Consider the following 53,796-nt stretch of genomic DNA (forward strand, 5'->3'; position numbering starts at 1 on the left):
AGCATGGCTACAGGCACCGTGAAGTGGTTCAACGCCGAGAAGGGCTTCGGTTTCATCGAGCAGGACGGCGGCGGCCCTGACGTCTTCGCCCACTATTCGAACATCGCCGCCCAGGGCTTCCGCGAGCTGCAGGAGGGCCAGAAGGTCGAGTTCGACGTCACGCAGGGCCAGAAGGGCCCGCAGGCGGAGAACATCCGCCCGGTCTGAGCGGCTCCATCCCTCGACGCCCCGCAGGCGGCCCTCAGCTGCAGCGGGGCGTCGTCACGCTCACCTCCACCACCGCGGGCATTGTCAGTGCCCTACGTCACCATCATTGAGCAAGATCTCTCAATGTAAGGTCCGCGCGGGTCTTGAGAACCCGGACGGGTCTGCGCCTGCGGTGCCGACGCCGCCACGGCCTGGCAGTGGCACCGCTCCGAAGAAGTCCGTGCCACGGCATGGTCAGGTAGTTCGCCGCTTCTGGATGAACGAGCCGTGCCCGCGCTGCTTCGCTGTCGCGGGGAAGGACTGCGTGAACGATGACAGGTCTGGCCGAAAGCGGGTCCGACCGTCCCCTCATGACGAGCGTGTGCAGCCCATTCTCGATGCGCGCGCAGCCCAGGTTCAGAGGCGACGTGTGAGTGCATTGTCCCCGGGCTCCCCGACCGTGCCGGCCGTGGCGTGCCCCGATTGCGGAAGCGCAGCCGGTGAAGCCTGTAGATCGCCACGTGGCTCGCATCGCGGGCGGGTGGAGCGGGCTGCTGGCCGTACGTGACGCACCTGTGGTCCGGCCCGCCGATGAAGCCCTGGCCGGGCCCGGGGATGGACGCAGAGCCTTCTCTTACTGCCGTCCCGTCGGCGCCCCAGGCGGGGGTGGCGTCGAGGAGACCGGCGGTAACCCTGCCCATGGAAACACGGGAACAGGGGCCGGGAATGGCGGCGACACAGAAGCACGGGGCACAGGAACTCACGGGGCACAGGGACTGCAGAACCATCAACGCCCGCCGTCTCCTGCCTGCGGAGCCGGGTCAAGGCCGGTTGGAGCAGTACACCCTGCCAGTGATGCCCGCCTGTGGTGGCATCACGCCATGAAAGATCCCTTCTCCTCGACGGAGGTATCGACACTGCTGGCCCCAGCGGGGCGCGTGGACCGGGACGCCGCGCGACGCGCGATCGCCGACCGCGCCATCGATCGTGCCGACCTTGTGCAGCTACTCGACGTGCTCGGCCTGTGGCCCCGCGATGATCCCCCCGCCCCGGGCACGGCCGGCACGTCGCCGGATTCCGGGCGGGGCAAGGACCTGCCGGACTGACCACCGCTGCTTTCATCACTGCGTCGTACGCAGGTGGACCCAGGCGAAGGCGTGCTGTACCACCCACCGAGCCTTGCCCAGGCCCGATCAGGGGATCGTGCCAGGTCGCTTCACCGGACAACGGCATCCGGCGCCTGGGCTGGGCCTACGACCCCCTCCGGTACAACCGGGTCGAATCCGAAACCCTCAGTGGGAGTTGTTGCCGGGGCTCGGTGTCCGTGTCCGCCCTGCCGCCGGTCGAGGTACAGTCACGCCGGTCGGTCGGCACAGGCCGACGCGCGTGCCGCTGCTCATCGCTGCGTCCGGCGGGTGCGGCGGGCGCCGGCGAGGTGGAGCACATTGTCGTTGGGGACCCGGGGCGAGCTGTCGAGATTGACGGAGTGGCTGCGCAGCATCGAGACCAGATGCCGACCGACCCACGGGGCTTCGGTCGAAAACGCTTTGCCCGGTGGGTGTGCCGCGGTCGGTACGGTGATTGGTCCGACTGTCGGTCCGGGAATTGGTCCTGCGGTCGGTTCGGTGGGCCGTCGGTCGCCCGGGGGCGCCGGGTGTAGGTGTCGCTCCCCGCTCACCGGACCGCGTAGATCATATTGTTTGCCGTTCGGGCGGCGTCCGTCCGAACGTACGAGACGGGGAGTTCCACCATGCCCATCCACCGGAGCCGTGCTGCGGCCCTTGCCACCGCCGTCGGGTTCGTCCTGGCACTGACCGGCTGCGGGGGCGACGGGAGCAGCGGCACGGACGGGGAGCTCAAGGCGCCGACGGCCGGCACGGGCACGCCGGCCGCTTCCGGCACGCCGGCCGCTTCCGGTACGGCGTCGGCGACTCCGACGGCAGCCGGTCCGAGCGGCACCGGCGATCCGGCGGGCGCCGCCGGCCCGACGCCGACGGGCCCCGACGGCAAGGGGAAGTCGACCGGCGGCGCCGACGCGACCACCGAGGACGCCTACGCTTACACCCACCCCTGTTCCGCCAGGAACCTCACCGTCAAGGTCACCTCGCCGCAGGGCTTCCCGGCGACCGTCCGGGTCGTCACGGTGACCAACAACGGTTCCACCACGTGCGGCCTCGACTTCCACCCCGCCGTCGGCTTCAGCGCCAAGGGCACCGCCCTCGGCATCCAGGCCACGCCGCCCGAGGGTCTGGGCGGCGCGCCGGCGCACCCCGTGCGGCCCGGGGCGACCACGTACGCGGCGGTGGACCTCAACCCGTCGGGCGGCGGCGGTCCCGTGGCCGACGAGATCAACATCCTGGCCGACCCGAGCCACATGCCGAACGCCGACGGCGTCAGCCTGCCGCTCGCCACCACGGGTACCGTCGCCAAGCCGAGGGTCGGGCTCTACCACTTCACCGCGCGCGACTCGTTCGACACCCTCTGACCGGGCGCGGCGCGGCTGCCCCGCAGGTCAGGTGGTGTCCTGCGGGACCGCGTCCAAGGCGCCGCGCGGGTGGCCGGGAGGGCAGGGTGGTTCGGGCCGAGGAGTTCCTCCTCGTCGGCCAGCAACTCGGTGAGTTCGGTCGCCGCGCGGGCCGGTTCGCCGACCGCCGTACGCCAACGGGCCAGGTCCATGCGGGGGCTCCGGGCCCATCACGCGCAGGCGGTCGGAGAGCACCGGTTCCAGCAGGGCACCGCCTTGGCCGGGTCGCCGGCGCGTCCGGTCCAATCGGCGATGCGTGCGCAGGCCGTTGCCGTTTCCGCCCTGTGCCGCAGGGCGGCTCGGTTGCCTGCCGCGGCAGGCGGGGTCGGGCGGTGGCGTTGTCAGTGCGGGGCAGGATGATGACTTCCATGACCGGAAACAGTCCCCTGCTCTATCCCGCCGCCTGCGTGGAGGCCGTGACCACCGCCGTGGCGGCTTCGGCCGCCTACTACGGCGACGTCACCACCCCGCTCGGTGACGACGAGTACGACGGGCTGCTGCGCGCCATCGCGGCCTACGAGGAGGCCCATCCGGACGAGGTGCTTGCCGAGTCGCCGACCGGGAAGGTGGCAGGCGGGGTCGTGCAGGGTGACGTCCCGCACTCGGTGCCGATGCTCTCCCTCGACAACGTCTTCGACGCCGACGAGCTCGCCGAGTGGGCCGCAGGGCTGGAACGGCGTCTCGGGCACCCTGTGGCCGGGTGGTGTGTGGAGCCGAAGCTCGACGGCCTCGCGGTGGCCGCCCGGTACCGGGGTGGTCGGCTCGTTCAGGTCCTCACCCGTGGCGACGGCTTGGCCGGCGAGGACATCACCCACGCCGCCGACGCCGTCCTCGGTCTGCCGCCGGTACTCACCAAGCCGATTTTGACGTCGAGTTGCGGGGTGAGGTGCTGCTGACGACCGCGCAGTTCGAGGAAGCCAACCGGATCCTGCTCGCCCACGAGGCCACGCCCTTCGCGCACCCGCGCAGCGGAGCGGCCGGCACCCTGCGGGCCAAGGACCGCCCCTACCGGATCGAGTTGACCTTCTTCGCCCACAGCGCGATCGGCCTGGACGACCTCGGCCACGTCGCTCTGCTGGACAACCTGGCCGCGCTCGGCGCGAACACGGCCGCGAGCACGGCCGCCGCCCCCATGGCAAAGGCTCCGCGGCTCCGAGCCCCGGCCCCTTGGCCCCCGTCCACCTACACGTCCCCGGCGCCCCCGCCCGCAGCCCGTTCCCGCAGCCGCCGCTTGTCCGGCTTGCCCCGCGCGGTCAGAGGGATCGTCCGCTCCCAGAACACCGCGGTCGGCCGGTGCGCCCGGGCCAGCTCCTTCTCCACCAGGTCGCAGGCCTCACCGGCCACGTCCGCGCCGGGCGTACACCCCGCCGCCGGTACCAGGAAGGCGCACACCTCCTCGCCCGTCAGGTCGCTGTGCCGGCCCACGACAACGGCCTGCGCCACGGCGGGATGCCGGGTGAGCGCCGCCTCGACCGGTACGCAGTACACGTTGTCACCGTCGACCATGACCACGTCCTTGACCCGGTCGTCGAGATACAGATGGCCGCCCTCGTCGAAGTGCCCGAGGTCCCCCGTCCGCAGCCAGCCGTCCCGCAGCACCTCGGCCGTCAGCCCGGGCCGGCCCCAGTACCCGGTCATCATCGCCTCCGACCGCATCCACACCTCGCCCGTGCGTCCGGGCGCCACCACCGCGCCCTGCGCGTCGCGCACCTCGACCTGCACCCCCGCGACGGGCCGCCCGACCGACGCCAGCAGCTCCGGCCGGCCGGCCACGGCCGCATCGTGGTCGGCTGGGGAGAGCCGACAGATCACCGCGGCCTCGTTCATGCCGTAGCCCTGCCGCCACCGGCCGCCCCAGCGGGTCACCGCCTCCCGCAGCCGTTCCGGGTGGACGGGCGAATCGCCGTACGACACCACCTCCAGCCCCGGCACACCGTATGCGGTGACCGGATCGTCCAGCAGCCGGTACACCATCGAAGTCGTCAAGTACGTGGACACCGGGCCCAGGCGCAGGCAGGCGGCCGCGAACTCCCGTGGCCCGAAAGGCTCGAGGATCTCCACCCGCCCCCCGGCCCGCCACTGCTCCAGGCATCGCCCGCCGGACCGCTGCGCCAGCGAGGTGACCGACAGGTGGACCGCCTGAGCCCAGCCCGCCGGCCGTACGGCGTTCCGCGCGGCCATCGCGCCGAAGGTGGAGGCCACCCCCTTGGGCAGTCCGGTGGTTCCGCCCGTGTACGTCACCCGCGCCACGTCGTCCTCCCGCGCCCGTACGGACACCTCCGTCGCCTCGACGTGGGCGGCCCGCCGGACCAGTTCGTCCAAACCGAGCCGGGGCGCCCCGGTGCCGGGCACCGGCACATCGTGCACGACCAGATCCGGCCGGCAGTCCCGCAGGATGAAGTCCAGCCCGTGCAGGGCCGGTCCGGCGAGCACCTGGGTCAGCCGGGCGCCCTGAAGATGCGCGGCGATCCGTACCAGCAGCACTTCCGGCCGATTCGCGCCCGTCACACAGGCCAGCCCCGAGCCGGGCCCGATCCCCTCCTCGGCGAGGACCCCGGCCAGCCGGCAGGCTTCGTCCAGTACCTCCCGGAACCCCATGACGACCGGGCCGGCCCCGAGCGCCGGCCGCTCCGCGTACCGTTCCAACGCCCCGACCAGTTCCGTGACATACCGTGCGGCCCGCATGTGCGACTGTCCCTCCGCGCCGATCCGGGACACCGGCATCATGGACGCCATGACGAACGAATCCCGTGCTCGTTCCTTCAGCTCCGCCGCCGCACGCTACGCGGCCCACCGTCCCTCGTACCCTCCCGCGCTCTTCGACACGCTGACCGAACTGGCCGGCTTTTCGCTGGTCGGTGCACGTGTCGCCGATGTCGGGGCGGGCACGGGAATCGCCACCGCCCTGCTGGAGGCGCGCGGCGCGCGCGTGGTCGGAGTGGAGCCGGGTGAGGGCATGGCCGCGGAGTTCCGGCGCCGCAGTCCCCGGACCCCGCTCGTCCGCGCGGACGGCAACCGGCTGCCGCTGGCGTCGGGTTGCCTGGACCTGCTGACGTACGCGCAGTCCTGGCACTGGACCGACCCGGCCCGTGCCGTCCCCGAGGCACTGCGGGTTCTGCGCCCCGGTGGGGCGCTGGCCGTCTGGCAGAACGACCCGGACGTCATCGTCGGATGGATCGCGGATCAGCACCAGCGCATCGAGGAGCGGTTCGGGCCGGGCTGGTACGTCAACGAGCGGGCCCGCTCGCAGGAAGGGCTGCGCTTCACCGTGCGCCGCCTCCCGTGGTCGCGCCGCGTCCCGGTCGACACACATCTGGCCAAGCTGTCCACGCACTCCCTCTTCCTCGTCGGCGAGCCCGGCACGGACGCCTTCCTCGCCGACGAACGCGCCCTCCTCATGGGCCGGTTCGCGGACGGATGGGTGGAGGAGCACTACGTCGTCGAGCTGAGCGTGGCGGTGCGCGGACGGGACGTGCAAGAGGGGCTGATCGGGTGAAGCAGCGGAACCTGCCGTCGCCCCGGACGTTGATCAGGACGCTCATCACCATGCACTCGTGCGACAGAAGGATCACGATGTTCAAGAAGATCATGGCCACCGCCGCCGTCACCGCCTCGATCGTAGGCGCGGGCGCCGCCATGGCCGCCCCGGCCATGGCCATCGGCAACGACAACGGGGTCAACACCGTCAACGGCAATGGTGCGCAGCAGATCTACGGCAACCAGAAGACCCACGGCGACCTGAGCCCGCAGCTCGGCCTGGTCCAGGGCACGCTGAACAAGCCCTGCATCGGCCTGCCCGCCAAGGTCAACGCCCAGTCCCTGTTCGCGGTCCTCGCCAACATCGGGGTCCAGGACGTCAACGTCCTGTCCAACCCGCAGAACCAGCAGTGCACCGAGAACTCCACCCAGGCCAAGGGCGACGAGCCGCTTTCGCACATCCTGGAGAACATCCCGGTCCTGTCGGGCAACCTCTCCGCCGGCAGCTGACGCAGCCCCTTTGCGAGCCGGGGCCTCCGACGCCTGCGCGAGTGCCCACGGGGCCCCGGCTTGTTCCACCCGGATCCGCGGATCCGCCGTTGTACTGGCGCGCGCCGGCCGAGCGGCCGTCACCGTGGGCACCGAACCGTACGACACAGAGCCTCCTGCCCGACCGGGCCGGAGGCTCTTGTGATGTCAGAAAGGCCGCGTCGGAAGGTACTTGCCGTCGAGGGTGATGACGGCGCGCTCTCCGCCCTCGGGGTCGGCAACCTTCTTGACGTCCAGCCTGAAATTGATCGCGCTGATGATGCCGTCGCCGAACTGTTCGTGGACCAGTGCCTTCAGGGTGGTCCCGTACACCTGAAGCATCTCGTGGAAGCGGTAGAGCGTCGGGTCGGCCGGCATGCCACCCTGGTGGGAGCCGCGGGCCGGGATCGTCTGCAGGAGCAGCACCGCGTCCCCGTCGAGGTCCAGCAGCTCGCCGACCGCCTGCGCCGCCGTCTGCGGCAGGGCGTGCTGGCCGAGCAGGGCGGCGGTGACGAAGGCGACCGACAGGCCGGTGGTGTCGGCGAGTTGCTGCCAGGTGAGGTCCTTGCGGGTCTTGGCGTCGACGACGGCGGCGGCCAGGGCCTGGCGGGCGGAGGGGTCGAGCTGTGCGTGCGTCATGAGACGTGCCCTTCGGGGGAGTGGATGAGGGGGAGGGGGACGGGGAGGGAGGGAAGGGAGAGCGGGGCGTGATCAGGCTGGGGCGGCGGCCGGGCGGCTCGCGTCGGGGCCGAGCTCCGCGACTGCGCCGGAGCGGATGTCGTAGACCCAGCCGCGCAGGGTGAGGGTCCCCGCGGCCTGCGCGCGGGCGACCGACGGGTGGGTGGCCAGGTTCGCGAGCTGGGCGCGTACGTTCTCGCGGATGAGCGCGGACAGCCGGTCCGGGCCCGCTCCCGCGTCCGCGGTACGGGCCACCGAGGCGTCCGCCTGCCGCAGCCAGCCCGCCACCGAGGAGGCGCCACTCAGGTCCCGGCCCTCGGCCAGGGCGGTCATCGCCCCGCAGGCGGAGTGCCCGCACACGACGATGCCGGTGACACCGAGGACGGCGACGGCGTACTCGATGCTGGCCGCGACCCCGTCCGGGCCCGCCGCGTGGGCGGGGACGAGGTTCCCGGCGGTGCGGACGACGAACAGCTCGCCCGGCTCGCTCTGGGTGATCAGCTCCGGCACCACTCGGGCGTCCGAGCAGCCGATGAACAAGGTCGTCGGCCGGTGAGTCTCGGCGAGACGGGCGAAGAGCCGGGTTTTGGCCGGGAACACCTCGCGCTGGAAGCGCGCGAGGCCGTCCGCCAGATCGTGGGGGCCTGCTGCACGGTCACTCCCTCTGTTGGGATGCGCCCTGTCGGGCTTGGCCTGACTCACCCTGCCTGACCTGTGGGTATTGTGTCCAAGACGCAATATCCATGGCTCCTATCGATCACATCTATAGTGGTCCCCATGGCCGTGGAACTGCGTCACCTGCGCTACCTGATCGCCGTCGCCGAACACGGCAGCTTCACCCGCGCCGCCGAAGAGCTGCGCATCTCCCAGCCCACCCTGTCCCAGCAGGTGAAGCAGCTCGAACGCAGCGTCGGCGTCCAGCTGTTGGACCGGTCCGGGCGCGCCGTACGGCTGACGGACGCCGGCGCGACGTACGTCCCCTACGCACGCGGCGTCCTACGGGACCTCGCGACCGCCGAGCGGGCCGTCATGGACCTGGCCGACCTCTCGCGCGGCCACCTGCGCCTCGGGCTGACCCCCACCTTCACCGCGTACCTCGTCGGTCCGCTCGTCGCCGCGCTGCACGCCGCCCACCCCGGCATCAGCGTCGAGGTCCGGGAGATGCCTCAGGACCGTATCGAAGCCGGCCTGCTCGCCGACGAACACGACCTCGGCCTCGCCTTCCAGGGGCCGCACCTGCCCGGTATCGAGGCGACCGCCCTGTTCACCGAGACGCTCGGCCTGGTCACCGCCGCCGACGCGGATCCGGATTCAGGTACGGACCCGGGTCCCCTGCCCGTACGTGACCTGGCGACGCGCCGACTGGCCCTGCTCAGCGGGGACTTCGCCACCCGCGGGCACGTCGACGCCTACCTCGCCGCCCACGGCGTCCGGCCGGACATCGCGGTCGAGGCCCACTCCGTCCAGGCGCTCACGGAGATCGTCCGGCGCACCTCCCTGGCCACCGTCCTGCCCGAAGCCGTCACCCACGATCACCCGTACCTGCGCCCCGTCCGGCTCGACCCCGCCCTCCCGTCCCGCACGGTCACCCTGCTCCGCCGTGAGAGCGCCTACGAGAGCGCCGCGTCCCGGGCCTTCACCGAACTCACCACCCGCCTGATCCACGCCCGCGGCTACCTCCCGGCGCAGCCGGGGTCCGCTCAGGCGGCTGCAGACGCGTCGGCGGCCGCGCCGTGAGCTTGCGGGCCCCGGCGGAGCGGCCCGGGCGGCTGCGACTCCCCCTGACGCGCTGCTGTCGCCCTCATGTGCTCAACACGCGGGTCCGCTGCTCCCGTCCGACCGTCCGAGGACGCGCTGAAGCCACCGGAAGCGGGCGCTGCGGGCGTCCTGACTGAGAGCCGCGTCCGGTGCGAAGGTGTCGAAGCCGTGGAAGGCACCGGGCCATACGTGGAGTTCGGCTTGGCCGCCGGCCTGCCAGATCGCGTTGGCGTAGGCCACGTCCTCGTCCCGGAAGGTCTCCGCCGACCCGACCTCGATGTAGGCCGGGGGCAGCCGCGACAGGTCCGTCGCGCGGGCGGGGGCGGCGTAGGGCGGCAAATCCGCGGCGCCGTACCGGTCGCCCAGCAGCGCCCGCCACGCGGTGGCGTTGGAGGTCCGGTCCCAGATGCCGCAGCCCGCCATCTGGTGGCTGGAGAAGGTGGCGTTGCGGTCGTCGAGCATCGGGCACAGGAGCAGCTGCCCGATCGGTGCGGGCCCGCCCCGGTCGCGGGTCAGCAGGGCGAGCGCCGCGGCCAGCCCGCCGCCGGCGCTCTTTCCGCCGATGATGATCCGGTCCGCGTCGATGCCCAGCTCGTCCGCTTGCTCGGCCACCCGGACGAGCCCGGCGTAACAGTCCTCCACCGGTCCGGGGTACTGCACCCGGGGTGCCAGCCGGTACTCGACGGAGACGACGGCCAGCTCCAGCGGGAGAGCCCATTCGCGAAGCGCCTGCGGTAGCACGGACCAGGCATCGCCCATGATCATGCCGCCGCCGTGCATGTAGTACAGCAGCGGCAGGGTGCCGGTGAGCCCTGCGGGCCGTGCGCTCACGAGCGTGACGTCCGGATCGCCGGGTGCTCCCGGCACCCGCAGTTCGTCCACCTCGAAGCGGCCGTCGGCCCGGAGGTCCCCGACCGAGGGCCTGGGCCGGGCGGCGGCATCCTTCTCCAGCCGGGCCACGAGGTTCTCCGGGGTGAACGGCGCCCGCGCCTCGTCCCCCAAGGCATCCAGTGCCACGGCCAGTTCGGGGTCGAAGGGCGGCGGCTGCCGGGCCGCCGAGGCGGGCCCGGGCTCCGACGTCATCCCCCCGGCGTTCACGACAGGCCGTCCCGCCGTACGGGGGAACACCGGCGGCCTGCCCGACCGGGACAGCCCGTCAGTAGGTCCATGCGGGAAGAGCGCGGCGCGAGGTCCATGCGCCGTAGTCAACCACCGCCCGAGCACAGGCCGCACCCGCGCCGCGCGGGTCCCGGACCGGCGGCTCAGCTCCGGTCCGGGCGCAGTTCGATGCGGTCCGGGGCCAGGTCGACCGCCACGCGGTGCTCCATGCCGAGGGCCTCCAGGAACTTCGGGGGGAGCTGGACGCGGCCGGAGCGGTCCAGGACGACGTACTCGCGTTCGCTGATCGATTCCTCGCCGTGCTCGTCGGTGACCAGGCGGCGCAGGACCTCGCTGCTGGTGCGGCCGTCGCGGATCGCCACCGTGCGGCGGACCTCGCCGGCCACCATGGGGTCGTGCGTCACGATGACCACCGTCACGCCGAGCTCCTTGTTCACGGTGCGGAAGGTCTCGAAGACCGCCGCGGCCGTCTCGGAGTCCAGCTCGCCCGTGGGTTCGTCGGCCAGCAGCACCCTGGGGTCGTTCGCCATCGCCACGGCGATCGCGACGCGCTGCTGCTGACCACCGGACAGTTCCGCCGGACGCCGGTGCGCCAGATCACCGATCCCGAGGGCGTCCAGGATCTCCGCGACGCGGGCGGAGCGGCGTGCGCCCGCGCCGCGGCGGAAGCCGCCCCCCTTCAACTGCATCGGCAGGGCGACGTTCTGGGCGGCCGTCAGGAACGGCAGCAGGTTGCGGGCCGTCTGCTGGAAGACGAACCCGACCGCTTCCCGCCGGTAGCGCAGCCGGTCCCGCGCCGACAGTTCCAGCAGGTCGTAGCCTGCGACCGACGCACTGCCCGCCGACGGGACGTCCAGGCCCGCCAGAATGTTCAGGAGGGTGGACTTGCCGCTGCCCGAGGCTCCTACGAGGGCCACCAGATCGCCCTGGGTGACCGTCAGTTCCAGCCCCTGAAGGGCCTGCACCTCGACGCCGTCCGTGCTGAAGATCCGGACCAGGCGGTCGCAGGCGATCGCGGCGTCCGCCGCCGGGGTGCGGGGCTCCGCGGCGGCCGTCGCCCGGCGGCGCAGCTCCTCGTACGTCGGCTGATCGCTGTTCAACGCTGGTCTCCCGCTCTCAACTCGGTGGTGATCTGCCGTCGCCCGGATGTCGCCGCCTCGGCGAGTACGGCCGCGGCGACCAGGGCGGCCAGGCCCACGGCCTGGGTCAGTACGGGCCACGTCGTGAGCCGTACACCGGTCGGCACGCTCGCGCCGACGAGGGTGGACAGGTCCATCGCCGGACCCAGCAGCGCCACGGCGGCCGTCGCCACCAGGGCACCGCCCAGCGCAGCGGCCAGGGTCTGCGGCAGGGTCTCGGCGAGGATCAGCGCCACACCCTGCCGGCGCCGCAACCCCATGGTCCGCAGCCGGGCCAGCAGCGCCGCGCGTTCGGGGACGGTCCGCATCAGCGTCAGCAGGACGGCCAGCAGCGCGAAGCCGGCCGCTCCGGCCACGGAGGCCCAGAAGAGGCGCTCCGCCGATCGCTGCAGCGGATCGGCGCCGAGATCGGCGACGGCCTCGGCGCTGGTGCTCACGGGATACACCTCGTCGACCGGGTTCGCCCCGGAAGCCGGATCCTGCCCCTCGGCCGGTGCAGGTGCCGTTGCGGGCGGCGCAGCCGGCGCGGGGAGTGCGGCCCGGACCAGGGCGCGCAGCCGGTCCCCGTCGACGGAACCGAGGCCGAACCAGCGGTTCGGATGGTCGGTGCCGCCGATGAGGGCCGTCGCGGGGCCCGCCGGCAGGACGACGGTCGCCGCGCCGGGAGCCGGCAGGGCCGGGGTGCAGTCGATGACGCCGGTGACCCGGGCCCGCACCTCTCCGCCGTCGCCGGGCCGCACCACGTACGAGCCCGGCGCGGCCTTCTGTGCCAGGCCGGTGCTGAAGAGCGCGGGGACCGGGGCGTCGCCGGACTGCGCGCCGCCTCCGGTCAGCAGGGCGGGGTCGAAGGGGCCGCAACCGAGGACACGGGACAGCTCCGCGTATGCGGCCGGCTCGGCGACGATCACGGTGACCTGGGTGGAGCCCTGATCGGTGCCGATGATGGAGGAGTCGTGGTCGATCCACAGCGGCACGGACGTCCGTACGCCCGGCAGATCGCCCGCGGCCTGCGCGAGCCCGTCCGGGAGCGGCGACTTCCCGGACGCGGAGATCGCCGCGTCACCGCCGACCGTCAGCCGGGCGACCGTCAGCCTGTTCGCATCCACCGACTGCAGGACGGCAGCCCCGAACCCACCGGTGGTGATGGCGAGGAGCAGCGCGACCGTCGGCAGGACGGAGGGTCCGCTCCGGCCGCGGGTGTACGTCCCCCTCGCCCCCGAGCCGCGGGCGGCCCGCGCCAGCCCGAGGAACCCGACGAGCCCGGAGCTGCGGCCGGCCGCCCGCGCGAGCCAGCCGGTCAGCACCGGCTGAAGGCGGGCCAGCAGCAGCCCCCCGCACAGTGCGAGCATCAGCGGAGCCGCGATCAGCAGTGGGTCCGGGTCGCTGCCGGCCGGGGCGACCCCGCGGCGGCGGACCTCCAGTACGGCGGCGCCCGTGGCGGTGAGGACGACCAGTTCGGCCACGGGCCTGCGCCACCGCGCGGCCGGGCGGGGCGGGGACAGCAGCACGGCGGCCCGGACCGGGAACGCCAGCAGCACGAGCAGCGCGACGGCAGCGGCCCACAGCAGCGCGGGTGCGAGCCGGGGTGTGGGCAACAGCAGCACGGCGAGCGCGGTGGCGGCCGCGGCCGCCGGGAGCACCGTGACGGCGCCCTCCCCGAGGAGCCGGCCGACTATGCCCGCGCGCGAGCCGCCCCGCGCCAGCAGCAGCCGCAGCTCGGCGTCCCGGCGGTCCCCGGCGAGCGCGCCGGCCAGGCACAGGACGACGAAGGCGACCCCGCCGACTCCGGCGGGGCCGATCGCGGTGAGCGGCGCCGCGGCCTGCCTGCGGGCATGGGCCTGCTCGAACAGCTCGGGCAGCCACGACGTGGTCCGCAGCCGCTGGCGGTTGGTCTCCCGGGCGAGGGTGGCGGCGGTGGGCCCGGCGACGTACGAGGCGATCTCCTCCCTCGTGGCGTCGAGCCGGTCGGCCCGCAGGCCGCCGACGTCCACCGGCAGCCGCCAGAAGTCCTCGGCGGTGCGGTCCCAGGTGTCGATCCGCTCCAGGTCCCCGCCCCCGATCAGGGCGTCGACGTCCCAGGCGAGGTTCTCGCCGACGTAGCGCGCGCAGGCCCGGGTGATGCAGTCCAGGTCCACCCAGAAGTCCTCGGTCTCGTCGGGGACCGCGTAGAGACCGACGACCTCCACGGACGGCGTGCCGTCGAACAGGGGCTTGCTCTTCAGGACGGACCCGAGTCGGGCGCCGAGCGTCTCGGCGGCGCGTTGTGAGAGGGCGACCTGCAGGGGCGCCGGCTCCGCTGGGGCGCCCTGGGGGGTACCCGGGGCCGTGCCTCCGGCAGACGCGCTGCCGGCAGGGGCGCTGCTCGGCCAGCGCCCCTCCACCAGCTTCACGTGGGCCTCCGCCTGGCGGACGTACAGCAGGGACATGCTGGGCGGGAGCCCGGAGGGCCGGGACAGTTCCGGATTCAGCAGCGGCTGCCGCTTGGTGGTCCGCGTGCCGTGGACCACCGTGGCCGGGTCGACGCGGAACGTGTCGCCGGTACGGGCGAGCAGGCTGTTCAGCGTCGCGTCCAGAGTCTGGGGGCTCTCCCCGGACACCGCGGCCGGCGCGGTCACCCGCAGGCTGGTGTTGGTCGGCCCGCTGCGGTCGAGGAAGGACCTCAGGGCCCGGTCGGCTCCCCGGTCCTGGGCCCGCGGCAGCGCGGCGGCCAGCAGGACGGCGACGAACGCCAGTGCGGCGGCGAGCAGGGTGCCCAGCGGAGCCGCGCGCAACCGGGTCCTGACCCACGGCGCGGGCCGGGGCCCGGGCGGCGGGGTGGCGGCGGCCGGTGGTGGTGGGGTGGCGGCCTGCGGCGGTGTGGCGGAGGGCGGCAGGGTGGTCACATCTCCTCCACGGGGCGCAGCCGGGCGGCGATGTCGCGGCCCCGGGGGCCGCTGAGCGCGGCCGACAGCAGGGGAACGGCGGCCACTGCGGCGGCCGTCAGCAGGGTCTGCCAGAACGGCATGTCCACCTGTACGGGCGGGAACGGCCGCCCGGCGGAGGGGGTGAGCACGACCAGCGGCGCCATCAGGTGGACGAGGGCGACACCCAGTCCGGTCCCGACCGCGGTCCCGATGACGATCAGCACCCCGCCCTCGGCGGCGGCCGCCAGCGCCAGCGACCGGCGCGGCGTGCCGAGCGCGAGCAGGACCGAGAACTCCCGGCCGCGCACGCGCCGTTCCGCGGCGGAGGAGGTCGCGAAGCCGATGGCCGCCAGGACCGCGCAGGCGAGCGCGAGGGCGGCCAGCGCGCCCTGCGGGCCGGCGCTCAGCGGGTCGTCCAGCAGGCGCGCGGTGATGTCCTCGCGCAGCTGGACGCGTTCGGTCCTGGCCCCCTCGCGCAGCTCGGCCGCCGCGCGGGCCGGATCCGGGTCGGCGGCGGAGGTGGCGGGAAGCCACCACTCGGTGGGCAGGACCGGCTGCTGACCGGCCGACTCCAGCAGGAACCGGCCGAGGGTGTGCAGGTCGACGGCGAGGGCCGTCCGTCCGACCACGGGGAGGGAGTCCACGGCGGCGGTGATGCGCACGGGGACGGTCGCGCCGTCCAGGGTGACGGGGACCGTCTCCCCCACGGAGGCGCCCATGGACCGCAGGTAGCGGGTGGTGGCGACGGCCGGGACCGCGGCGGCGGGGGGCGCGGCGGGCGTCGGGAAGAGCACGGCGTTGACGCCCTTCTCGGTGCCCAGCCCGCCCCAGTAGCGCAGTCGCAGCAGGTCGGCGGACCCGGCCGGGACGGGGGACAGCGCGGGGGCCCGCAGGGAGCGGGGCCCCTGTGGGGGCGCCGACTGCCAGCGGGCCGTGTCCGCGGGACCGGGCGCGGAGATGCCTACGGCGGCGCCGTCCGCGGTGTCGGATACGGCGATCCGGCGCACGGTCAGTTCGCTGCCGTCGCCCGCGGGACCGCTCTCCCCGGCGTACGAGAGGCGTATCCCCGCCAAGGTCAGCGGGGCCGCGGCCGAACCGACCGGGGCTCCGGTCAGCGAGTCCAGGAGGTACGGGAGGGTGGCGTCGCCGCCGGGGGGCAGCGTGACCGACGGGGTCGCGTGGGTCGCTCCGAACCGGTCGCGCAGCAGCAGGCTCACGGCGGCCCAGCTCGTACCGGCGGGCCGTATCGTCACGTCGAGGTCGATCCGGCGGGGGGAGCCGGGCAGGCCGACCCCGGGGCCGGCAGCGGGAGCGGTGGCTGCTCCGGCGGGTCCGGCGGTACCGGCGGGTCCCGTGGCACCGGTGGTACCTGCAACTCCAGTGGTACCTGCAACTCCAGTGGTACCTGCGACTCCACTGGTACGTGCGACTCTGGTGGCACCGGTGGCACCGGTGGCACCGTTGGCGCCTGCGGATCCCGCGGCACCGGCGGCGCCGGAGCCCGCCCGGGCGTTCGGGTCACCGGCGGCCAGCGGGGCGAACAGCTCCCGCATCCCGTGCCCGCCGCGCAGGTCCGCGCGCAGCGGTACCCCGTCGCCCACCTTGGCGGCGTCCAGCGCGACGATGTCGGCGTTGCCCCCGCCCGGCAGCTGCTGCGCCCGGCGGAACACCGGAATCAGGCGGTCCGCGCCCGGCAGCGCCCCGTAACGTCCCCCCTGCCCCATCGGGGGCATGCTGATCCCGGAGATCCGCAGGCCGCCCGCGGTCGCGAAGTCGGCCTGGTCGCGCTGGGACGCGGTCCAGGCGGTGTGCTGCCCCAGGGCCAGGACCCCGCTGGAGACGGCGAGGACGAGCAGCAGGACGGGCCCGGTGGCCCGGCCGGGCCGTCGGGCGAGCTGCCAGCCGAACAGGGCCGGGGCCAGGCTCCGGCCACGCGCGGCCAGCCGTCCGCCGGCCCGCGCCGCGAATGGCAGGAGCCGCAGCACCAGCAGCGTGCCTCCGCACAGGGCGAGCGCCGGGGCGGCGACCAGAACCGGGTCGACGCCGAGACCGCCGTCGGCGGGGGAGTGGGGCGCGGGGGCGTCCGTCCCCCCGTACTGCGCCAGCTGCTGGTAGCCGAGGACGGCGAGGGACACCACGGCCAGGTCAACGCTGGAGCGGGCGGCGCCCGTCACCAGGGCCTGCCTGCTGCCGACGCGGCGCAGTACGGCGGCCGAGGCGCCGCGGAAGAAGGAGGGCAGGGTCGTCAGGAGGACGCACGCGAGAGCGCAGCCGGCCGCGACCGGCCAGACCGGCCAGGTGTCCGTGATCTCCAGACGGACCCGCCCGACCGGTCCGAACCGGCCGAAGAGGCGCAGCAGGGGCGGTGTGAGCAGCGGTGCCAGGACCGCCGCGGGCAGGGCGAGCAGCAGCGACTCGGCCGCGCTGAGCGCGCGGAGGCGTCGGCGGGAGGCGCCGCGTGCGGTGAGCAGCACGCGCTCCGGCTCCTGGCGGACCATCAGGATGTGGGAGACGAGGAGCAGGGCGGCGGTCGAGAGGACGGCGAGCTGGAGCGCGCCTGCCAGCAGGGTGGACCGGGCGACCAGCAAGCCGGAGTCCAACTCGGCAAGCAGCTGGGGGAGTTCGGTCGCGGTCCGCAGTGAGGTGGCGCCCTCGAGGGAGACCGCCGCGGGGTTCGTCGCGGTCCGGATCGCCTCGGCCTCGGACGCGCGGATGGTGCGCAGGTCCGGGGTCAGCAGCGTGAGGCGGTAGTTCTGCAGGAGGCCGCCGGTCGTGAAGGCGCTGTCGTCGACCAGGAGCGGGCCGTAGGTGGCGAAGGTGTCGGCCTGGATCTCCCGGCCGCCGAGGGGGTCGAGCCGCCAGTACCCGGCGTCCGGATCGGCGGCCCGGTACACGCCGGTGACCAGCACGGTCAACGGCGGACCGCCGAACCGGTCGTCCAGCCGGACCGGTGCGGGCAGCGAGGACTCGGCCAGGCCGAGCCGTACCAGCGCCGCGCGCGGCACGGCCACCTGCGTCGGTGCCGTCGGGGCGCCGGCCGGGGCGGCGGCGACCGGCCCGGGCCATTCACCGGCCAGCAGGTGTACGTGCTTTCGGTCGAGCGCGGCGAGCAGGGTCAGGTCGGCGTCGCGGCCCGATGCGGGAGCGCCGGGCAGCCCGTACGACCGGCTGCGGGCCAACGTCTCGGAGGCCACCGGAAGCCGCCCGAACGCTTCGCGCGCGAAGGCCCGGACGGACTCGTCGTCCTGGGTGCGGGATGAGGCGGGATGACCGCTCGTGATCACGACGGCGGTCCGGGCCTGTTCCGGTCCGGTCAGGGCCCGCCGAAGCCCCTCCTCCCCCACGCCACGGGTGAACGCCGTCAGCGCGGTCAGCGCGGTCGCGGTGATCAGTACGGTGAGCAGCACGGCGACTGCGAGCGGCCATCGCCCGCGCAGTCGGCGCACGACGAAGCCGAGCACGTGTTGAGTTCCTCCCCCGTCCGGACCCTCGGTACCGGATAGCGGACGATGCTTTCAGATGTGAGCGATAGAGGGAAGGGGCTTGCGTGATGGGTGTGACAGGTGCGCAAATGCGATCAGAAATGACGTGACGCGGGGCCTGGCGCTCCGCGCGGACCACGCAACGGGGGAGTACACGCGATGAGGGAGCAGTGGGAACCGGAGGCGCTCGCGGCGGCGCGGGAGGGCGACGGTACGCCGATCGTGGTGGTGGACGACGTACGCCACAGCTTCGGCAGCGGCCCGCAGGCCGTCCACGCCCTGCGCGGCGTGTCCTTCGAGGTCCGCCGGGGCGAACTCACCGCCCTCAGGGGCCGCTCTGGCTCCGGCAAGACCACCCTGCTGAACCTCGTCGGCGGCCTCGACACCCCGACCGGCGGCCGGATCACCCTCGACGGCACCGATCTGGCCGCCCTCGACGAGCCGGGCCTGCTCGCCCTGCGCCGTGACCGCATCGGCTTCGTCTTCCAGTCCTTCGGCCTGATCCCCGTCCTCACCGCCGCTGAGAACGTCGGCGTACCGATGCGCCTGCGCCGCATCCCCGCCAAGGAGCGCGAGGAACGCGCCCGGACCCTGCTCGCCCTGGTCGGCCTCGCGGACCATGCCGAGCAGCGCCCCGGCGAGCTCTCCGGCGGCCAGCAGCAGCGCGTCGCGGTGGCCCGAGCCCTGGCCAACGACCCCGACCTGATCATCGCGGACGAACCCACGGGCCAGCTCGACTCGGAGACCGGGCGGTCGATCATGGAACTGCTGCGCGCGGTGGTGCGCAGCGAGTCCGTCACCATCCTCGTGGCCACCCACGACCCCAACCTGATCGAACTCGCCGACCGGGTCGTGGAACTCCGCGACGGCGGCATCGTCGGCCCCGCCACCCCCACCGACCCGACCGCCAGGGGCGCGTAGCGGAGTCACCGCACTCCAGGGCACCGCACCGCACCGCACCGCAGGGCGGTGCTGCCCGACGCGGCCGGCCAAGACGCTCCCGCAGTCACGGGACGGCCTCGGGTCCGGGCTTATCCTCGGAGGTGTTCCCCGCCCGCATCGGGCGAGCGCGTGACGACGGGAGGGGGCGTGACGACACCCTGGGTACCGGCGTCCTGCACGCTGCCCACCACCGAGCAGCCGCTGCGTGTCGCGGAGTTCGACTCGCTCTTCGCCGAGCGGCTGGCCGGTTCGTCCCGGCCGGACCGGCTGAGGCTGGAGATGCTGCTCACCGGTGGTCCGGGCGTGGAGGACAGGGTGCGCGACCTGGTGGCCCGTGAGAGCGAGTGCTGCTCGTTCTTCACCTTCACCATCACCCCCGGCCCGGAGCAGGTCCGTCTCGAGGTCGAGGTCGACAGTGCACATGAGGCGGTGCTGGACGCCTTGCACGAGCACGCGACGTACATCGCCACCCACCAGCCGTGATGCCCTCGGTGGGCTGTCGCCCGCGGGCTGCGTGTCCTTGCACGGGCCGTCCGTGCAGCGACCGTCCCGACTGCTCTGAGACGGACAGGACGCTCCCCGGCGTCCTCACACCAGCGCCGTCTCGAGGCTCGCCGGCGAGAAGAAGTGGGCGGGCGAGGTGACTCCCGCCGCCACCCTGGCGAAGCGGTCCATGGTCCGGCCGCTGCGCTACCTAAGGGCATACGACAACCCACCGCCCGGCCGTGGGTCGGCCCGGGCGACGTGAAGGCCGGTGCCGGGCGGATGGCACGAGGGCGGGGCAGTGGAGAGGGCACCCCGCGGCGACCGAACGGCACACAGAGTGATCGGGCGGACGAGCCGTCGGCATGTGCCATAGGTGGCAGCGGGGCGGGTAGGTTCCCGGTACGGGGTGCGGTCTGGCCATCCAGGCTGCGACGGGGCCGCACCCCGGCCGGCCTCGCCTTTCGGGCGGGGCGCTCGGTGGACGCCTCGGGGCCGGAGTTTCGAGGGTGGTGGACATCATGGCGCGTCCCGTGTGGGCCGGCGTCCTGAGCTTCGGCCTGGTCAGCCTCCCGGTCGGCCTCTACACGGCTACGGACAGTCATGCGATCCATTTCCACCAGCTGCAGCGCGGCACCTCCGACCGGATCCGAAACCGGCGCGTGAACGAACGGACAGGCAAGGAGGTCGACCTCGACGACATCGTCAAGGGCTTTGACGCCGGTGACGAGTACGTACTGGTCGAACCCTCGGAGCTGGACGAGATCGCCCCCGGCCGCTCGCAGTCCCTGGACATCACCGGCTTCGTCGACCTCGACCAGGTCGATCCGATCTTCTTCGACAAGACCTACTACCTGGGCCCGAGGGGCAAGGAGTACGGCAAGGTGTACGCACTCCTGGAGAAGGCCCTGGCCAAGGCCAACCGGGCCGGCATCGCCACCTTCGTCATGCGCGGCCGCGAGTACCTGGTGGCGCTCAAGGCGGACGACGACCACCGCATCCTGACGGTGCACACCCTCCACTGGGCGGACGAGATCCGCGATCCCGACAAGGAGATCCCCGATCTGCCCGGCGCCATGAAGGTCGCCGAGCGGGAAATGACGATGGCCGAGCAGCTGATCAGCTCTCTCTCCATGGACTGGGATCCCGAGACCTTCCGCGACACCTTCCAGGAGAAGGTCGCCGCCCTCATCGAGGCGAAGAAGACCGGCGAGACCGTCGAGAAGGCCGAACCCCCGGCCAAGGCCACCGGCACCGTCGACCTCATGGAGGCTCTGCGCGCCAGTGTCGAGCAGGCCCGCAGCCCCAAGGACACCCGTGAGAAGGCCAGCACCGCGGCAGGCGCGCGGAAGAAGAAGGCTGCACCGGCGAAGAAGCGGGTCACCTCCGAAGCGGCGTCGCTTCGGTCGCTGACGAAGGCCGAGCTCTACAAGAAGGCCGCGGCCGCGCACGTTCCCGGGCGTTCCACGATGACGCACGACCAGCTCGCAGACGCCCTGACGAACCGTTCGCGCTCGTGAGGGGCGTGCGTCACGGACACCCCGAGACCCCTGCCCCCGGACAACCACTGACGGCCCTCGGCCCGATGATCACCTGGCTCCGGGCATCCGCCTCCCCTCTGCGCGTGGGGGCGCGGAGAGGGGAGGCGGGCGGAGGGGGCGGGCCCGAGGTGCGGGCGGTCCTGAGCCCGTCCTAGTGGTCGGCGGTGCGGCCGGTGTCCCGCTCCGGGCGCGCCGCGCGGGTCCGGGTGGCGCGCTCGGGGGCGTGGATCACTTGCCGGGGCACTCCTTCCAGGCCAGGTGGTAGACGGTGTTGATGGAGCCGTCGGTGGAGTCCATGGTCATGTAACTGGTGGCACCGGGAGCGGAGGTGCCCCTGCTGACGCGCAGTTCGGTGTTGATGTTGAAGTTCCGCTGAACGCCGCACGGCGCCCAGACCAGTTGAGCCCAGTCGGTCACGTCGGTGGCCTGCCAGTTGTCCTCCTGCGGGCCGGTGAACGTGTGGGTGCGCGCCGCGGTGTCCGGCGAGCCCTGGAAGTAGTACGAGGCCTTCTCCGTGGCCTTGGCACCCGGCGCCAGCGAGGCGTAGCCCCGGTAGTCGGCGCTGGCGATCGCATAGGTGAAGCCGTGGGGGACGTGCACGATCAGGCTGAGCTGGCAGTTCTTGCGCGCCGCGGTGGGCGGGGCGCCGCCACCGACCTGGGCGAGGTACTCGCTGTAGGTCACGGTGAACGCCGTGTTGTCCTGGGACACCGCGACTTCCGCGGTGTCCTTGGGGCATCCGGATCCGTTCACGGTGGCGACTTCGATCACGATGCGGTCGGGCGGCGGGTCCACGATGGTGGAGGGGGCGGCTTGCGTGGGCAGGGTGGCGGTGAGCAGGACGCCGATCGCGCCGCTCATGAGAAGTCCACCGGACATTTATCTCCAATCCACTGCTTAGGTACCGGGCGGCGCGCAGGCGCTGCCTGTGTGCCGCAGGGTGGGGGGTGCGGCCGGCCAGAGCGGGGCCGGGTCGTCACAGACCGGTGCGCGGGATGGAACGGGTGAGCAGATGCGGGCTTGCGGATCTGCGGATCTGCGGGCATGCGGGCGCATGTGCGGTGAGCACCCGGTCGGTGAAGACCGGGTGCCCGAATCGTAGGAACCCTTCGCGGGACGGACCAGGGCGATGTCCGGCCAATCGCGCCGCCCGGCTCCGGACCGGCGGGATCCGGCCGCACGCCGGGGAGCGCCGGCGTGAGGCGGGCCGTCGCCGGGAAGCGTTCCGGTCGCCCTGCGGAGGCGGAGGCGGATGCGTGCCGAGGCGGATCCGGAGGATCAGGCGGCGTCGGGCCGGGCGAGACGTTCGACGCGGGCCAGGAACTCGGTGGGGTGGAACGGCTTGGCGAGGCAATCGCTCACACCGGCCTCCAGGGCGCGGACCGTGCACTCCGGGTCCGCGGGCGGCAGCGCGAGGATCGGCACGCGCCCGTGATCGGGGTGCCGGCGGATCTCCTCGAACATCGCCACCTCGTCCAGACCCGGCCCGGTGCGCTCGCAGATCACCAGGTCGATGGGGGCGGCGCCGCCCAGCAGAGCGATGGCGTCCACGCCGCTGCCGCCGTCGACCACGACGAACCCCCGGCCCACGAGGAGGCGCTCCAACAGGTTCCGCAAAGTGCGGTCCTTCGCCACAAGGAGGATCCTGCTCGGGGAATCGCCGCTCATCGTGTTCCTCTTCGTCTGTGTGTGGGGTCCCGCAGAGCGTACGAGGTGGGGCGTGTGCCCGCCCGCTCCGGGGCACCTGATCAGGTAGCTTCGAGACATGACCACTGAGCCGCAGAGCTTCGAGATCCTGCTGGTGCCCGAGCACATCGAGAACCTGCGCGGAGCCTCCGCCGCGGACAGGGCCTTGCGGTCGGCCCTGGTCGAGGCGACCGGCGAACGGGGCGCCTCCGGTTACCCCCGCTACCGCGGGGAGGGCGTGGAAGCCGACATCGACCCGGCGACGCGTACGGTCGAGGCCCTGCTCGTCGACGGTGCGGAGCTGGACTACGGCCTGATCGCCATGATCGCCCCCGAGGGCGGCCGGGACGGCCGGGGTACCCGTCGACGGTCCTCCTCGTAGCCGTCGCAGCGGACATGTCGAGATCAGGCGCCGCAGGAGCGGACATGTCGAGATCAGGCCGCAGGAGCGGTCGGCCGACGTCTCCTGTCGATTCCCGCTGATGCCGGTCGATGCCGGTCGGGTTGGCCCTGTGTTCGACCGGCTCGATCGCTCCACGACCGCTGTCGGTCACGTGATCAGGATCCGGGGCATGCGCATGCTCGGACTGCCGCATCCCCCTGCTGAACTTGCCGGGACGGCCCTTCGCCCTTCGCCCTTCGGCGTATCGACGCGCCGGCGCCGCGGGATGTCCCGAAGCCCGGGTCGAGTCGATGGCGATAGGTTGGCTCCGTGATCGATTTCCTTGCTGACGCCCCGGTCGCCGGCAGCCTGGACACGGTGTGGCACGCCGGCCGGCCGTCGCCCAGGCACGACCCCGCCCCGGATATCCAGGTCCACGCGTACTCCGAGCACACGGTGATCCTGCGCCAGAACAAGTCCGTGCACTACGAGGCGCCTTTCCTCTTCCTCCTCTTCGGGAACGACCGCGCGCTGATGATCGACACCGGTGCGACCTCCGACCCCGACCAGTTCCCCCTGCGTGCGACGGTCGACGCACTGATCGAGGACTGGCTGAGCCGCAATCCCCGCGCACGGTACGGGTTGACGGTCGCCCACACCCACGGTCACGGCGACCACATCGCGGGCGACGGGCAGTTCTCCGACCGGCCCGATACCGTGGTCGTCGGCCCCCGCCTGGACGAGGTCACGGCCCACTTCGGACTCGACGGCTGGCCGCACCACATCACCGAACTCGACCTGGGCGGACGCGTCCTGGACCTCGTCCCCGGGCCGGGACACCAGTCGGCGGCGCTGGTCTTCTACGACCGGCACACGGGCCTGCTGCTGACCGGTGACTCGCTCTATCCCGGGCGGCTCTACGTCGCGGACCGGGCCGCGTTCGCCGAGACCGTGGACCGGCTCGTGGACTTCTGCGCGACCCGGCCGGTCACGCACATCCTCGGCTGCCATATCGAGATGACCACCACGGCGGACGTCGACTACCCCCCGGGCACCACCTATCAGCCGGACGAGCCTCCGCTGCAGCTTTCCACCGCCCATCTGCACACCCTGCGTCGGGCCCTCGCCGAGACCGCGGGACAACCGGGCTCACACCCGTACGGCGATTTCATCGTGGTGTACACGTCCTGAGTCCCCACCGCGCCGACCGCGCCGCCGGTCGAGCCGTCTTCGAGAGATCAGCCCCGGCGGTGGGCCGTCAGCAGCAGGTACTCCCACTCCATGACGCCGTCCACGGTGTGCTCGGCGGCGAGGGCGTCGAGGTCGCCGTCCAGGGCGGCGACCCGCTCCGGGTCGTCGGCGATGTGGCGGTAGACGGCGATCGTCGGCCCGTAGCAGGCCTTGAAGAACTCCCGGAAGGCCGTGGGCTTCGGGAAGGTCTCCACGCGGACGGTCCGGCGGCGCGAGTCGACGTCGGTGACCGCGTCACCGAGCAGTTCGTGGACGTGTTCCTCCTCCCCCCACAGCGGCGGCGGCTGGACGCCGGGCGGCGGCGGGGGAGCGTACGGCTTCATCGTGGCGAACAGCTGCCCCACGAACCCCTGCGGAGTCCAGTTGATCAGCCCCATGGTGCCGCCCGCGCGGCAGACGCGCAGCATCTCCTCGGCGGCGGCCCGGTGGTGCGGGGCGAACATGATGCCGACGCAGGACATGACGGTGTCGAACTCCCCGTCCGCGAAGGGCAGGGACTCGGCGTCGGCCTCCCGCCACTCCAGGCGCACGCCGCGCACCGCGGCCAGCTGCTGTCCGATCTCCAGCAGTTCGGGGGTGAGGTCGGACGCCACCACGTCGGCTCCGGCCAGGGCGGCCGGAATCGCGGCGTTGCCGGAGCCCGCCGCGATGTCCAGCACCCGGTCGCCGCGCCGGACGCCGCACTCCTGCACGAGTACGGATCCCAGCTCCGGAATGACGTGGGAGACCACGGACGGGTAGTCGCCCAGTGCCCACATCGCGCGGTGCCGGGCCTTCAGGGTGCGGTCCGCCTGGCCCGCCTCGCTCGCCTCGGTCATGACAGCCGCCCTCCAGGGCTCGGAGCAGTTCCTACGAGCATAAGTACGTTCCGCGGCCCCGGCCCGCCGAGGGAAATGCGGAACCGGGAGCGCCGGGTGCGGAGCAGCGCATGCGACTCGACCCCGCCATCGGGAATGAAAACGATTTCGCGATGGGCCGGGACCCGTGGCCGGCGTCGGCGGGGCCGACGGCACCGTCGGCACCGTACGCGCCCGCACCGGCCAGGCCTCGGAGTCAGGAACGCCGCAAGAGGAGTCGGCCCGGATTCGTCCTGGTGATCGACGGGTGTCACCCGTCTGATCACTCGTGGGACGCGAGGCCGCCGAAGTCGCGCGCGAAACCTTCGCGGAAGCCCGGCCGTTCGAGCGCCTTTTCGAAGGCGTGTGCGGCGCGTGCGAGCGCGGCCTGGTTCTCCTGGGCGGCGGTGAGTTCGGCGAGGTAGGCGCGCAGGCTCAATCCGCGGTCCGCGGCGAGCACGGCGAGCCGGTCGTGCACATCGGTGTCGACCTCGACTGTGGTGGTGTCGGCCATGCTCCGAGTATGCGCGCCCGCGGCCCGGGCGGGGGCCCGTTCGGTGCAGGCGCGGCGGCGGCGGCGAACGGGCCCCCGTGCGGGCCCCAGGACCAGCGGTGGAGCAAGGTCATTACAGAGAGCAGGTGTTGACGGCGTCACTGCCGGGCGCGGGCACCGGCACTGTGCGGCTCGGGGGCGGAGCGCCGGGAGCGGCGGAAGCGGCGGGAGTGCTGGGGGTGGGGGCGAAGAGGTGTACCCACTCCTCGCCACTCTCAACTTATAGCGCACTGGGGGGCTTGCGGCAAGGCCCCGGCCGTCGGGCAGAATCGCGGACCTGGCTCACAACCTGCAGAAACTGGAGATTCACGAAGTGCATGTGCTTTCGTCGGCTGATGAGTCGTGCGGTGTCGTCGATGACACGAACCACCCCCTGCCCATCAGCGCGTTCGAACTTCCCGACCACCTCTCGCCCAAGGCCGACCCCACCCTGATCGACGGCGACGAGCAGCACTTCGCAGCCATCTCGGAGAGCATCGAGCAGGCCATCGCCGAACTGTCCGACCGCCTCGAGGCCGCCCGCAAGGCGCCCGGCGGCGTCGGCCGGGAGGCGATGGACCGGGACACGGAGATCCACCGCCTGACCAGCCGGCTGCGCACCCTGCGTCGCTTCGGCCGCGACCTGTGCCTGGGACACATCGTCCGTACGGACAGCCCCGAGCCCGTCTACATCGGACGCCTCGGCCTCACCGACAGCGAGGGGCGCCGGCTGCTGCTCGACTGGCGCGCCCCCGCGGCCGAGCCGTTCTTCGCGGCGACCCACGCCAACCCGATGGGTCTGGCGAGCCGCCGCAGGTACCGCTGGACCCGCGGCCGGATCAGCGACTACTGGGACGAGGTTTTCAACCCCGACGGGCTCGAGGGGCATGCCGCGCTCGACGACCAGTCCGCGTTCATCGCCAGCCTGGGCGGCAACCGGTCGGCCCGGATGCGCGACGTGCTCGCCACCATCCAGGCCGACCAGGACGCCGTCATCCGGGCGGGATCCGCCGGCGCCCTCGTCGTCGACGGCGGGCCGGGTACGGGCAAGACCGTCGTCGCCCTGCACCGGGCCGCCCACCTCCTGTACTCCGACCCTCGCCTCGGTCACCGCCGGGGCGGCGTGCTGTTCGTCGGGCCGCACCAGCCCTATCTGGCCTACGTCGCCGACGTCCTGCCCAGCCTCGGCGAGGAGGGCGTGCAGATCTGCACCCTGCGCGACCTGGTCACCGAGGGGGCAGGAGCGGGGATCGAGACCGACCCGCGGGTGGCCCGCCTGAAGTCCTCCGCTGACCTGGTGAAGGCGATCGAACCCGCCGTCGCCCTGTACGAGGAGCCGCCCGCCAAGGGGATGACGGTCTCGAGCCATTGGTCCGACATCTGGCTGAGCGCCGACGACTGGGCAGCGGCTTTCGAAGCAGTGGAACCGGGGACTCCGCACAACGAGGCGCGCGACCAGATCCTGGAGGAGCTGCTCGCGATCCTCATGGACAAGGACGACAGCGACGTCCCGCCCCACCTGCTGCGGCGTTCGCTGCTGCAGGACCGGGAGCTGATCGGGGCCCTCAACCGGGCGTGGCCGATGCTCGAAGCGACCGACGTCGTCGGTGACCTGTGGTCGGTGCCCGCCTACCTGCGCAAATGCGCTCCCTGGCTCGGCCCCGACGACGTGTCCGCACTGCAGCGTGAGGACGCCCAGGCCTGGACGGCGTCCGACCTGCCCTTCCTGGACGCGGCCCGGCAGCGGCTCGGCGACGCCGAGGCGTCGGTGCGCAAGCGTCGCCACGAGGCCTCGGTCGCCGCCGAACGTGCGCGCAGGGCCGACGTCATCGACGGCCTGCTGGAGGCCGACGACGACGGGGAAGGCGCGGTGACGATGCTCCGAGGCAAGGACCTGCAGGACACCCTGATCGACGAGGGTGCACTGCCCGGCACCGAACCGGACCACCTCGCCGGTCCGTTCGCCCACGTGATCGTGGACGAGGCCCAGGAACTGACCGACGCCGAGTGGCAGATGCTGCTGCTCCGCTGCCCGTCCCGGAGCTTCACCATCGTCGGTGACCGTGCCCAGGCCCGCAACGGGTTCACGGAGTCGTGGCGGCAACGGCTCGAGCGGGCCGGGCTCGACCGGATCACCGTCGCCTCGCTGAGCATCAACTACCGTACGCCAGCAGAGGTCATGGCGGAGGCCGAGCCGGCCATCCGCGCCGTGCTCCCGGACGCCAATGTGCCGACCTCCATCCGCAGCAGCGGAATTCCCGTCGTCCACGGCTCCGTTGCCGACCTGGACTCCATCCTCGACACCTGGCTCGCAGCCCAGGCCGACGGAGTCGCCTGCGTCATCGGCGCCGGTGACGTCGGCGGCGGCACGTTCCGGGAGACCTCCCGCGTGCGCTCGCTGACGCCGGGTCTGTCGAAGGGGCTGGAGTTCGATCTGGTCGTCCTCATCGACCCGGAGACGTTCGGCGACGGCGTCGAAGGAGCCGTGGACCGCTATGTCGCGATGACCCGCGCGACCCGACAGCTCGTCGTCCTCACGAGCTCCTGACACCGGCCGAGTGTTCAACAACGCTCGTGATCAATACACCTAGGGCGGGTCTTTCGGACTTTGCCGGCCCCGCGCTGCCCGGCATCGCACCTCGCGGCGTTGTCGGGGCTCCCGAGTAGGTCCAGTACGAGGGGAGCTCCTCCGCCTTGCGATGCACGGCACCGGACAACGCGGGGCTCGGCCGACACGATCCGAAGGACCCGCCCTAGCCCGCCCAGCGTCCGGTGAGGAAGGTGACGGCGACCGTGACGGAGAGCGGGCCCACGACGTACAGGTACGCGCTCTGCACGCGGGGACGGCGCAGGCTCCAGGAGGCCAGGGCGATCCACAGCGGCCACCACAGCAGCGTGGAGCGGGGTACGGAGGTGTACCAGTAGGAGGTGCCGAGGGCCCACAGGGTGAGGCCGATGTAGAGGGCCTCGGGCCAGCGGCGGCCTCGCAGCAGCAGGCCCAGGAGGGCGGCGCCGACCACCATGGCCAGGAGTTCGGCCTGCCACATCAGCGCGTAGCCGGTGGGCTGGGTGTGGTGGAAGGCGGCCTCCCAGGTGTTCGCCCAGGCTTCCCACGGCGCGTGGAAGTCCCGGTACCAGCCGCGTTCCTGGGCGTGCTTCCAGGCCATCCAGTCCCCGGTCCGCGTGTGCAGGTACCAGCTGTACAGGGCGGGGGCGAGGGCGGGCAGGAGCAGCCACGGGGCTGCGCGCCGGGCGGGGCGGCCGCGGGCGGTGAGGAGGAAGTGGAGGGTGAGCGCGGCCACGAGGAACAGCCCCGTGACGCGCACGGAGCAGGCCAGGCAGGCCAGCACCGAGGCCGTCGGCCAGTTCTGGTGCTGCGCCGCCAGCCAGGCGGGCAGGGCCAGGGCGAGGAAGAGCGCCTCGGTGTAGCCGGCGGCGAGGAACACGGCGCAGGGCGAGAGCAGGAGGAAGGCCACCGTACGCCGTCCCGCGTCGTGGTCGGGCAGATGGCGGCGGGCGATGCGTGCGAGCGCCAGGACGGCGACGCCTCCCGAGAGGAACGAGATCAGCGCTCCGGCGGCGGCCCAGTCGGGGACGACCGCGTGGACGGCGCGCAGGGTGAGGGGGAAGCCGGGGAGGAAGGCCTCCCTGTTGTCCCAGCCGGTCGTCCAGGGTCCGGCCTTGCCGGGGAAGTAGCCGTCCTGGGCTATGTGGAGATAGTGCCACCAGTCCCACTGCTGCCAGGGGGAGAGGAGTGAGGCGGGGTGGCGGTCCTGAGCGTCGGAGGGGAAGACCCAGCCGACGGCGCTCGCGGTGGCCCAGATGCCGATGCGCGTCAGCAGGTAGAGCCACAACACCTCGCGGTCGGCGGGGGCGAGGCGCGGCAGTGCCGGGCGGGTGCGGCCCGTGTGGCCGGAGCGACTGGAGTGGCCGGAGCGACTGGAGTGGCCGGGGTGGCCGGGGTGGCCGGGGGCGGCCCTGGTCGGCCGGACGCCGTGCGCGCCGGGTGCCTCAGGCGAACGATGCGGGGCGAAAACGGACATGACGGGATCTCCTGACCGTCTGAGGGCATGCGGAATCACCGGCCGGGGTGTCGAGGCCGGTGTCCCCGGGCGGTGGTCTGGGCCGTGGTACCGGCTGTGGTGCCGGCTCCGGTGAGGCCGTGGCTCCGGCCGTGCTGGGCGGAGCGGGGGAGAGAGTGACCGGTCGGGCCGGGGGTCTCGACGATCAGGCCAGGCGTCGCGAGCCCGGCCTGATCGGTGAGACACCCCCTACGGAGGCGGCTGCGTGGAGGTGGCGGACATGTCCGGGTACGCCGTCCGGGTGGGCGGGTTGGGCCTCTCCGGGTTCACCGTCCCGGTGGGATCGGTGGATCCGCCCGGGTTCGCCGTCCCGGTGGGAACGGCGGGCGGCGCCGTGGTGTTGCGCGGTGGCGGCGGTGCTGAAGCGGACCGGGTCACGGGACCGGGTGAGGGAGTGGTCGCCGGCAGGGTCGGGCCCGACGCGGCGGGCAGGAACGTGGCCAGGGCCGCACCGGATCCGGCGAGGACGAGGCAGCAGGCGACGGCGATGCCGGCGATCCGGCGCCGCCGGACCCGTTCCCCGCGCTGCTCGATGACGGACACGGGTGCGAGCGAGGTCGCGGACGATCCGGCGGACGCCGCTTCCCGGAACAGGGACCGCAGCGGGTCGTGGGAGTCAGGCATCGGGAGCCTCCTCAATGCGGGGGTCCTGCAAGTGGCGGGAGAGCGTGGCCCGGCCCCGGGAGAGGTGGGTCTTGACGGTGCTCGCGGACAGCGCGGTCTCGGCGGCGATCTGCTCGACGGTCAGATCGCACACGTAGTGCAGAGCCATCGTCCGGCGCTGCTTCAGGGGCAGTTGGCGCAGCGCCTCCACGAGGGCCACCGCCTCGGGTCCGGGCCCCTCCACGTGGGTCGCGGGGGCAGTGCGCTGCCAGGCGTCGGCGCTGCGCCGCCGCACCCGCCAGCGGCTGACGGCGAGCCGCCACGCGACGGTACGGATCCACGCCTCCGGCCGGCCCTCCCGGTCCAGCTGGCGCCGGCGTCCCCATCCTCTGACGAAGGCCTCCTGCACCACGTCCTGTGCCTCGTGGTGATCACCGAGCATCACGTACAGCTGTCCTGTGAGCCGTCCCGCCGCTTGCGCGTAGAACGCTTCGAACTCCTCGACGGTCAAAAATCGCTCCCGAATCCATGTGTCCCTCTCACCGGGCATACGCCCGGCGCACCCCATCCGGTCGACACCGGACGACATAACGTTCTGTGAGTGCCGTCACACGCGGGGCGGGGACACTCATCGTCGCGGCAGCCTCGCCGCCGGAAGGCTGCGCCACGGGCCACCGGGCGAGGCGGATTCAGGCGTGCGGACCACAGCACCCGGCAGGCGGGGAGTGGAGAGCGAGCGGGGCGGGAATGGGGCGGCGGCGAGCGGGGGGCTCCCCGGGAAGGCGGTGGTCCCAGCCTCCGTGCCGGACCATCGCGGCGACTTGGACCCGGTTGGTCACGTCGAGCTCGGTCGGCATGCTCGATACGTGGACCTTCACCGTGGGCTCGCTCATGGACGTGGAGAGCTTGGCGCCGATCTCGGCGTGTTGGTCCGGCCCTGCCCGACGGTGCGTGCGACGTCCGGCCACCACGCGCTCTGTGGACTGAGACGAGCCTTGGGCGTGGCCACGGCCACAGCCGCGGTGCCGGAGTCTTCTGCTTCGCGGCGGACGCGCCGCCGCCTCACCTATGGGGCGGCCCGCGGCCCACACATACGGAAGGGCCCGGATCCATCAGGATCCGGGCCCTTCCGAGCAGTAGCGGGGACAGGATTTGAACCTGCGACCTCTGGGTTATGAGCCCAGCGAGCTACCGAGCTGCTCCACCCCGCGTCGGTAGACCTCACCTTACGGCATCCCGGGGGCGGTGCTCGACGCATTTTTCGTCGGCCGTGTCCGGGAAGTCCGCGCATGGGTGGGAAACCCGCCGCGAAGGCGAGATCATTCCCCCTGGTGACCGTGCGTGCTGGCGTGTACCTTCACGGGTAGCTGTCGTGGTTCCAAGTGCCTTGCCTGTGCCTTTCGGTGTGGGCAGTTTTGCTGTGTTGTGCCGTAGGACCAGGGCGATCACCTCCGTCCTCCACGCCGTGTGGAGGACGTACGTCAACGGGAAGGCATGAACATGGCTACGGGAACTGTGAAGTGGTTCAACTCGGAGAAGGGCTTCGGCTTCATCGCCCAGGACGGCGGCGGTCCGGACGTCTTCGCCCACTACTCGGCGATCAACGCCTCGGGCTACCGGGAGCTCCAGGAGGGTCAGGCCGTGACCTTCGACATCACGCAGGGCCAGAAGGGCCCGCAGGCGGAGAACATCACCCCCGCCTGATCCCGGGACGGCCCGGCGTGTCGCCCGGCCTCCGGAGAACCGTTTCCCCGCCCCTTCGCTGAACGGGCGCCGGACAAGATCAGGGCCGTGCGGTGACCACCGCACGGCCCTGATCCGTTCGCGCGGCTCAACGGGGAGAACGGGCGCTGACGATCCGGGACGTGGCCCGCCGCCTGCTCCGGGCCAGAGGACCCCGAGGAGCTCGTTTTTTTTGGTGGCTGTCTGCGCAGCGACTGCAGGCCGGCGGCCGACGGGTCGGCGTCGACCGGTCGGCCGTCGCCGCCTTCCCGGCCGTGCCCGGCAGCCGGCCGCCTGGACTGCGAGCACCGCGAAGGGCAGCGCGTCGAGGCCGATGAGCCAGGCGGGACTGACCACCGCCGCCAGGAACCGGCGAGCGGGGCCGATGACGATGGAGGCCGAGGTGCTGGAACCGACCAGCGCGTTGGCGGCCGGCCGATGGTCCGGGGGAGCAGCTCGGCGACAGCGAGTACCTGCCCGCGTCCCCCCAGGCGTGCTGGGAGCTGAACCGGTTCATCCGGCAGACGCAGATCCTGCGCGACGCCGTCGCCGACCGCCTCGCCTGCGCCTGCGGCTGCATGAAGTTCGACAAGTGCCAGCTCCTCTCCGCCACCGGACCCGGCTGCTGAACTCGCCCCCGTCGCGCCACCGGCCAAGCCGCTTCACGCCAACTCTGTTCAGTTTCATGTGAGTTAGCGCCATCTGGCCTACGTTCGGCAGGGCATACCGGTTCGCCCCAGGAGGTCAGATTGCAGTCCAGGCGCTTCCCCGCCTTTCCCCGCGTCATACGCCGTTCCCACCTGCTCGTCGCCTTCGCCCTAGGCTCGCTCCTGCTCGGCCTGATCCCGTGGCTCGGGGTCTCGGGCCCCTCCGCGGCCGCGCGCGCCCCGGCGCCCCGGCCCGCGCCCATGCCCCACGACCAGCAGACGGCGAAGCAGTCGCCGCACCACGCCATCGCGCCGGCCAACGCCATGGAGCCCGCGGCTCCCGTTCTCGACCGGGCCGGATGGACGGCCACGGCGAGCGACGAGGAGACCAGCGGCGAGAACGGCCGGGCGGCCAACGTCCTCGACGGCAACACCACCACCCTCTGGCACAGTAAGTGGACCGGCACCCCGGCCCCCCTGCCGCACAGCATCACCATCGACATGCACCGCACCGCCGTGGTCTCCGCGCTCGTCTACCAGCCCCGGGCCGGCGGGGCCAACGGGCGCATCGGCGAGTACAGCCTCAGCGTCAGTCCGGACGGACAGAACTGGGCGAGCCCGGTCGCCACCGGCACGCTCGCCGACGACGGCAGCGCCAAGACGCTCGGATTCGCCCCCCAGGGGGCACGGTTCGTACGGCTGACCGCGCTCAGCGAGGCCGGCGGCCGCGGCCCCTGGACCTCCGCCGCCGAGATCGACCTGCTGGGCGACCCCGGCACCCCGGCCGCCACCGTCGACCTGTCACGGACCGGTTGGACGGCCACGGCGAGTGACGAGGAGACCAGCGGCGAGAACGGCCGGGCGGCCAATGTCCTCGACGGCAACGCCGACACCCTCTGGCACAGCAAGTGGACCGGCACCCCGGCCCCGCTGCCGCACAGCATCACCATCGACATGCACCGCACCGCCGTGGTCTCCGCGCTCGTCTACCAGCCCCGGACCGGCGGGGTCAACGGACGCGCGGGCGCGTACAGCATCGCCACGAGCACCGACGGCCTCACCTTCGGCACACCGGTGGCCGACGGTACCTGGCGGGACGACGACACCGTCAAGACCGCCACCTTCATCCGCACCGAGCAGGCCCGCTACATACGCCTGACCGTCACCACCGAGGCGGGCAGTCGCGGTCCGTGGACCTCCGCCGCCGAGATACGCCTGAGCGGACCGGCCAGCCCGGCCGTCCACGGATCCTGGGGCCGGGTCACCGGCTTCCCCCTCGTCCCCGTGGCCACCGCCCCCCTGCCCGGTGACAAGCTGCTCGCCTGGTCCGCGTACGCGGTCGACCGCTTCGGCGGCAGCAGCGGCTACACCCAGACCGCGATCCTGGACCTGAAGACGGGGAAGGTCACCCAGCGGCGCATCGACAACACCGGCCACGACATGTTCTGTCCCGGCATCGCCATGCTGGCCGACGGCCGTGTACTGGTCACCGGGGGAAGCAACGCCGAGAAGGCCAGCATCTACGACCCGGTCACCGGCGAGTGGTCCGCCACCACCAGCATGAACATCGCCCGCGGCTACCAGGCCATGACGCTGCTCTCCACCGGTGAGGCCTTCGTCCTGGGCGGCTCCTGGAGCGGAACCGCAGGGGACAAGGCCGGTGAGGTCTGGTCGCCGGACACCCGTACCTGGCGGGGACTCCCCGGCGTCCCCGCGACCCCGGCCCTGACGGCCGACCCGGCCGGACCCTACCGCGCCGACAACCACATGTGGCTGCACGCCACTTCGGGCGGCAAGGTGCTGCAGCTGGGTCCGAGCAAGCAGATGAACTGGATCTCGACCAGCGGCCGGGGCGGCATCACCCCGGCCGGTCCCCGGGCCGACAGCCAGGACGCGATGACCGGCAACGCCGTCGCCTACGACATCGGCAAACTGCTCACCCTGGGCGGCTCGCCCGCCTACGAGAACTCGCCTGCCACCCGTCGTGCCTACACGGTGAACATCGCGGGCGAGCAGGTCCAGGCCGCCCGGACCGGCGACATGGAACACGCCCGCGCCTTCGGCAACAGCGTCGTCCTGCCCGACGGCAAGGTCGTCGTCTTCGGCGGGCAGGCCTATCCGGTGCCGTTCAGCGACGCGACCTCGGTCCTGACCCCGGAGCTGTGGGACCCGGCGACCGGAACCTTCACCCCGCTCGCCAGCATGGCCGTCCCGCGCAACTACCACAGTGTGGCGAACCTGTTGTCGGACGGACGGATCTTCTCCGGGGGCGGGGGACTGTGCGGCGACTGCGCCACCAACCACGCCGACGGAGCCGTCTTCACGCCGCCGTACCTGCTCGACGCGGACGGATCGCCGAAGCCCCGTCCCGTCATCACCGCAGGCGTGCCCTCCAGGACCGCCCCCGGCACCGCGCTCACGGTGAACACGCAGACCCCGGTGGCGTCCTTCGTGCTGATGCGGGCCGCGGCCGCGACCCACTCCACTGACAACGATCAGCGACGGGTCCCCCTCGTGTCCACGGCGACGGGATCCGGCGCGTACACGGTGTCGATACCCGCCGACACCGGCGTGGTCCTGCCGGGCAACTACATGCTCTTCGCCCTCGACGCCCAAGGAGTGCCGAGCATCGGTCAGTTCGTCACGATCTCCTGACGCCGAGGCGATGGTCCGGCCCGGGAGCGGGCCGGACCAATCCCCACGTCCACCGGCGCTGACCCGCGGGCTCCGCCGAGCCCATCGCCCACCGCACTTGCGGATAAGGCATGATCGGGGGATGTCTGATCGCATCATTGCCGCCTGTGACGGAGCGGCGAAAGGTAATCCCGGGCCGGCCGGCTGGGGATGGGTCATCGCCGACCCCCAGGGGCGCCCCGAGCGCTGGGAGGCCGGTCCCCTGGGGCGGGCCACCAACAACATCGGGGAGCTGACCGCCCTCCAGCGGCTGCTCGAAGCGCTCGCCCCCGGGACCTCCGTCGAGGTGCGGATGGATTCCCAGTACGCGATGAAGGCCGTGACGCAGTGGCTTCCCGGATGGAAGCGCAACGGGTGGAAGACCTCCTCCGGTCAGCCGGTCGCGAACCGCGAACTCGTCGAGCAGATCGACGGACTGCTGGCCGACCGTGACGTGACCTTCCGCTACGTTCCGGCGCACCGTGAGGACGGCGACCACCTGAACGCGATCGCCGACCAGGCCGCCAGCGACGCCGCCCGTAAGCAGGAAGCCGCCGGCACGGCCCTCGGCAGTGAGGGGATGCCGGTACCGGCTCCGGCCGCACCTCCGCGCCGTCCGGCCGGCGCGGCGAAGAAGCGCACGGCCGAAGGCGCCGCGACGGGCCGCGGTCCACGGGCCATCAAGGCCAAGTTCCCCGGCAGCTGCCCCTGCGGAAAGCCCTACGCCGCCGGCGACATGATCACCAAGAACGGCAGCCGCTGGGGCCACCAGAGCTGCGGTGCATCCGTGACCGAAGGCGCCACGACGTAGGGACCGTGTCGGGCGAACGTCTCTTCCGAGGTTCCGAGGTCCCGAGGTCCCGACGTTCCGGTGTTCCGGTGTTCCGGTGTCCCGAGCGTTTCCGGGCTCCCGCCGGGGCACCTGAGCCCCGGCGGACGGTTCCGGACGGGACTCTAGGGGCGCTGCACCCGGAGATACGAGACCTCGAACGACATCTCCGAGACGTCCGGGTCGGGCGCCGGGTGGTAGCGCCCGGCGCACACGGAGAGGTTGACGATGAGGTACGCCCGCCAGTTTCGCCCCACACCCCGCCGGTCGGCGAAGACCCGCGTGCCGTTGACCCACCACACGACCGAGCGCGCTCCGAACTCGACCTTCAGGTCCACCCAGCCGTCGGGGGCGACCGAGGGGTTCCGGTGGTAGTGGGATCCGCCCTTGACGTGGTTGGAGAGTTCGAGCAGGTCGGGGTTGTCCGGGTGGTACTCGAAGACGTCGATCTCGTTGTCGCCGTCCAGCCAGGTCCAGATCGCCGGCCAGGCCCCGACCTCGGCGGGCAGCCGCACCCGGGACTCCAGCACGTCCCCGGTCCGCACCATGAACCCCTCGTCGCTGCCCTCGGTGGTCAACAGGCCCGTGTTCCAGTTGCCGTCCGGGCGGCGGACGGCGCGGAAGGTGCCGGTGCGGCTGAAGGACGGGTCCGCCACCAGGTGGTCGAGTTTGTTGTCGCGGGGGTTGGTGGGACCGCCGTCCGGATAGGCCCAGGACCTGCCGGCGACCCACTGTGAGGTCGAGCCGAAGTCCGCGGTGAAGACGGGCGCCCGAGCACCAGTCGGGCCGGCGTCACGGCCCGCGGTGCCGGCACTCACACCGGCACTGGTGCCGGTGAAGCGTCCGAGGAGTCGTCCTAGCCATGGGAGAACCTGAGTGAGCACATCGCTCCTTCCGTTGAACGGACGCCCCTGCAGCATGCCCGGTCGGCATGGCATGCATACCGGTCAACCGGTTTGTCTTCCGCCTCCGACGAGGTGAAATAATCGAATGTCCACAGTGACCATTACGCGCGAGGGTGGGTCCCCCAAGGACCGCCCGCGTTCGCGGCCCGACTCGAAGAGCTGAGCAAGGAGTTGCACCGGTATGTGGAAGTGTGAGCGTGTCAACGGCGCCGACCTGGACGTCGAGGAGGTCATCGGCGTCTACCGTGCGTCCACCCTCGCCGAGCGCCGCCCCGTCGCCGATGTGGAGCGGTTCGCCCGCATGCTGGCCGGGGCCAACCTCGTCGTCGTCGCCCGCGCCGACGACGGCACCCTGATCGGCATCGCCCGCTCCATCACCGACGGCGCGTACTCGACCTACCTCGGTGACCTCGCCGTCGACGTCGCCTACCAGCGCAAGGGGGTGGGCCGCGACCTCATCCGGGTCACGCGGGAAGCGGCGCCCCAGGCGAAGCTGATCCTGCTCTCCGCACCGGCCGCGGTCGACTACTACCCGCGAGTGGGCTTCACCCGCCACGAATCGGCCTGGACCCTCGACCCCCTGCAGTAAGAGCCGGCCAGCCTCAAGTTGCCTTTCGCAATAGGCCAGTTACACGCGTCCTCGGCGGGGTACCATCCGTGCCGTGGGGGGACCAGTGAGACGCAGAGGGAATGTTGCGCTGCGCGCCTACGGCTGCGCGGTGGCGGGCTTGTTCTTCATCGTCGGGTGCACGGCCGACGGAGCGGCGAACGGCGGTGCGGAGCAGAGCGGAGCGGCGAACGGTGGAACGCCCGGCCGCACCCCGGCCGCGCCGTCCGGCACGGGCAGTCCGGGGGCCGGCGGCACCCCGGCCGCCCCGCCCGCCGGCTCCGGCGGGTCCCTCGTTCCCCAGCTGGACGAGGCCAAGCAGCCGAAGACGGTCTCCGAGGCCCGCGCCCTGCTCGGCCGGCTCGTCATCGCCGAGGAGGCCTTCGGCCCCGAGGTCGTGCGCAGCACCCCGTTCGAGAGCGACCCCGGCCGCTGGCCCGTCCTCGGCGAGGACTGCGTCTGGCAGACCTCGGGCCTGCCGGACGACGTGCTCGCCACGAGCACCCGCTCCTTCCACATCCCGGCCAAGGACGGCCGTGGCCGCGTCCAGATCAGCGCGACGGTCACCGTCCACCACAACCGCGAGGAATCCGGCTGGGAGACCGCCCGTGCCATGGAGGAGGTCCTGCGCTGCCCGAACCAGAAGCTGCGCGAGGGCGAGGAGCTCAAGAACCTGTGGGGCGGCTCCCTCTACCTCGGCGAGCAGATGAACGGGTGGACCGAGGACGCGTTCAGCGAATCCGGCGAGTACGTCAGCGCGGAGCACGGCGGCCCCCACCGCTACACCTGGTCCCAGGCCCAGTTCGGCCCGGTGACCATGGCCATCGCCGGAAAGGGCGCGGCCGGCGTCACCGACGAGGCCATGACCGCGTTCGTGGTCCAGGGCACCAGCCGCATGATGCTGCAGGCCCAGCAGGAACTCGGAAAGGCGGCGGGCTGATGGAGCGGCTCCATCCTTCGGACCCCTCGCGGATCGCCGATTACCGGCTCCTCGGACGGCTCGGCGCCGGAGGCATGGGCGTCGTCTACCTCGGCCGAACCGACGACGGCGCCCTCGCCGCGGTCAAGGTGATCCGTGCCGAGTACGCCGACGAAGCCGACTTCCGGGCACGCTTCCGCCGCGAGGCCGAGATCGCTGCGGAGGTGGACAGCCCCTGGGTCGTCCGGATCACCGGCGCCGACCCCGACGCCCCCGAACCGTGGCTGGCCACCGCCTTCGTCGCCGGACCGTCCCTCGCCGAGGCCGTCGCGGCCCATGGACCGCTCCCGCTGCGCGCCGTACGGATCCTCGGCAAGGCCATGGCCAAGGCCCTCGGGGTGATGCACGAGCAAGGCCTCGTACACCGGGACGTCAAACCCGGAAACGTGCTGCTCGGCATGGACCGGCCCCGGCTCATCGACTTCGGGATCGCGCGCGGCGGCGAGCACACGGCACTGACCTCCGCCGACGCGGTCCTGGGCACCCCCGGCTTCCTCCCACCCGAACAGGCCGAGGGCCGCCCGGCGGAACCGGCCGGTGACGTCTTCTCGCTCGGCTGCCTCCTCGCGTACGCCGCCACCGGCCGCCTGCCCTTCGGCACCGGAACCGTCGAGGCGGTGCTCTACCGCACCGTCCACGACGAGCCCGAGTTCGGCCCGCAGATCCTCGAAGACCCCGAACTCACCGCGCTGCTGCGGACCTGTATCGCCAAACACCCCGACCTGCGCCCCACCGCGGGCGAACTGGACCGTGCGCTGACCGAGGACACCCCGGGGGAGGGCGTCGACTGGCTGCCCGACCCGGTCGTCGCCACCATCGCCGAGCGCGCCGCCGCGCTGCTCGCCCTGCCGGGCATCGACGAGACCGTCGCCGACGCGGACGCCGCCCCCGCCCCCGGCACCCCCGCGCCCACGCGCAGGCGCTTCCTCGCCCTCGCCGCCGGCGGCGCCGTGCTGGCGGCCGGCGGCGGCCTGGCCTCCTGGGCGGCCCTTCCCGAAGACGACAAACCCAAGACGCCTGCCCCGCCCGGCCCGCGTCAATGGGTGATCGGCGTGCACGCCGACCTCTCCGGCCCGCAGAAAGCCGTCGGACAGGCGCAGGAACGCGGGGTGCGGCTGGCCGTCGCCGCCTTCAACTCGCAGAAGGACAAGCCGTTCACGCTCACCGTCGCCACCGCCGACGACGCCGGTCGGGCGGACCGCTCGGCGGCCGCCGCCACCGAACTCATCGCCGACCGGGACCTGTTCGCCGTGATCGGTCCCAGCGTCAACGACTCCGTGATCCCGTGCCTCGAACTCTACGGGGAGAGCTCCGTACCCCTGGTCAGCGTGTCGGCCCTGGCGACCACGTACAGCGTCACCGACCGGCGCAGCTTCTTCCAGAGCTGCCCGATCTCCTCCGGGCAGGCCGCCGCGGTCAACCTGCAACTCGCCGGAAAGCAGGGCGTCCGGCGGATGGGCATCCTCAGTGACCGGGCAGGCGACACGGACAGCTGGCAGGCGGCCCTGCTGGTGGGCCGCACCATCGCCTACTTCGCACCCGAGGCCACCTACTACGGGCGCGTCGTCCCGCGCGGAGTGCAGGACCTGGCCCCCGTCGTCACCGACATGCTCGCGCACGGCGTCGACGGCTTCTACTACGCCGGAAGTCCGGCGGGCGCGGCCAAGGTCGCCGGACTGCTCGCCGCCGCCGGTTTCAAGGGCCCCCGCGCGGCCGACTACGCCCTCGCCGTACCGGAGTTCGTCAGCGCCGCCGGCCCCGCCGCCGAAGGCTGGCAGTTCTGCACGCCGTACACCGGCCCCGACGCCCCCGAGGTCGCCGAGGTGGCCCGCGCGCACCAGGCCGCGTACCGCTCGGCCCCCGACATCTGGACCGCCGAGGCCTTCGACGCGACCCGCCTGGTCATCGACCGGCTCGTCGCCGGCACGAAGGGCGGCGGCCGGCCGTCCCGTGCCGAGCTGCTGACCGCGCTCGCCCAGGGCACCTTCCGCGGTCTGACCAAGGAGTACACCTTCGACGAGCGCCGGCAGTTCAAGGGCAACGTCTACTTCCTGCACAAGGTGGAGGCCGGCCGCATCCGCTATGCGGGCCCGGTCACCGCGCCCCCGGCGGGATAGTCGCCCGTGCGCGCCCTCACCCCCGCCGATCCGGCCGCGATCGGCGGCAACCGGCTGCTGGGACGCCTCGGGTCGGGTGGGATGGGCACGGTGTACCTCGCCCGCTCCGCCGCCGGAACCCTGGTGGCGGTCAAGGTCATCCGCGCCGACCACGCCCAGAACCCGGACTTCCGCGCCCGCTTCCGTCGCGAGGTGGAGGCCGCCGGGCAGCTGGCCGGGCGCTGGGTGGTCCCGGTGGTCGCCGCCGACCCGGAGGCGCACGAGCCCTGGCTGGCCACCCCGTTCGTCCCCGGGCCCTCGCTGGCCGAGGCGGTGGGAGCGTACGGTCCCCTGCCCGCCCGGGCCGTACGGACCCTGGGCGCGCGGCTCTCCGAAGCACTGGCACAGGTGCACGCGGCCGGGCTGGTCCACCGCGATGTCAAGCCGGGCAACATCCTGCTCGCGCCGGACGGGCCCCGGCTGATCGACTTCGGGATCGCGCGCCACGAGGGTGCGGCCACGCTGACAGCCGCGGACGCCGTCCTCGGCACGCCCGGATACCTGGCGCCGGAGCAGGCCCGGACGGGAGGCGGCGCGGTGGGTGCCGCGAGCGACGTGTTCTCGCTCGGCTGCGTCCTCGCGTACGCGGCGACCGGACACGGCCCGTTCGGCGGCGGGCACGCGGCCGCGGTGGTCTACCGTACGGTGCACGACGAGCCCGAACTCACGGGCGTCGACGCAGGATTGCTCGGACCGGTGCGCTCGTGCCTGGCCAAGGACCCGGCCGCCAGGCCGACGCCCGCCGAGCTGCGCGCCCTGCTCGGCGACGACCCGGTCGGGGCGGACGCAGAGGACTGGCTGCCGCCCCCGCTGCCCCGGCTCATCGCCGAACGCTCCACCAGGGCCCTGGAACTGCCCGCCCCGGAGCCGACCCGGATCGACGCGCCGCCGGCAGCCGGTCAAGGTCTCACGCGCAGGCGGCTGTTCGCGGTCGGTGCGGGCCTCGCCGTCATCGGCGCACCGACCGCCTGGTTCGCCACCCGTGGGCGGGGCGGCGGCTCGGCGCCGCCCCGCGAGCTCGCCACTCTCACGCTCGCCCTCCAGGCCGATCTGACCGGGCCCGGCAAGGCCGTCGGCCAGGCCCACGAGCGGGGCATGCGCCTGGCCGTGGAACGGCACAACGGGCGGGCGGACGCGGCGTTCCGGCTGGCCCTGCGCGTCGCCGACGACGGCGGAGACGCGGCGCGCGCCGCCCAGGCCGTCAAGGAGCTGGTCGCCGACCCCGCCGTGCTCGCCCTCGCCGGGCCCACCTGGGACGCGGCCGTACCCGAGCTGGCCGCCGCCTGCACCGCGGCGGACGTCGCCCTGCTGCTCGTGTCGGTCGACAGTACGGAGACCGCCCAGACGCAGTGGCGGACCCTGTGCGCCACACGCCCGGCCGGCGACAAATTCGCCCTACCGGTCATCGACTACCTCAGCCGCGTACGACCGGTCCGCCGCACGGGACTGGTGGAGGACGCCGAGGGCGGGGAGCCCACCTGGCCGCTCGTGCGCACCCTGCAGCAGACCCCGCCGTCGCGGGGCACGATCAGCGTCCACCGGGTACCGGTGGGCAGTTCCGACTTCGCCGGGGCCGCACGCGCGCTGATCGAGGCCGGGGCCGAGGCCGTCGTCTACGCCGGCACCTCACCGCAGCGCGCGGCCCGACTGGCCCGCGCCCTCACCGATACCGGCTTCCAGGGTCCGCGCGTCGGCATCCAGCACGCGATGGAACCGGCCTTCCTCACAGCTGCCGGTGCGGCCGCCGAGGGCTGGGTGTTCAGCGCGCTGTTCACCGACCCGTCGGCCGTCCCCGCCGCGGCGGAGTTCACCGCTGCCCACCGCGCCGCCCACGGGGAACCGCCCGCCCGCTGGGCCACCGAGGCGTACGACGCGGTGGGCCTGATGGCCGCGGGCCTGACCGCCCTGGCGGAGGAGGGGCGAGACCGGGCGGGCCTGACCCGCCGGATCTTCCGTACCGCCCACCAGGGCCTGGCCAAGCCGCTGGCCTTCGACACCGCCACGCACGTGCTGACCGGAAACCGCGTCGCCCACCTCTACCGGGTCGAATCCGGCACGTACCGCTACCTGGGCCTCTACCCGGACGTGCGCATCGGATCGTGAGCGAGGCGGGGCAACGTCCCGGCGCGGCTACTCGAACCGAGAGGTGTCGCCCGCGCCCCGGCGCACGATCTCGACGTCACCGCCGGAGAAGTCGATGACCGTGGTCGGCTCGGTGCCGCAGTCACCGGAGTCCAGCACGGCGTCCACCTCGTGGTCGAGCCGTTCCTTGATCTCCCAGCCCTGCGTCATCGGCTCCTCCTCGTCGGGCAGGAGCAAGGTGGAGGAGAGCAGCGGCTCACCGAGCTCGGCGAGCAGGGCCTGGGTCACGACGTGGTCGGGAATCCGGACCCCGACCGTCTTCTTCTTCGGGTGCAGAAGCTGGCGCGGTACCTCCGACGTCGCGGGGAGGATGAAGGTGTAACTGCCGGGTGTCGCCGCCTTGATCGCGCGGAACACGTCGTTGTCGATGTGCACGAACTGGCCCAGCTGCGCGAAGTTCTGACAGACCAGGGTGAAGTGGTGACGGTCGTCCAGGTTCCGGATCGACCGGATCCGGCCGATGCCCTCCCGGTTGCCCAGCTGGCAGCCCAGCGCGAAGCAGGAGTCGGTCGGGTACGCGACGAGCGCGCCGGAGCGGATGATGTCGGCCACGTTGCCGATCGTGCGACGCTGAGGATTCTCGGGGTGCACGTCGAAGTATTTCGCCATCCGCCGAGCCTACGCGGTCGGAGCCCTCGGCCTCAGGAGACCGGTGCAACGATGCGCGGACCCCGGCACGGCCTTGCTCGTCCATGAGTGGGTGCAGCGCCTCGCCGAGCCAAGGCAAGCCGAGCCGAGCCGGCCGTGCGGGTGGGCGGCAGCGCCTCGCCGAGCCAAGGCAAGCCGAGCCGAGCCGGCCGTGCGGGTGGGCGCGAACCGGTCCCGGCGCCGGCGCTCCGGACGCTGCCGGGCGGGTTCGGGGGCACGATGAGAGGTAGCCGTGCGCCTCGGGCCGCCGCAGGCCGGTGGGCGACGGGCGGTTGCCGGGCTGCCGACGGTGTCGGAAGGGAGCGTCGCCGATGGGTGTGATCGACGGATCGGGGGCCGGTGGGACCGGGCCCGACCGCGCCGGGCTCTCCCCGCCGAGCGGCCTGCTCGACGTCCTGAACGTCGCGGCGGTGGTCCTCGACGCCCAAGGGCGGATCGCCCTGTGGAGCCCGCAGGCCGAGCAGCTGTTCGGCTGGACGGCGGCCGAGGCACTCGGCCGGCCCGCCGCCCGGCTGCTGGCCGCCCAGGATCACGTCGGCCTGGTCACGGAGCTGTTCGCCCGGGTCATGGGCGGTGCGGGAGACTGGGCGGGCGCCTTCCCGGTGCGGCACAAGGACGGCAGCACACGCCTGGTGGAATTCCGCAACATGCGGCTGCTCGACGAGCACGGAAACCTGTTCGCGCTGGGCATCGCGACCGACCGCACGCGGCTGCGCCAGCTGGAGAGGGACCTCGCCCTGTCCGCGCGCCTGGTGGCCCAGTCCCCGATCGGGCTCGCGGTCCTGGACACCGAGCTGCGGTACGTCCTGGTCAACCCGACACTGGAGCGGATCAACGGGCTGCCGGCCGAACAGCACATCGGCCGGGGCGTCCGCGAGGCCCTGGCCTTCCTCGACGACGCTGAGGCCGCCGAGTCGGCGATGCGCCAGGTCCTGGCCACGGGTACGCCGCTGCTCGAACAGTTCACGGCCGGCCGCACCCACGGCGGACAGCGCATCGAGCACGCCTGGTCGGTCTCGTACTACCGGCTGGAGGACGCCACCGGGCGGGTCCTGGGCCTGGCCACCTCCGTGGTCGACGTCACACAGAGTCACCAGGCGGCTCTCGAGATCGCACGCAGCCGCCGGCGCCTCGCCCTGATCGCGGACGCCACCGTCCGCATCGGCACCACCCTCGATCTGGATCAGACCGCCCGCGAGCTGGCCGACGTCGTCGTGCCCGAGCTCGCCGACATCGCCGCGGTCGACATCCTCGACTCCGTCCTCGAGGGGCGGCCCACCCTCAGGTCGTCCGCCCATGAGCCCGCGGTGTTCCGGGCACTGGCCGTCGCGGCCGCCTATCCCAGCGAGGCCGTCCGCGCCGCGGACCCGCCGGGCGACATCGCCCGCTACGCCGCCGACCGGCTGGTCACCCAGTCCGTGACGACCGGCCACCCGGTCCTCGTGGCGCACGTCCACGCCCGGGACATCTCCCGCATCGCCCGCGACAGCACCGCCGCCACCCTCCTGACCCGCGCGGGCCTGCGCTCGTACCTCGCGGTGCCCCTCATCGCCCGAGGCGAGGTCCTCGGCGCCCTCGACCTCAAGCGCACCCGCAACCCACTGCCGTTCAACGACGACGACATCGTGCTGGCCGGCGAACTCGCCGCCCGCGCCGCCGTGTGCATCGACAACGCCCGCTGGTACCGCAACGCACACCACACCGCACTCGCCCTCCAGCACCACCTCCTGCCTCACCACCCACCGCCCACGCCCGGCCTGGAGGTCGCCTCCCGGTACCGGCCCGCCGCGGCCAGCAGCGAGATCGGCGGGGACTGGTTCGACGCCATCGCGGGGCCGGACGACACCACCGTCCTCGTCATCGGAGACGTCATGGGCAGCGGCATCAACGCCGCCGCCAGCATGGGACAACTGCGCACCGCGACCCGCACCCTCGCCGAGCTCGCGCTCGACCCGACCCAGGTGCTCCAGCAACTGGACCGCACCACCGCCGCCCTCGAAGAGACCATCGCCACCTGCGTCTACGTCGTCTACGACCCGCACCGCGCCCAGTGCCGGGTGGCCGTCGCCGGACACCTGCCCCCCGTCCTGATCCGCTCCGGCGACACCCCCGAGCTGCTCGACCTGCCGACCGGCGCGCCCCTGGGCGTGGGAGGCATCCCCTTCGAGGCCACCACCGTCGCCATGGAGCCCGGCGACCAACTGGTCCTCTACACCGACGGCCTGGTCGAAACCCGGGACCAGCCCATCGACGAACGCCTCGCCCTGCTCATGGACCTGCTCGCCGACACCGGACGCCCGCTGGAGGAGACCTGCGACCGGCTCCTGAACTTCCTGCGCCGGCCCGACGACCACGACGACGTCGCCCTGGTCATCGCCCGCGCGAAGCCACTGCCGTAGCGGACGGCTCGCCGCGCGACCCGGGCGGCACGGGCCTAGGCTGATCTCAATGCCTTGCCCTGGTCCCGTACCACAGGAGGCACGTGGTGAAAACGACGCACATACGGCTCCGCCGGGCCTGCGTGGCCGCCGCAGCGGCGGCTCTGCTCGCCGGCACGGCCCTCGTGGCCCCCGCATCCGGGGTGCCCGCCCCGGCGCAGCCCGTCGCCGCAGCCCCCACTCCCACCCCCGACGGGGACTTTCCGCAGCTCACCCCGGCCGTCGCCGCCCAACTCGACGCCGCCATAAGCCAGGTCATGCGCGAGGCACAGGTGCCGGGCGTGATCGTGGGACTGTGGGCCCCCGGCAAGGGAAGTTACGTGAAGGCGTTCGGCGTGGCGGACAAGGCGACCGGCGCGCCCATGCAGACCGGCTTCAACACGCGGATCGGCAGCCAGACCAAGACGTTCACGGTCACCGCCCTCCTCCAACTCGTCGACCAGAACAAGCTCGGCCTGGACGACCCCATCGGCAAGTACATCACCGGCGTCCCGAACGGGGACCGCATCACCCTGCGTGAACTGGCCGGCATGCGCAGCGGGCTCTTCAACTACAGCGAGGACCCGGACTTCGACAAGGCGTTCACCTCCGACCCCGACCGCCGCTTCACCCCCCGGCAGTTGCTCGACTACTCCTTCAAGCACCCGGTGAACTTCGCGCCGGGCGAGAAGTTCGAGTACTCCAACACGAATCTGATCCTGCTCGGCCTGGTGATCGAGAAGATCACCGGCCGGCCGCTGTCGCAAGTCATCGACCAGAACGTCGTCGGACCGGCCGGGCTGCGCCGCACGCTCTTCCCGACCGGCGCGGAGTTCCCCGCACCGCACGCGCAGGGCTACACCGACCAGACGGCCTCCGGCAAGATCGAGGAAGCCACCGACTGGGACCCGTCCTGGGCCTGGGCCGCCGGAGCGATGATCTCCGACCTCCAGGACCTGCGCAGCTGGGCACGCACCCTCGCCACGGGCACGCTGCTGACGCCCGCGACGCAGGCCCAGCGTCTGAAGACCACCTCGGTCGGCATTCCCGGCGCCGGATACGGCCTGGGCCTCTTCAACGTCCAGGGCTGGATCGGTCACAACGGCTCGCTCCCGGGCTACGAGAGCCTGGGCATCTATCTGCCGCAGGAGCAGGCGACCCTGGTCGTCATCCTGAACACCGATGTCCTGCACGACGGCCAGGAGCCCAGCACCCTCTTCGGCGAGGCGATCACCGGAATCGTGACCCCCGACCACGTGTATCCCGGCCACAAGCCGTCCGAACCGAAGTCCGACTGACGACGAGGGCAGCCGCAGCCGCAGCCACGGCCGTAGCCTTAGCCGTAGCCGCGTGAAGCCGGACCACCCACCAGTCCCACGCTCCGGTGCCCCGCCATCCGCAGAGCGGCCCGTCTCCGGTGTCACGAGCCGGACACCGGAGACGGGGACGCGGGGAAGGGTCGGATGATCGGACTGTTATCGTCCGAGGTATGCCAGAGCTCATCACCCCCACCCCGCGCCTGTACAGCTCCTGGCTGGCCGCGCGAGAGGAATGGGGCCTCGACGCCCCCATGGACGGCGGCGGGCTCGGCTTCGACGACGACGTGGACAGCCCGGCGGGCTTCGCCGCCTGGGTGGAGCGCCTGCACCACTATGCGGACCGTACGGCGCCGGTCGACCACGGCCGGGTCCACGCGACGTACTGGTGGATCGCCGAGGAAGACACCTACCTGGGCGCCATCGACCTGCGGCACTACCTCAGCGGCTTCCTCCTCGACGCGGGCGGCCACATCGGCTACAGCGTCAGGCCCTCGGCCCGCCGGCAGGGACTGGCCGCCTGGGCCCTGTCCGCCGTCCTGCACGAGGCGCGCGTGCTGGGGATGGACCGGGTCCTGCTGACCTGCGACCCAGACAACGAGGCCTCGGTTCGCACCATAGAGCGCAACGGCGGTGTACTGGAGGACGTCCGCGAGACCCTGATCGGCCCCAAGCGGCGGTACTGGATCACCCTCTAGCGCGCTGCCAGTGGGTGGATCTTGCTCGGGAAACCTCATTCGCGGTGATAGACCGAGCGGACTTTGCAGTCTGACAGGGGGATGGGGCGACGACCGACCGGCCGTCGACCTCAGTACAGCGGGCCGGAGGGAAACCCGTGATCCGGCGGGAACGGATCGGGCAGGACGGGAACCGGCCGACCGGCCGCTCCCTGCGCGCGCCCGACGGCCAGGCGCGCGGGCCACTCCGCAGCCCACATGATCGCGGCGGCCCCCGCCAGCTGCCAGAAGCCGTCGGCGTGAAGCCGGGGATCCATGAACGCGAAGGCCGCGCAGATCGACCACAGCACCAGACAGTGGTAGGCGACGAGGACGAGCGAGGCGATTCCCGGTACGGGCAGAGAGAGCGTGATGCGCGGCAGCATGAAGAGGGACGCCACTGCACACAGGGCGAGCGCCTGCCGCCACCCCGGCGCAGAGTCGAGCCGGACGCCGTCCAGCACGAGCGTGGCGAGCGCGAGTCCGGCGGCATTGAGCAGTACGGCGGCCAGCGAGCGCGCTGCCGCGTGGCTGCTGCGGCGGCGGAACAGGGCGAAGAAGGTCCCGACCGTGGTGGCGACGGCCGCCACCAGCAGCCCCGAGACGAAAACCGGCCACAGTCCGGTCAGGCCGGCCGACAGACCGACGGCGCCGCAGATCCGTACGCCGGCCCACAGGGCGAGCGGATACACGGTGAGCAGAACCAGCAGGTTGACCAGGGTCTGCAGCACGCCCAGGAACATCAGACGACGCACCGGGGCGAAGAACTCCCGGTCGGAGCCCCAGAGGTCGGGCTCCTCCGTGAGGAGCTCCTGGGCCCGTCGCAGGGACGGTCGCATCAGGAGAGCCGTCAGGCTCGACACCGCCCATGCGCTTGCGCTCACGAAGGCGGCCACCAGCGTCACCACGAGTACCTGCCCGCCTGCCGAACCGGTCAGCCGGAAGTCGACGACCAAGAGCGCGGCCACCGCCACGCCGGCAGCAAGCGAAGCCAGCCGCAGTATGACGCCGACACCCCTTCCCGTACGTCGATGCCCGCGCCCGGTATCGGCCGTCATCAGCCCGCCCCCTCGTGAGTCGCGACTCCGATGAAGGCATGCCCTGCTTGCACCCTCGCCAGCCATGCAGGGCCCCGCCGGTCCGGCCCAGACCGGATTGGTTGTGGCGCGATGTCACCGGTGCCCGTCAGCGTCTGCGGCCCCATCCACGGGCGGGCCGCGTGCTGCCGATGCCGGCGACGTGCAGGGCGAGTGCGGCGAGACCGATCAGCATGAGGTTGGTCGAGCTCAGGACGTCGTTGGTGGCGATGTCAGCCGCGTTGATGAGGAACGCGATGAAGAACAGGACGGCGGCGGCGATGCCCAGCATGTGTGGGCTCCTTTCGGTCGGTGCCGACCGTGTGCCCCGTGCGGGCCGGGCCATGAGTGTTCGGCGCTTGTTTCTCGGCCGAGAAGCCTGCTGCCGGCCTCCGGAACGAGCCGAACTGTCCATCCACCCGCACGGGTCGAGCGATCCAACGTGCCGAACCTCGACTCGGCCTCAGCCATGGGACACGCAGTTACGAAGTTGTTGCAGGAACTGTGGGTTCCGGCACAGCGTTCCCCCTCACTGCGCTGCTGGAGTCGCGAGATGGCGTACTTCTTGTTGCTGCTCGTCCCAGCCGGTCTGATCCTTCCGCTTGTCTTCGCCGGTCGGGCCGTTCGCGTGCTGGCTCGGGCCGGCGGGTCACGGCGTGCCGACAGCGAGGCTTGGCTGAGGACCGTCGGCTTTGCCCAGGTGGCGATCGCTGTGGGCGTGTACGCCTGGGGCCTGCTGCATGTCACCGGCGCCGTGCTGTCGGCAGAGGACGGTGGGACGAACTCGACCCCCATTCCGCCCTGCCGCACCCCGGGCTGGGAGCACCGTGCGGAAGGGATCGCCGGCTACCGGGTGCAATACGTGCCTCTGCGGTTCGTGTGCGAGACCGACGACGTCGGCGACTACACGACCTCCGTCCCCGACCTCGTCAACCCGGTCTCCTTCCTCCTTGGCCTCGGGGCCGCCGTCTGCTTTGCCGTCGCAGCCCTGAATTCGGACAGCAGCCGCGAGCAGGACGGCACCGGTAGATAGGTAGTGCATCGCCTGTGACGTTGTACGCCTCCCAGATGGCGCGGACGCCGATTCTCGGAGGCACTTCCGGTCACCCGTTCCGGTGTTACTGTCGCGCCATGTCCAAAGGCGAAATCGACGTGGTGACGGCCGAGTTCTTCGGCGCCTTCGACAACCGGGGCGGCAAGGCGGCCGACCTGGACCGCATCCGCCGGCTGGTCCTGCCCGGGGGAGTGATCGTCAAGACCGGCCCGGAGTTCACGGTCTACAGCGTGGACGAGTTCATCGAGCCCCGCCGACTGTTGCTCGGCGGCGGTCGGCTGATCGAGTTCTCCGAATGGGAGACCGCCGAACGGACCGAGATCGCGGGCGACATCGCGTCGCGTTTCGGCGGCTACCACAAGTCCGGGATCCTGGACGGCGAGCCGTTCGAGGGCGGTGGGACCAAGACGATCCAGTTCGTCCGCACCCCGGACGGCTGGCGGATCGCGGCCTTCTCCTGGTACGACCAGCCCTGAGGCGCTCCGCTCAGCGGAACTCGTGCACCAGCTGGATCTCTCCCACGATGTGGGCGTTGAACTCGTCGAGCTCCTCGGCCGGAACCCACAGTTCGAGGATGGTCCGGCCGCCGGCCTGCTGGACGGGGTAGCGGCTCAGGAACTCCGACTCGACCTCGAAGCGCGTGACGAAGCCGACACCGCTGTGCTTCACGTTCCAGTCCCTCGCGATCCTGATCGCGTAGTCCTCGTTGAGGACCGGGTAGAAGATCGGCTGCTCCGGCAGACGGGGCGGCCAGGCACGCCAGTTCAGCTCCCGCACCAGGTCCAGCTCCTGCGGACCGGTCGGGCGCCACAGGGTCGTCGTCATCGGCCGGCTGGTCATCAGGATCACTTTCTGAACGGGGAGGCCACCGAAGCGGCTGGTCAGGACACCGGACGATACCCGCACGGCAGTGCGGCCGGCCACGCCGTTTCCGCACCGCGGATTTCCTGGTCCGGTCTCCGGGGGCCCTGACGAGTCGTTCGGAAACCGCCGCGGAGTAGGGGGTGGAGGACGCCGCCCCGGAAAAGGGTTTGACGTCCGTCGGCTTCCGGCCTTCGAATGGCGACCCATGACTCCAGGACAGATCCGGCCCGGCCTGCACCCCGTCGACGACGATCTCGTACGGCGGCTGGTCGCCGGGCAGTTCCCGCAGTGGGCGGGGCTGGCGGTGGAACGGTTTCCCTCCGGCGGCACCGTCAACGGCATGTTCCGGCTGGGTGACCGCATGGTCGTACGGCTGCCGCTGCGGGAGGGCGGGGCCGGGGACGTGCCCACGGAGTGGGAGTGGCTGCCCCGCCTCGCTCCCCGGCTGCCCGTGGCCATACCCGAGGTGCTCGGGGCCGGTGAGCCCGCCGAGGGGTATCCGTGGCCGTGGTCGGTGTACGGCTGGCTGACGGGGGAGAACCCCCTTGCGGGCGCTCTGAGCGAGCCCGTGGCGCTGGCCCGGGACCTGGCCGGCTTCGTGGCGGCGATGCGGAGCGTCACCCTGCCGGGTGCGCCACCCGCCTACCGGGGAGGGCCGGTCGCCTCGCTCGACGCGCAGACCCGGGCCGCGATCGAGGAAGTGCGCGGGATACCGGAGGAGGACGTCGACTGCGACGCCCTGGCCGCCTTGTGGGAGGAAGCGCTGCGGGCCCCGGAATGGGACGGCCCGCCGGTATGGCTGCACGCCGATCTGATGCCGGGCAATCTGCTGGTGGACGGTGGCGGGCTGAGTGCGGTCATCGACTTCGGGTGCATGGGGGTGGGCGATCCGGCCTGCGATCTGTTCCCGGCGTGGAACCTGCTGCCGCCCGATGCGAGGAAGGTCTTCCGCGACGAGCTCGGCGTGGACGACGCGACTTGGACCCGCGGCCGCGCGCGGACGCTCTCGCAGGCGCTCATCGCGCTCCCGTACCACCGCACGGCCAACCGGGCGATGGCGGACAACGCCCGGCACGTGATCCGTGCGGTGCTGGAGGAGGGCTGACGCCCTTGACGTACGGGCCGTGACGGGGATGTCAGTGCCCCCCGCCGTTTTGCCGCCTGACGCACAGAACCCGGCCGCCGATGTGCAGAACGGCTGAGGGCAAGCCGTTGTGACTCTTGCCCTCAGCCGTCGCCCCTCAGCCGGTCGCGCTGGAGCTGGTGCGCGAGGGTGCGGCGTACCGAGGCCGACATCGGCGCCGTGGCGGTCGCCTTCACGGGGACGTCGAGGCCCCGGCTGATCTCGTCGTACGCCTCCCGGAAGCCGGCGGGAAGCTCTGCCCGGTGGAGCCTCAGGTCCTCTTCGAGGAGGCGCCGCAGCTCGTCGACGGTCCGGGGCGTGAAGCGCTTCCTGCCGCGGGCGAAAGCGTCGACGCAGCGGGCGCAGCGCGCGGTGTCGAGGGTCTCGGAGACCTCCTCCGCCAACCCCCACAGGCGTCCTTCGAGCCACGGGAGGTCGTGTTGGCCGAGCGCGAGGGCCGTCGGGTGCAGGGGTTCGCCGATCGTGGACTTCGCCACCTGCTTGGACACGGCGGGCTGGCTCATGTCGGTGATCCGGGCGATGGTCTCCTGCGTCCAGCCGAGACCGGCGAGCAGCTGGATCATCTCGGCGCGCAGCTTGCGCATCTCCTCGCCCGCGCGGATGACGTCGTTCATGCCGGCGAGCATCCTTCCGGCCTGTTCCTCGGTCAGTGCCCCGATCAGTGCCGCACCGGGTGCCCCGGACTTTCGGTGCGTGCTCTCTTCGCCTGCCACCACTCGGTTATACACCGGCGCGCGCATCCCTCATCACCTGGGTGTATAACCCGGTTGTATAACCTGGTTATGACTGAGAGGATCGCCGCCATGCCCACCTTCACCGCACCTGACGGAACCCGGCTCGCCTACCGCTGCCACGGAAGCGGTGACCCGGTGGTCTGCATCCCGGGAGGCCCCGCGGACTCCGCCTATCTCGGCGACCTCGGCAGCCTGTCCGCGCACCGTCGCCTGGTCGTCCTCGATCTGCGGGGCACCGGCCGGTCGGCGATCCCCGAGGACACCTCCTCCTACCGCTGCGACCGTCTCGTCGACGACATCGAGGCTCTCCGTGCCCATCTCGGCCTCACCAGGATCGACCTGCTCGCCCATTCCGCCGGAGCGAACCCCGCGACGCAGTACGCGGCCCGGTACCCAAAGAACGTCGGCAGGCTCGCCCTGATCACCCCCGGTACCCGAGCCGTCGGCATCGCCATCACGGGGGAGTCGCGCCGAGAGCTCGCGCGCCTGCGGAAGGCCGAGCCGTGGTTCCCGGCCGCGTTCGCCGCGCTGGAGGCGATCACCGAGGGCACGGGCGGCGACTGGGACGCCGTCAGTCCCTTCCTCTACGGCCGCTGGGACACCGCGGCGCAGCGGCACCACGCGGCCGGCCGGCCGCGCAACACGGAAGCCGTCTCCCTCTTCGCCGCCGAGGGCGCCTTCGATCCGGAGGCGACGTGTGCGGCACTCACCGCCTGCGAAGCCCCCGTCCTGCTGCTCGCCGGGGAGTTCGACCTGAACAGCCCCCCTCGGTCGGTGGCCGAATACGCCGGGCTGTTCCCCCACGCCACGCTCGTCGTCCAGCAGAGGGCGGGCCACTACCCGTGGCTCGACGACCCCGGCCGGTTCGTGGCGGCGACCGCCGCATTCCTGGGCTGAGATCTGCCCGGCGCCTGCGCGGGACCCGCGCGGCGCGAACGGGGCGACGGCCCCGGCGTGGTTGCGCCGGGGGCGGCGTCGGTGGGGCGGGCCCGCGCGCCCGTGCCGCGAACAGAGCCCGGGGGGGCGGTGCGGGAG

48 protein-coding genes, 1 tRNA gene and 1 pseudogene are annotated in these 53,796 nt (G+C 72.5%); 28 read left to right on the plus strand and 22 right to left on the minus strand.

All coding sequences use genetic code 11. The features are described 5' to 3' along the window. Positions 1-3 precede the first annotated feature (3 nt). The 4 genes from ACWGIF_RS21200 to ACWGIF_RS21215 all read left to right on the plus strand — a co-directional run bounded on the left by ACWGIF_RS21200 (position 4) and on the right by ACWGIF_RS21215 (position 2,671). Positions 4-207 (plus strand): cold-shock protein, encoded by a 204-nt coding sequence (locus tag ACWGIF_RS21200; protein ID WP_391705659.1) that lies wholly within the window; start codon positions 4-6, stop codon positions 205-207. 256 nt (positions 208-463) lie between these two features. Beyond that, a complete protein-coding gene (locus ACWGIF_RS21205) occupies positions 464-754 on the plus strand; it encodes a zinc finger domain-containing protein (protein ID WP_453499632.1) in 291 nt (96 codons plus the stop codon). Between the two features lie 313 nt (positions 755-1,067). Beyond that, entirely contained in the window at positions 1,068-1,292 is a 225-nt protein-coding gene (locus tag ACWGIF_RS21210; RefSeq protein WP_453499546.1) for a hypothetical protein, read from the plus strand. A gap of 644 nt (positions 1,293-1,936) precedes the next feature. Continuing rightward, the gene (locus tag ACWGIF_RS21215) at positions 1,937-2,671 is read left to right on the plus strand and encodes a DUF4232 domain-containing protein (protein ID WP_453499548.1); all 735 of its coding nucleotides are present in this window, start codon (positions 1,937-1,939) and stop codon (positions 2,669-2,671) included. Here the strand turns inward: ACWGIF_RS21215 and ACWGIF_RS21220 are convergent. Further along, positions 2,632-2,862: a hypothetical protein gene (locus ACWGIF_RS21220; RefSeq protein ID WP_453499550.1), complete on the minus strand. Its 231-nt coding sequence runs from the start codon at positions 2,860-2,862 to the stop codon at positions 2,632-2,634. The genes ACWGIF_RS21215 and ACWGIF_RS21220 overlap by 40 nt on opposite strands. 459 nt (positions 2,863-3,321) lie before the next feature. Between ACWGIF_RS21220 and ACWGIF_RS21225 the strand changes: the two are divergent. Beyond that, positions 3,322-3,695 (plus strand): annotated as a pseudogene (locus tag ACWGIF_RS21225) (NAD-dependent DNA ligase LigA); the annotation flags it as partial. Positions 3,696-3,892: 197 nt separating this feature from the next. Here the strand turns inward: ACWGIF_RS21225 and ACWGIF_RS21230 are convergent. Next, positions 3,893-5,446, minus strand: coding sequence for an AMP-binding protein (locus ACWGIF_RS21230; RefSeq protein WP_453499552.1), 1,554 nt, complete (start codon positions 5,444-5,446; stop codon positions 3,893-3,895). Here ACWGIF_RS21230 and ACWGIF_RS21235 point away from each other — a divergent pair. Together ACWGIF_RS21235 and ACWGIF_RS21240 are read left to right on the plus strand one after the other, a co-directional pair. Continuing rightward, entirely contained in the window at positions 5,445-6,206 is a 762-nt protein-coding gene (locus tag ACWGIF_RS21235) for a class I SAM-dependent methyltransferase (protein ID WP_453499554.1), read from the plus strand. The two genes, ACWGIF_RS21230 and ACWGIF_RS21235, sit on opposite strands and share 2 nt — an antisense overlap. Positions 6,207-6,283: 77 nt before the next feature. Then, positions 6,284-6,697 (plus strand): rodlin, encoded by a 414-nt coding sequence (locus tag ACWGIF_RS21240; RefSeq protein WP_453499556.1) that lies wholly within the window; start codon positions 6,284-6,286, stop codon positions 6,695-6,697. Between the two features lie 186 nt (positions 6,698-6,883). On the opposite strand, the gene cynS is transcribed toward ACWGIF_RS21240, so the two are convergent. Together cynS and ACWGIF_RS21250 are read right to left on the minus strand one after the other, a co-directional pair. Then, a complete protein-coding gene (gene cynS, locus ACWGIF_RS21245; RefSeq protein ID WP_453499558.1) occupies positions 6,884-7,354 on the minus strand; it encodes a cyanase in 471 nt (156 codons plus the stop codon). Between the two features lie 72 nt (positions 7,355-7,426). Beyond that, complete coding sequence (locus ACWGIF_RS21250; protein WP_453499634.1) at positions 7,427-8,026, minus strand: carbonic anhydrase; 600 nt, start codon at positions 8,024-8,026, stop codon at positions 7,427-7,429. A gap of 144 nt (positions 8,027-8,170) precedes the next feature. Between ACWGIF_RS21250 and cynR the strand changes: the two genes are divergently transcribed. Continuing rightward, positions 8,171-9,130 (plus strand): transcriptional regulator CynR, encoded by a 960-nt coding sequence (gene cynR, locus ACWGIF_RS21255; RefSeq protein ID WP_453499560.1) that lies wholly within the window; start codon positions 8,171-8,173, stop codon positions 9,128-9,130. A 72-nt stretch (positions 9,131-9,202) separates the two neighbouring features. On the opposite strand, the gene ACWGIF_RS21260 is transcribed toward cynR, so the two are convergent. The 4 genes from ACWGIF_RS21260 to ACWGIF_RS21275 all read right to left on the minus strand — a co-directional run bounded on the left by ACWGIF_RS21260 (position 9,203) and on the right by ACWGIF_RS21275 (position 17,773). Next, positions 9,203-10,234 carry an alpha/beta hydrolase gene (locus ACWGIF_RS21260; RefSeq protein WP_453499562.1) on the minus strand — a complete coding sequence of 344 codons (1,032 nt, stop codon included), beginning with the start codon at positions 10,232-10,234 and terminating at the stop codon, positions 9,203-9,205. A gap of 179 nt (positions 10,235-10,413) precedes the next feature. Continuing rightward, positions 10,414-11,370 carry an ABC transporter ATP-binding protein gene (locus ACWGIF_RS21265; protein ID WP_453499564.1) on the minus strand — a complete coding sequence of 319 codons (957 nt, stop codon included), beginning with the start codon at positions 11,368-11,370 and terminating at the stop codon, positions 10,414-10,416. Further along, positions 11,367-14,291, minus strand: a complete 2,925-nt coding sequence (locus ACWGIF_RS21270; protein ID WP_453499566.1) for a hypothetical protein — start codon at positions 14,289-14,291, stop codon at positions 11,367-11,369. Before ACWGIF_RS21270 ends, ACWGIF_RS21265 begins: the two co-directional genes overlap by 4 nt. Next, entirely contained in the window at positions 14,288-17,773 is a 3,486-nt protein-coding gene (locus tag ACWGIF_RS21275) for an FtsX-like permease family protein (RefSeq protein ID WP_453499568.1), read from the minus strand. Before ACWGIF_RS21275 ends, ACWGIF_RS21270 begins: the two co-directional genes overlap by 4 nt. Positions 17,774-17,953: 180 nt before the next feature. Between ACWGIF_RS21275 and ACWGIF_RS21280 the strand changes: the two genes are divergently transcribed. From ACWGIF_RS21280 to ku, 3 genes are all read left to right on the plus strand, one after another. After that, positions 17,954-18,715 carry an ABC transporter ATP-binding protein gene (locus tag ACWGIF_RS21280; protein ID WP_453499570.1) on the plus strand — a complete coding sequence of 254 codons (762 nt, stop codon included), beginning with the start codon at positions 17,954-17,956 and terminating at the stop codon, positions 18,713-18,715. Positions 18,716-18,883: 168 nt separating this feature from the next. Further along, positions 18,884-19,219, plus strand: coding sequence for a hypothetical protein (locus ACWGIF_RS21285; protein ID WP_453499572.1), 336 nt, complete (start codon positions 18,884-18,886; stop codon positions 19,217-19,219). Positions 19,220-19,740: 521 nt separating this feature from the next. Further along, the gene (gene ku, locus ACWGIF_RS21290) at positions 19,741-20,739 is read left to right on the plus strand and encodes a non-homologous end joining protein Ku (RefSeq protein ID WP_453499574.1); all 999 of its coding nucleotides are present in this window, start codon (positions 19,741-19,743) and stop codon (positions 20,737-20,739) included. Between the two features lie 249 nt (positions 20,740-20,988). On the opposite strand, the gene ACWGIF_RS21295 is transcribed toward ku, so the two are convergent. Next, on the minus strand, positions 20,989-21,639 hold the full coding sequence (locus ACWGIF_RS21295; protein ID WP_453499576.1) for a DUF4360 domain-containing protein: 651 nt from the start codon (positions 21,637-21,639) through the stop codon (positions 20,989-20,991). A 399-nt stretch (positions 21,640-22,038) separates the two neighbouring features. Then, entirely contained in the window at positions 22,039-22,428 is a 390-nt protein-coding gene (locus tag ACWGIF_RS21300) for a response regulator (protein ID WP_453499578.1), read from the minus strand. 97 nt (positions 22,429-22,525) lie between these two features. On the opposite strand from ACWGIF_RS21300, the gene ACWGIF_RS21305 reads away from it, so the two are divergent. Both ACWGIF_RS21305 and ACWGIF_RS21310 read left to right on the plus strand, forming a co-directional pair. After that, positions 22,526-22,828: a hypothetical protein gene (locus ACWGIF_RS21305; RefSeq protein ID WP_453499580.1), complete on the plus strand. Its 303-nt coding sequence runs from the start codon at positions 22,526-22,528 to the stop codon at positions 22,826-22,828. A gap of 330 nt (positions 22,829-23,158) precedes the next feature. Continuing rightward, the gene (locus ACWGIF_RS21310) at positions 23,159-24,019 is read left to right on the plus strand and encodes an MBL fold metallo-hydrolase (protein WP_453499582.1); all 861 of its coding nucleotides are present in this window, start codon (positions 23,159-23,161) and stop codon (positions 24,017-24,019) included. Between the two features lie 47 nt (positions 24,020-24,066). Here ACWGIF_RS21310 and ACWGIF_RS21315 read toward each other — a convergent pair whose 3' ends face one another. Beyond that, positions 24,067-24,897 carry a class I SAM-dependent methyltransferase gene (locus tag ACWGIF_RS21315; RefSeq protein WP_453499584.1) on the minus strand — a complete coding sequence of 277 codons (831 nt, stop codon included), beginning with the start codon at positions 24,895-24,897 and terminating at the stop codon, positions 24,067-24,069. 301 nt (positions 24,898-25,198) lie between these two features. Beyond that, a complete protein-coding gene (locus ACWGIF_RS21320; protein ID WP_453499586.1) occupies positions 25,199-25,429 on the minus strand; it encodes an antitoxin MazE7 in 231 nt (76 codons plus the stop codon). Positions 25,430-25,781: 352 nt separating this feature from the next. Here ACWGIF_RS21320 and helR point away from each other — a divergent pair, with 352 nt between their 5' ends. Next, a complete protein-coding gene (helR, locus tag ACWGIF_RS21325) occupies positions 25,782-27,995 on the plus strand; it encodes an RNA polymerase recycling motor ATPase HelR (RefSeq protein ID WP_453499588.1) in 2,214 nt (737 codons plus the stop codon). A 205-nt stretch (positions 27,996-28,200) separates the two neighbouring features. Here the strand turns inward: helR and ACWGIF_RS21330 are convergent, their stop codons facing one another. The 4 genes from ACWGIF_RS21330 to ACWGIF_RS21345 all read right to left on the minus strand — a co-directional run bounded on the left by ACWGIF_RS21330 (position 28,201) and on the right by ACWGIF_RS21345 (position 31,343). After that, positions 28,201-29,490, minus strand: coding sequence for a glycosyltransferase family 39 protein (locus ACWGIF_RS21330; RefSeq protein ID WP_453499590.1), 1,290 nt, complete (start codon positions 29,488-29,490; stop codon positions 28,201-28,203). A 228-nt stretch (positions 29,491-29,718) separates the two neighbouring features. Beyond that, on the minus strand, positions 29,719-30,153 hold the full coding sequence (locus tag ACWGIF_RS21335) for a hypothetical protein (RefSeq protein WP_453499592.1): 435 nt from the start codon (positions 30,151-30,153) through the stop codon (positions 29,719-29,721). Next, entirely contained in the window at positions 30,146-30,682 is a 537-nt protein-coding gene (locus ACWGIF_RS21340; RefSeq protein ID WP_453499594.1) for a SigE family RNA polymerase sigma factor, read from the minus strand. The genes ACWGIF_RS21335 and ACWGIF_RS21340 overlap by 8 nt, the downstream gene beginning before the upstream one ends. Before the next feature lie 587 nt (positions 30,683-31,269). Then, positions 31,270-31,343, minus strand: a tRNA-Met gene (locus ACWGIF_RS21345). A 289-nt stretch (positions 31,344-31,632) separates the two neighbouring features. Between ACWGIF_RS21345 and ACWGIF_RS21350 the strand changes: the two genes are divergently transcribed. The 3 genes from ACWGIF_RS21350 (at position 31,633) to ACWGIF_RS21360 (ending at position 35,985) form a co-directional block, all read left to right on the plus strand. Beyond that, positions 31,633-31,836 carry a cold-shock protein gene (locus ACWGIF_RS21350; RefSeq protein WP_030384970.1) on the plus strand — a complete coding sequence of 68 codons (204 nt, stop codon included), beginning with the start codon at positions 31,633-31,635 and terminating at the stop codon, positions 31,834-31,836. 767 nt (positions 31,837-32,603) lie between these two features. Then, positions 32,604-35,156 carry a discoidin domain-containing protein gene (locus tag ACWGIF_RS21355; protein ID WP_453499596.1) on the plus strand — a complete coding sequence of 851 codons (2,553 nt, stop codon included), beginning with the start codon at positions 32,604-32,606 and terminating at the stop codon, positions 35,154-35,156. A 121-nt stretch (positions 35,157-35,277) separates the two neighbouring features. Continuing rightward, positions 35,278-35,985: a ribonuclease H family protein gene (locus ACWGIF_RS21360; protein WP_453499598.1), complete on the plus strand. Its 708-nt coding sequence runs from the start codon at positions 35,278-35,280 to the stop codon at positions 35,983-35,985. Between the two features lie 143 nt (positions 35,986-36,128). Here ACWGIF_RS21360 and ACWGIF_RS21365 read toward each other — a convergent pair whose 3' ends face one another. Further along, entirely contained in the window at positions 36,129-36,821 is a 693-nt protein-coding gene (locus ACWGIF_RS21365; RefSeq protein WP_453499600.1) for a beta-glucanase, read from the minus strand. A 268-nt stretch (positions 36,822-37,089) separates the two neighbouring features. On the opposite strand from ACWGIF_RS21365, the gene ACWGIF_RS21370 reads away from it, so the two are divergent. The 4 genes from ACWGIF_RS21370 to ACWGIF_RS21385 all read left to right on the plus strand — a co-directional run bounded on the left by ACWGIF_RS21370 (position 37,090) and on the right by ACWGIF_RS21385 (position 42,753). Continuing rightward, entirely contained in the window at positions 37,090-37,497 is a 408-nt protein-coding gene (locus tag ACWGIF_RS21370) for a GNAT family N-acetyltransferase (protein WP_453499602.1), read from the plus strand. 85 nt (positions 37,498-37,582) lie between these two features. Next, positions 37,583-38,455, plus strand: coding sequence for a hypothetical protein (locus tag ACWGIF_RS21375; protein WP_453499604.1), 873 nt, complete (start codon positions 37,583-37,585; stop codon positions 38,453-38,455). Then, positions 38,455-40,611 (plus strand): bifunctional serine/threonine-protein kinase/ABC transporter substrate-binding protein, encoded by a 2,157-nt coding sequence (locus ACWGIF_RS21380; RefSeq protein ID WP_453499606.1) that lies wholly within the window; start codon positions 38,455-38,457, stop codon positions 40,609-40,611. Before ACWGIF_RS21375 ends, ACWGIF_RS21380 begins: the two co-directional genes overlap by 1 nt. Before the next feature lie 6 nt (positions 40,612-40,617). Continuing rightward, a complete protein-coding gene (locus ACWGIF_RS21385) occupies positions 40,618-42,753 on the plus strand; it encodes a bifunctional serine/threonine-protein kinase/ABC transporter substrate-binding protein (RefSeq protein ID WP_453499608.1) in 2,136 nt (711 codons plus the stop codon). 27 nt (positions 42,754-42,780) lie between these two features. Here the strand turns inward: ACWGIF_RS21385 and ACWGIF_RS21390 are convergent, their stop codons facing one another. After that, positions 42,781-43,401, minus strand: coding sequence for an L-threonylcarbamoyladenylate synthase (locus ACWGIF_RS21390; RefSeq protein ID WP_453499610.1), 621 nt, complete (start codon positions 43,399-43,401; stop codon positions 42,781-42,783). A gap of 350 nt (positions 43,402-43,751) precedes the next feature. On the opposite strand from ACWGIF_RS21390, the gene ACWGIF_RS21395 reads away from it, so the two are divergent. From ACWGIF_RS21395 to ACWGIF_RS21405, 3 genes are all read left to right on the plus strand, one after another. Beyond that, positions 43,752-45,839: a SpoIIE family protein phosphatase gene (locus tag ACWGIF_RS21395; protein ID WP_453499612.1), complete on the plus strand. Its 2,088-nt coding sequence runs from the start codon at positions 43,752-43,754 to the stop codon at positions 45,837-45,839. 86 nt (positions 45,840-45,925) lie between these two features. Next, complete coding sequence (locus tag ACWGIF_RS21400; protein ID WP_453499614.1) at positions 45,926-47,155, plus strand: serine hydrolase domain-containing protein; 1,230 nt, start codon at positions 45,926-45,928, stop codon at positions 47,153-47,155. Between the two features lie 191 nt (positions 47,156-47,346). Further along, complete coding sequence (locus tag ACWGIF_RS21405; RefSeq protein WP_453499616.1) at positions 47,347-47,871, plus strand: GNAT family N-acetyltransferase; 525 nt, start codon at positions 47,347-47,349, stop codon at positions 47,869-47,871. Positions 47,872-47,981: 110 nt separating this feature from the next. Here the strand turns inward: ACWGIF_RS21405 and ACWGIF_RS21410 are convergent, their stop codons facing one another. After that, positions 47,982-48,857, minus strand: coding sequence for a hypothetical protein (locus ACWGIF_RS21410; RefSeq protein ID WP_453499618.1), 876 nt, complete (start codon positions 48,855-48,857; stop codon positions 47,982-47,984). 217 nt (positions 48,858-49,074) lie between these two features. Continuing rightward, positions 49,075-49,257: a hypothetical protein gene (locus ACWGIF_RS21415; protein ID WP_453499620.1), complete on the minus strand. Its 183-nt coding sequence runs from the start codon at positions 49,255-49,257 to the stop codon at positions 49,075-49,077. Positions 49,258-49,518: 261 nt separating this feature from the next. Between ACWGIF_RS21415 and ACWGIF_RS21420 the strand changes: the two genes are divergently transcribed. Together ACWGIF_RS21420 and ACWGIF_RS21425 are read left to right on the plus strand one after the other, a co-directional pair. Beyond that, positions 49,519-49,998: a hypothetical protein gene (locus tag ACWGIF_RS21420; protein WP_453499622.1), complete on the plus strand. Its 480-nt coding sequence runs from the start codon at positions 49,519-49,521 to the stop codon at positions 49,996-49,998. A gap of 98 nt (positions 49,999-50,096) precedes the next feature. Then, a complete protein-coding gene (locus tag ACWGIF_RS21425) occupies positions 50,097-50,495 on the plus strand; it encodes a DUF4440 domain-containing protein (protein ID WP_453499624.1) in 399 nt (132 codons plus the stop codon). 10 nt (positions 50,496-50,505) lie between these two features. Here ACWGIF_RS21425 and ACWGIF_RS21430 read toward each other — a convergent pair whose 3' ends face one another. Continuing rightward, positions 50,506-50,859 carry a hypothetical protein gene (locus tag ACWGIF_RS21430; RefSeq protein WP_453499626.1) on the minus strand — a complete coding sequence of 118 codons (354 nt, stop codon included), beginning with the start codon at positions 50,857-50,859 and terminating at the stop codon, positions 50,506-50,508. Between the two features lie 229 nt (positions 50,860-51,088). On the opposite strand from ACWGIF_RS21430, the gene ACWGIF_RS21435 reads away from it, so the two are divergent. Continuing rightward, entirely contained in the window at positions 51,089-51,988 is a 900-nt protein-coding gene (locus ACWGIF_RS21435; RefSeq protein WP_453499628.1) for an aminoglycoside phosphotransferase family protein, read from the plus strand. Between the two features lie 122 nt (positions 51,989-52,110). Here the strand turns inward: ACWGIF_RS21435 and ACWGIF_RS21440 are convergent, their stop codons facing one another. Further along, positions 52,111-52,740, minus strand: a complete 630-nt coding sequence (locus tag ACWGIF_RS21440; RefSeq protein WP_453499630.1) for a sigma-70 family RNA polymerase sigma factor — start codon at positions 52,738-52,740, stop codon at positions 52,111-52,113. Between the two features lie 90 nt (positions 52,741-52,830). On the opposite strand from ACWGIF_RS21440, the gene ACWGIF_RS21445 reads away from it, so the two are divergent. Further along, positions 52,831-53,658 carry an alpha/beta fold hydrolase gene (locus tag ACWGIF_RS21445; RefSeq protein ID WP_453499636.1) on the plus strand — a complete coding sequence of 276 codons (828 nt, stop codon included), beginning with the start codon at positions 52,831-52,833 and terminating at the stop codon, positions 53,656-53,658. Positions 53,659-53,796: the final 138 nt, after the last annotated feature.

The organism is Streptomyces sp. NPDC054849 (assembly GCF_053610945.1).

What these genes read in the sequence shown, in the direction of transcription:
- ACWGIF_RS21200 (WP_391705659.1), top strand. Translation starts at nt 4, where the DNA reads ATGGCTACAGGCACCGTGAAGTGGTTCAACGCCGAGAAGGGCTTCGGT.
- ACWGIF_RS21205 (WP_453499632.1), top strand. Translation starts at nt 464, where the DNA reads ATGAACGAGCCGTGCCCGCGCTGCTTCGCTGTCGCGGGGAAGGACTGC.
- ACWGIF_RS21210 (WP_453499546.1), top strand. Translation starts at nt 1,068, where the DNA reads ATGAAAGATCCCTTCTCCTCGACGGAGGTATCGACACTGCTGGCCCCA.
- ACWGIF_RS21215 (WP_453499548.1), top strand. Translation starts at nt 1,937, where the DNA reads ATGCCCATCCACCGGAGCCGTGCTGCGGCCCTTGCCACCGCCGTCGGG.
- ACWGIF_RS21220 (WP_453499550.1), bottom strand. Translation starts at nt 2,862, where the DNA reads ATGGACCTGGCCCGTTGGCGTACGGCGGTCGGCGAACCGGCCCGCGCG.
- ACWGIF_RS21235 (WP_453499554.1), top strand. Translation starts at nt 5,445, where the DNA reads ATGACGAACGAATCCCGTGCTCGTTCCTTCAGCTCCGCCGCCGCACGC.
- ACWGIF_RS21230 (WP_453499552.1), bottom strand. Translation starts at nt 5,446, where the DNA reads ATGGCGTCCATGATGCCGGTGTCCCGGATCGGCGCGGAGGGACAGTCG.
- ACWGIF_RS21240 (WP_453499556.1), top strand. Translation starts at nt 6,284, where the DNA reads ATGTTCAAGAAGATCATGGCCACCGCCGCCGTCACCGCCTCGATCGTA.
- cynS (WP_453499558.1), bottom strand. Translation starts at nt 7,354, where the DNA reads ATGACGCACGCACAGCTCGACCCCTCCGCCCGCCAGGCCCTGGCCGCC.
- cynR (WP_453499560.1), top strand. Translation starts at nt 8,171, where the DNA reads ATGGCCGTGGAACTGCGTCACCTGCGCTACCTGATCGCCGTCGCCGAA.
- ACWGIF_RS21260 (WP_453499562.1), bottom strand. Translation starts at nt 10,234, where the DNA reads ATGACGTCGGAGCCCGGGCCCGCCTCGGCGGCCCGGCAGCCGCCGCCC.
- ACWGIF_RS21280 (WP_453499570.1), top strand. Translation starts at nt 17,954, where the DNA reads ATGAGGGAGCAGTGGGAACCGGAGGCGCTCGCGGCGGCGCGGGAGGGC.
- ku (WP_453499574.1), top strand. Translation starts at nt 19,741, where the DNA reads ATGGCGCGTCCCGTGTGGGCCGGCGTCCTGAGCTTCGGCCTGGTCAGC.
- ACWGIF_RS21295 (WP_453499576.1), bottom strand. Translation starts at nt 21,639, where the DNA reads ATGTCCGGTGGACTTCTCATGAGCGGCGCGATCGGCGTCCTGCTCACC.
- ACWGIF_RS21300 (WP_453499578.1), bottom strand. Translation starts at nt 22,428, where the DNA reads ATGAGCGGCGATTCCCCGAGCAGGATCCTCCTTGTGGCGAAGGACCGC.
- ACWGIF_RS21305 (WP_453499580.1), top strand. Translation starts at nt 22,526, where the DNA reads ATGACCACTGAGCCGCAGAGCTTCGAGATCCTGCTGGTGCCCGAGCAC.
- ACWGIF_RS21315 (WP_453499584.1), bottom strand. Translation starts at nt 24,897, where the DNA reads ATGACCGAGGCGAGCGAGGCGGGCCAGGCGGACCGCACCCTGAAGGCC.
- ACWGIF_RS21320 (WP_453499586.1), bottom strand. Translation starts at nt 25,429, where the DNA reads ATGGCCGACACCACCACAGTCGAGGTCGACACCGATGTGCACGACCGG.
- ACWGIF_RS21330 (WP_453499590.1), bottom strand. Translation starts at nt 29,490, where the DNA reads ATGTCCGTTTTCGCCCCGCATCGTTCGCCTGAGGCACCCGGCGCGCAC.
- ACWGIF_RS21335 (WP_453499592.1), bottom strand. Translation starts at nt 30,153, where the DNA reads ATGCCTGACTCCCACGACCCGCTGCGGTCCCTGTTCCGGGAAGCGGCG.
- ACWGIF_RS21340 (WP_453499594.1), bottom strand. Translation starts at nt 30,682, where the DNA reads ATGCCCGGTGAGAGGGACACATGGATTCGGGAGCGATTTTTGACCGTC.
- ACWGIF_RS21350 (WP_030384970.1), top strand. Translation starts at nt 31,633, where the DNA reads ATGGCTACGGGAACTGTGAAGTGGTTCAACTCGGAGAAGGGCTTCGGC.
- ACWGIF_RS21360 (WP_453499598.1), top strand. Translation starts at nt 35,278, where the DNA reads ATGTCTGATCGCATCATTGCCGCCTGTGACGGAGCGGCGAAAGGTAAT.
- ACWGIF_RS21370 (WP_453499602.1), top strand. Translation starts at nt 37,090, where the DNA reads ATGTGGAAGTGTGAGCGTGTCAACGGCGCCGACCTGGACGTCGAGGAG.
- ACWGIF_RS21380 (WP_453499606.1), top strand. Translation starts at nt 38,455, where the DNA reads ATGGAGCGGCTCCATCCTTCGGACCCCTCGCGGATCGCCGATTACCGG.
- ACWGIF_RS21390 (WP_453499610.1), bottom strand. Translation starts at nt 43,401, where the DNA reads ATGGCGAAATACTTCGACGTGCACCCCGAGAATCCTCAGCGTCGCACG.
- ACWGIF_RS21395 (WP_453499612.1), top strand. Translation starts at nt 43,752, where the DNA reads ATGGGTGTGATCGACGGATCGGGGGCCGGTGGGACCGGGCCCGACCGC.
- ACWGIF_RS21405 (WP_453499616.1), top strand. Translation starts at nt 47,347, where the DNA reads ATGCCAGAGCTCATCACCCCCACCCCGCGCCTGTACAGCTCCTGGCTG.
- ACWGIF_RS21415 (WP_453499620.1), bottom strand. Translation starts at nt 49,257, where the DNA reads ATGCTGGGCATCGCCGCCGCCGTCCTGTTCTTCATCGCGTTCCTCATC.
- ACWGIF_RS21420 (WP_453499622.1), top strand. Translation starts at nt 49,519, where the DNA reads ATGGCGTACTTCTTGTTGCTGCTCGTCCCAGCCGGTCTGATCCTTCCG.
- ACWGIF_RS21425 (WP_453499624.1), top strand. Translation starts at nt 50,097, where the DNA reads ATGTCCAAAGGCGAAATCGACGTGGTGACGGCCGAGTTCTTCGGCGCC.
- ACWGIF_RS21430 (WP_453499626.1), bottom strand. Translation starts at nt 50,859, where the DNA reads ATGACCAGCCGGCCGATGACGACGACCCTGTGGCGCCCGACCGGTCCG.
- ACWGIF_RS21435 (WP_453499628.1), top strand. Translation starts at nt 51,089, where the DNA reads ATGACTCCAGGACAGATCCGGCCCGGCCTGCACCCCGTCGACGACGAT.
- ACWGIF_RS21445 (WP_453499636.1), top strand. Translation starts at nt 52,831, where the DNA reads ATGCCCACCTTCACCGCACCTGACGGAACCCGGCTCGCCTACCGCTGC.